This window comes from Paraburkholderia bengalensis (genome assembly GCF_037126505.1).
Classification (GTDB): Bacteria; Pseudomonadota; Gammaproteobacteria; order Burkholderiales; family Burkholderiaceae; genus Paraburkholderia; species Paraburkholderia bengalensis.
On the sequence record NZ_JACFYJ010000045.1, the window covers coordinates 1 to 56,556 of the forward strand.

Sequence of the window (56,556 nt, forward strand, 5' to 3'; positions counted from 1 at the left end):
GCATCCGCGATAGCGCCTCGCGGCGCAAGCGTTGCCCCTGTGCGGGGCGGCAGTTACTTTCTTTGCCGCCGCAAAGAAAGTAAGCAAAGAAAGCGGGCTCACACCGCCAATCCTTGTCACTTACCCACGGGCTCTCAACGTCCCCGCACTTCGCGCGGCACCGCGCTAAACGCGTCCGTTGCCAACGCGCTCGCCATGCGCTTCGCCCGCTTCATGCACCCGCGCAAACGCCAGCCACATCTCACGTTTCGCGCCCCCTTGCGGCAAACTCTGTGTCGGTTGTCCCGCCCCATCGGACAGTGCCCGAATTGCAAACCCAATTTGAAGCCACAGTGTCTTATCAGTAGCAATGGTTTCGTGTGTGGCGCGATCGGCTACACAGAGTTTGCCGCATTGGGGCGGGGGGGATGTTCGTGCGCGCGTGGTACAACGCAGGTACGTGAAGTGGGTGAGGCAAACGCAAATGCGCTGACAACTCGCGCGTGCTAGTACACTGCGGTGTGAAATGTGGGGACGTCGAGAGCCCGTGGGCAAATGTCAGAGGCTGGCGGTGTGAGCGGCTTTCCTTTGCCTACTTTTCTTTGCCGCTGCAAAGAAAAGTAGGTGCCGCCCCGCACAGGGGCAACGCCCGCGCCGCGAAGGCGCAACGCGGATGCGCACGCAAAGGGCAAACACACACCGGCAACCCCCGCCGCGAAGCAAAACAGCAAAAAGCAAAGGCAAACAGACGCAAGACCAAAAGCGTCGCAGACAAAACCAAACCTAAAACCAGGAGCACACCTTGACGACAGCACTTTTCCTCACGGCAGCCGGCGTCGGCCTGGCCGTCGCCGCCCCCGTCGGGCCGATGGGCATGCTCTGCATCCGTCGCACGCTCACCGACGGCCCGCGCGCCGGTCTCGCGATCGGCTTCGGCATCGCGAGCGGCGACGCCATCTACGGCCTCGTCGCCGCGCTTGGCCTCGTCAGCGTGTCGCAGTTCATGCTTGCCTACGACAAGCCGCTTCACATCGTCGCGGGCCTCTTTCTGCTGTACCTCGGCATCCGCACGATGCTGCAGAAAGTGCCCGCCGACAACGGCAACGGCACTGACAACAGCGACGGCAAGCTCGCGAACATCGGCCACGCGGGCGCGCTGAAGGCCTTCGCCAGCGCACTGCTGCTCACGCTCACCAATCCTCAGACGGTCATCATGTTCGCCGCGCTCTTCACGACGCTGGCGCCGCGCGGGCCGTTCTCGTCGGCCGTTGCGCTGACCACCGTGTGCGGCGTGTTTTGCGGATCGATCGCGTGGTGGTGTTTCCTCGTGACGGCCGTGTCGCTCGCGCGGCATGCCATCGGACACAAGCTGCGCGTGATCATCGACCGCATCGCAGGGTTCGCGCTCGCGGCGTTCGGCGTGATCGAAGTCAAGCGCGCGATCTGACACGGGCAAGCCCGCCCGCAGATCGAGGGTCGCTCGCGTGCGGCCCTCGATTTATCTCTAGCTCACCCGTCGAGCTCAACGTTTAGCACAGCCGTTCAGCGTCATGCCCGCGCGAACCGCGCGCGCCACAATCCGTCGAGCGAATACAGCGCGAGCGCGATCCAGATCGCGCCGTATCCGATCAGCTGCGCCTCGCCGAACGGCTCGCGATAGACCAGCACGCCGATCAGCAACTGCAGCGACGGCGTTACGTACTGGATCAGCCCGAGCATCGACAGCGGAATGCGTCGCGCGCCCGCCGCGAACAGCAGCAGCGGCACGGCCGTGATCGGTCCGGCCAGCGCGAGCAGCGCCTTCACCCCTAACGACGCCGTGCCGAAACCGCTGCCTCCCGACGACGAAACGAAAAACAGGTACAGCACGGCGACGGGAAAGAGCAGCACCGTTTCGAGCGTCAGCCCTTCGAGTGCGCCAAGCTGCGCTGTCTTGCGCAGCAACCCATAGCCCGCGAAGCTGAACGCGAGCGCGAGGCTGATCCACGGCGGATGGCCCGTCTCCCACGTGAGCCACAGCACGCCGCAGGCAGCAATCGCGACGGCCAGCCACTGCACGCGCCGCAGACGCTCGCCGAGAAACGCGAGACCGAACAGCACGTTGATCAGCGGATTGACGAAATACCCAAGGCTCGCCTCGACGATATGCCCCGCGTTGACGGCCCAGATATAGATGCCCCAGTTCGTCGACAGCAAGAGCGCGCTAGCCGCGAAACGCGCGAGCAGGCGCCGGTCGCGCAGCACCGGCCCGAGCCAGCGCCATTGCTGGCGCACGGTGAGCACGATGAACAGGAACAGCATCGACCACACCATCCGGTGCGCGAGCATTTCCACAGGAGAAATCTGATGCAGCGACTTGAAGTAGACGGGGAACAACCCCCACAGGGTGAACGCAAGCAATGCGTAGGCGACGCCGGGATTCATTTTTATCGGTCTGCGGATGGGATGCTGGATGAAACGCACGAGCGGATCGGGCGCAGGAGCCTCGCCGGGCATGGCACGCGCCTGGCGGCTCGCAGGCGTAGCCGTCGCGCCAGCCATGCATTGTAAGCCAGGTGTCGGGCAGCGCCCTATGCCGTGGATCTGCGCGTAATCGTACGCGTCAGCGCCGGTTTTGCGACAATAGCGGACTCTCGCCGCGACGCCGCCCGTCCGGATCACGAGCGGATCGACACCGAAGCGGGACCGAAGCGGGACTGAACCGTCACGGAACGGCACCGAACCGGAGCCGAACCGAACCGAACCGAACCGGAACCGATCCGCGACCAGACCGCGCGACCCGCAGGCACGGGCGCGGCGCCCCGGCGACAGCACCGGCAAGTTTGCCCGCAACCTTTTACGACCGTCCGCGGTCCGCGCAATGGCCCTTCCCCACATCGATCTCCTGTATTCGGCATCCGGTCTTTTCGTTGGCTTTCTGGTCGGGCTGACGGGCGTCGGCGGCGGCTCGCTGATGACGCCGATCCTCGTTCTGCTGTTCAACATTCATCCGGCGACGGCCGTCGGCACGGACCTGCTCTACGCCGCCGCGACCAAGGCGACGGGCACGTTCGTGCACGGCGTGAAGGGTTCGATCGACTGGCAGGTCACGCTGCGCCTCGCCGCCGGCAGCGTGCCGGCCGCCACGGTCACGCTGATCCTGCTGCACCGCTACGGGATGAATTCGCCGCGCGGCGCCCATCTGATTTCCGTCGTGCTGGGCGTGGCACTGCTGATCACGGCGATCGCGCTGGTGTTCCGGCCGCAACTCACCGCGTTCGCGGCTGCGCGCAAGCGCGCGACGGGCCAGGGCAGCACGCTCGCGCTGACGATGCTGACGGGCGCGGTGCTCGGCGCGCTGGTGTCGTTGACTTCCGTGGGCGCGGGCGCGATCGGCGTTACGGTGCTGCTGCTGCTCTACCCGCTGCTGCCGACCGCGCGCATCGTCGGCTCGGACATTGCGCATGCCGTCCCGCTCACGCTGCTCGCGGGGGCCGGGCACTGGCTGCTCGGGTCGATCGACTGGTCGTTGCTGGTGTCGCTGCTGATCGGCTCGCTGCCGGGCATCGTGATGGGGAGCTATCTGTCGTCAAAGGCGCCCGACAAGCTGCTGCGCAACCTGCTTGCCGCGACGTTGACACTCGTCGGCGTCAAGCTCGTGACGGCCTGACGAACGGCCATCGGCGACGCCAGCCGCGCGCCGCCGTTCCTGCGCATCTCACTGCGATCACTTGAAGAAGCGGCAGTTCAGATCGGTCTCGAACTGGCGCACCCAATGGCCTGCCGTGTCCTCGTGATACGACTGCGCCCAGCCGCCGCGCCGTATCGTCAGCAGACGCGACCGATGCGACGTGTCGTCGGGATCATCGCTTGCCGTGATGTCGAAGTGCGCGGGCGCAAAACCATGTCGCGCGCATACCAGCTCGAATGCCGCGCGTTCGCCGATCGGCAGATCCGTGTAGGTGAAGCGGGTCGTGTCCATGCCATCGCTCCATGAAGCCTCATTAGCTTCACAGTACTGCACCCCATGGGTAAAAAGTGTGTCACGGCGCACATGAACGAAGATCCGTCGCCTTTGGGCGAAGGCTTTCACGTACGTGGGACGACGGACCCGCTCACTGCCCGCCCACCGCCCGTTTTCTGTCACCTGCCCGTCACGCGGCCCGTCTTTTTTCTGCATGTTCTGCGGGCCGCGCGACCTCTCAGGTCACTTCGGCACGTTCACCGTGCCTGACCCGATCTGAATCGCATTCGCACCCGGGCTCGCCGAAATGGCGGGCAGATTGGCCACCGTCAGGGCAGGCGCAGCACCCGCCGTGCCGCCGCGCGGCACCGTGCGGATCACCTGTGACGGCGGCAGCGGCGCGCCGTTCTTCAGGTGACTCCACATCAGGTTCAACGCCTGGACGTTGTAGTAGTGCACCGGAATGAAGCGCGTATCGAAACCGGCCGTGCTCAGGAATGCGTCGAAGTGCTGCCCGTTCAGCACTTCATAGAACGCCAGCTGGCTCTTCGATCCTTCCGTGATGCTGTTCATCGCCAGATACGCGCGCGATGCGTGGTTCACGGGCACGAGCGCGTCGCTGCGTCCTTGCACGATGATGGCCGGCTTGCCGTGCAGATTCGCGTTCACGCGGATCGCGTTGACGTTCTGCTGCATGCGCGGATCGCCGCCGTCCACAGTGCGCGCAGGCACGCGGCGCCCGCGTAGCTCGCGTCGGCCGTCGCCAGCCGATGGTCCGCGCCGCCCGGCGCCGTCGAGTTGTCGTACACCAGATTGATGCCGTTGGTCGGCGGCACGCCGTTGCCCAGGCCGAATATCGACAGCATCGGCGAGACCGTCGGCGCCACGCCCGCCGCGCCCGTCGACGCGTTCGTCGTGCCGAAGCTGAAGCCGCACAGGTTGTCCGTCACGCTCGACTTCGTGTACGCGTTCGCATACGTGACGGCGACGGCGGGCACGGCCTGTGAATCCCACATCGGCGCGTGCAGCAGATCCGAGTCGGTTTCATAGCCGGCCGCATGCAGGCGATTGAGCGCGTCGTTCGCCTGGCTCGTTTCGTCCGCGCCGCTCACGAAGCCGCCCGCCGCGAGCGAGGCGCAGCGCGCCTGGCGGATTGCATTGGTGGTCGCGGTGGGCAGCGCCGTCAGATAAGGCGCGCCCGCCGCAGCCGTCGCGGCCGCCGCGCACGGCTGCAGCATGTTCGCGTAGGTCATGTAGTCGGCGAGCGGCGCGCCAGCGGCAGGAATCGGCACGCCGCCTTCGAGCACCTGCGCCGCCGGCGCCATGTTCAGATTGATCTGCGGCTCGCCGACCACGACGGCCGTGATCCAACCTTGCGTGTCCTGCTCGGCGGCTGCGAGCGACGCGCCGCCGCCGTTGCTCACGGAAGCCGCGATCGTCGTGATGCCGCCCGCGCGATATCGCACGCCATGCTGTTGCGGGTCGTTATTGACGGTCGGCGCGAACTGCTGGTTGAGCGCCCAGTACGCGAACTGCACGGCTTCGAGCGTGTCCTTGCCCCAGTCCTGCTCGGGGTTCTGCTGCGAGTGCGCGTGCTTGAACGCGTAGCGGTTCGGGAACGCCGCGTTGTACGTCGCCAGATCGCCCGACGAAACGTTCGCGGTGAACAGGCTGCGCGTGCCCGCCGTCTGCGTCGGCGCCAGCGTGCCGTTCATCAGCGTGACCTGCGTCGTGCCGAGTTCTTCCGCGCCGTTGCCGCTGCCCTTGTCGGTGTACGCGACGGCGCAGCCGCGCTTGAGACCCCACTCGCCCGCCGCCGATATCGCGCCGTACACGCCGCGCGAGCCCGATGACGTCGCTGTGACGATGCAGGGATGGTTCGGATCGAACGACTTCGGCACCTGGACCATCAGCGTCACGTTCTGCTTGCCGCTGCCGTCGTCGGCATAGGCGAGGTATTCGGTGCCTGCGATCTTGCCTTCGCCGAGCGTGTCGTTGCCGTTCAGATCGACGTTGGGCCCCCAGAAGCGCCCATAGCCGCCGTTCGACGACATGTCGACGAGCGCGCGGTAATTCGACCATATCGCGAGGCGCCGCAATTCCGCGGCGGTGGGACTGGCGGCATTCGCGAACGTAGGCGGCGTCGCGCTGCCGAGGCCCGACTTGCCAAGACCGCCCGTCAGGAGGTCGTCGCTGTTGCCGTCGTAGGCCGTCGTGGTGACGCTGCCCGACACCACGAAGGAAGGCAGCGCGTTGGCCGTCTGGCCCGGATGGTCGTCGTCGTGGCCACATGCGGCGAGCAGGAAGGACGCCGCGGCCGTGCAAAGGGCGGCGGCGGTACATCTGAACAACACATTCCCTGTCATTGTTCGTCTCCGGTGTTTTGTTGTCGATGCCGTGCCGTGCCCGGATGCAAGCGATGCACAACGCAGTGGGCGCGACTGCGGCGCTGCTCCGATGCAAGTTTCGCGCCGATTGGCCGCTATCTTTGCAACGCGATTGGTCTGACGCGTTGTGGCCTCGGCTTTCGTTGGGCTCGGCGCCCGTTTTGCTGTTGCGAACGAGCGAGACGCCCGGCGCGCATCGTCTTTAAACGGAGACAGCCGGAATGCCTGAGCGCCCGCCGCGCCGCTTACGAACCGTTGCAACGCCCGCCAGACGCGGCTTTCAGCGATGACGCGCGGCATGTCCACACAAAGAGACTTCCGCCGCGCAGTCGCGTTTCGTAGAGCGCGGCGCGCCGTCGCATGGGTGTCGGCCGCGCGAATCCGATGCGCGCGCAACGAATCGCCCGCAAAAGGCCCGGACGGAGACCCGCAAAACAGCCGCCCAAAACGAAACGGGCTGCCTGTGCAAAGGGAGCCCGCTTGTCATTCTGACCGGTAAGCACGCCACATCGTGCAGCGTGCGTCCGGCGCTCAGTGCGCCGCCGCCCGCCGACGGAATGCGGTCCGTCGGCGCTGGCGCGGCAACTTCGCTTACTGCTGCTGAACGTTGATCTTGTTCGACACCGACGTCACGCCTGCCACGCCCTTCGCGACATCGCCAGCCTTCTGGATCTGGTCGTTGTCGGGCGCCGTGCCCGTCAGCGTGATGGCACCGCCGTTGGCGCGGACGTTGATCGCCGACACGTCGAGGCCTTGCGTCTTCGCCAGCGCCGAGCGGACCTTGCGGCCGAGCGCGCGGTTTGCCTGCTTGGCGGTTTTCGCGTTGGCGGCGGGCGCTGCCGGCGCCATGGAGTCGCTTGCCTGGGCATACGTGTGGCATGCGACGACCATTGCTACGACACCACCCAGTGCCTTCAGAAAATCGACCGATTTCATAACTTCTCCTTTTGCTTTGGTTTGGACCGCGTTTGACTAGCGGCTGGTTACGACTGCGGGCGGCCCGATCGCGTGCGCGCGCAAACGCGCAACGAGGCGATGGCGAGCCTGGAGCGTTATCACGGTCTGCGAGAGAGGCATGGGAAGTGGCGACGGCCTGCGCGCTGCACGGTGCATGACGATGCGCGGCGCCGGCCGCCCGCCGCGGCGCTGGCAGCGTGCCCAGGTCTGGTAGGAAGTCTGCCCGGGTCGCGCTGCGCCAACGTTTGATTCGCGGCAGCGTTGCCAATGTAATCTAGCCTTGAAAGTTCTGCAAAGGATATCGCGTGTCATGCACGGTTCGCGGCGCCGCCTTGGCGCGATTCGCACGTCGCAAGCGGAGCTTCACGTAACGCCGAGCGGGCATGGCGGGCGTCGTTGGCGGGGGCGGCTTTCGGGGCGGCTTTCGGGACGGCTTTCGGGGCGGCTTTCGGTGCGGACATCGGTGCGGACATCGGTGCAGCCATCCGTGCGCCCATTCATGTGCCCAGTCATGCTCCCATCAGCCGACCCGGCGGCCCGCGCGGCAGCGCCCGGCGGAAGCGAAGTCGCGCGTTGCTCGCGGCCCCCGAGGTCACTTTTTGTTACGCGTTTGTCGCGCGGCGATCCGCCCGGGCGCGCCGCCGCGCCGTCAATCTCATGTACCATCGGCGCGAACGTCGAAATGGGCGCCCCCGGCGCCTTGCGACACCCGGCCACGCACGCATGGCGGCCGCCCGCGATGCCGCCGGGCCGCCACGCAAGCCCGCGTGGCGCGCCCGCCCGACAAACCAAACTCACCTGACAGTCAAGCATTCTCATGAAGCCTTCCGACGGACGTCGCCCGGAACGCACCGCCCAACGCAAGCCCCCGCCCCGCCTCGTCGCCCGGTTCGTGGCGATTTCATGGCGCGACCTCGCCGTCTCGTTCGGCCCGATCCTCGTGATCAGCGCCGTGGCGATCTATGTCGCCGTGCGCCTGATCCAGCCCGCGCCGCCCAGCACGATGACGATGGCGGCGGGTCCCAAAGGCAGCACTTTTTGGGTCGCCGCGCAGAAGTACAAGGAGATCCTCGCGCGCAACCGCATCACGCTGAACGTGCTGGAGACGGAAGGCTCGCTCGATAACTACCGGCGCCTGACCGATCCCCACGCGAACGTCGACGTCGGCTTCGTGCAGGACGGCGTCGCGCCGCAGAAGTCGACGGACAATCTGATGTCGCTCGGCAGCGTCGCGTACGTGCCTGTGGCGATCTTCTATCGGGGGCCGATGGTCACGCTGCTGTCCGAGTTCAAGGGCAAGCGCATCGCGATCGGCGCCGAAGGCAGCGGCACGCGCGAGCTGGCGCTGCAGCTGCTGAAGGCCAACGGCATCACGCCCGACGGACCGACCAAGCTCTTGTCCCTGTCCGGCGACGACGCCGCGAAGGCGCTCACGGAAGGCAAGATCGACGCGGCTTTCCTGACGGGCGACTCCGCCCAGCCGCCTGTGATGGGCAAGCTGTATCGGACGGCGGGCGTGCAGTTCTACGACTTCACGCAGGCGGGTGCGTATGCGAAGCGCTTTCCGTATCTGACGCAGATCGAAATGCCGATGGGCTCGTTCGACCTCGGCAAAAATCTGCCGTCGACCGCGCTCCACATGGTCGCCCCGACGGAAGAACTGGTCGCGCGCGATTCGCTGCACCCGGCGCTGTCCGACCTGCTGATCGAAGCGGCGCGCGAGGTGCACGGCCGCGCGACGGCGCTGCAGAAGGCGGGCGAATTCCCGGCGCCGCTCGCCCGCGACTTCCCGATCAGCGACGACGCCGCGCGCTACTACAAGTCCGGCAAGAGCTTCCTGTACCGCGTGCTGCCGTTCTGGCTCGCGAGTCTCGCGGACCGGCTGCTGGTCGTGCTGGTGCCCATCATCGTCGTGCTGATTCCGGGGCTGCGGCTCGTGCCGTCGCTCTACGCATGGCGCGTCAAGTCGCGCATCTACCGCTGGTACGGCGCGCTGATCGCGATCGAACGCGAGGCGCTGGGCGATACGTCGGCGGCGGACCGCGAGGCGCTCGTCGAGCGGCTCGACAAGATCGAAGAGTCCGTCAATGGGCTGAAAATGCCGCTTGCGTATGCGGATCAGTTTTATGTGCTGCGCGAGCATATCGGCTTCGTGCGGGCCCGCCTCACGCGCGATTCCGAAGCCGCGCGCGACGCGGGCAGCGCGTCCCAGGCGCCCGTCCCGAGTCCGGGCGCGATTGGCCGGGCCCAGGCGCGAGCGGCGAGCCACGCGGGGCCGTCCGATCGGGAGACCGATGGCCAGCCGGACCGGGAAAGCGAGGAAGCGGGTCACGGCGGTTCGGGCTCGTGAAGCGCCCGGCGCCAAATTGCAAACCCGACGCAAGCGCGGCGCAAACGCGCGCAAATTCAACGTGAATGCAACGCAAATGCCCGCCCCGTCTCTGGCATGGTCGGGTTTTGGTGTGCCGCGCGCTGCTGCGACGGCATTTCGTCCAATGATGCGCACGCGGCGTGCTCCGCGTAAGATCGAAACAACCAGAACGGGCTGAAGCACGGCACCACCGACAGCCCGACGTTCAGGCAACCGGGAGACATCATGACCAATGGCATCGACGCCACGCAGCCACTGTGGTTTTACGACTTTGTCTCACCGTTCTCGTATCTGCTTCTCGAACAGCACGACAAATGGCCCGAGCTGCCCTTCGCGCTGACGCCCGTGCTGCTGCACGAGCTGTATCGCCACTGGGGGCAGCGGGTCGCCTACGACGTGCCCGCGAAACGCATTTTCACGTACCGGTATGCGCTCTTTCGCGCGGAGCAACTGGGCATTCCGTTTCGCATGCCGCCCGCCCATCCGTTCGACTCCATGAAGCCGATGCTGCTGTCGATCGCGCTCGGCTCCGACCTGCACACGGTGCGCGAGATTTTCCGCTTTATCTGGCGCGATGGGCGTGATCCGTCCACGCCGGATGGTTTCGCCGATCTGTGCGAGCGTCTGAACGCGCCCGACGGCGCAGAGCTGATCGCGCGCGAAGCGACGCGCGCGCAACTGGCGCGCAACGTCGCGGATGCGATCGCGCTCGGCGTGTTCGGCGTGCCGACCTTCTGGCTGAACAAGCAGTTGTTCTGGGGCGAAGACGCGCTGCCGATGGTGCTCTACTGCGCGCGCACGCCGAACTGGCTCGACTCGAAGGAAGTGAAGCGGATCACGTCGCTGCCGTCCGGGATGGCGAAGGCCTGAGCGGCGCCGCGGCGCATGCCGCCGCGTGGAGGCTGCGCCGCGAGGAGGCCCGCCGTGATGCCCGTCATATGGCGTCCGCTATGGCTTGCGCAGGGCAAACGGGCCTATGGTTATAGCTTCGCGCGCGTGCGCGCGGCCTCGCATCGGAACAGCCGCCGCACGCGCGATGCCGTCTGACACACGCATTCGAAACGCCTTAACGGGCCTGCACCGCCCCGCCGATTCATGGACGACACCGCCGCTTCTCTCGATATCTGGCTCGTGCGCGTGCTGCGCACGCTGCTGGTCGAGCGCAGCGTCACGCAGACGGCGCTGCGGCTGAACCAGACGCAACCGGCCATCAGCACCGCGCTGCGCAAGCTGCGCGAAACGCTGAACGATCCGATTCTCGTGCGCGGCAAGTCCGGCATGGTGCCAACGGAATACGGCGAATCGCTGCTTGCGTCGGCGCAGAAGGTGTTGCGCGACGTCGACTTCGTCGCCACGCCGCATGGCGACTTCGAGCCTGACCGCTCGCGCCGCACGTTCCGCATCGCCGCGCCCGACTATCTCAACGACTTCTTCATGCCGACCGTGATCGCGCAGTTTCGCGAGGCGGCGCCGCATGCGCGGCTCGAGATCGAGTCGCTGGGACCGCTGTTCGATCACGCCGGCGCACTCGATGCGGGCGAGCTCGACCTCGTGATCGGCAACTGGCCGAAGCCCGACGCGCGCTTCGAGCGCAGCGACCTGTTCTCCGATACCGTCGTGTGCATGATGCGCGCCGATCATCCCCTCGCGAAGGCGCCTCTCACGCGCGACGCCTATCTCGCCGCGCCGCATCTCGCGCCCGCTCACTACAGCGGCGCGCGCGGCGGCGCAATCGATATGGGCTTCGCGCGCGCACACGCGTCGCGCCGCGTCGTCGCGACGCTGCCGTACTTCGGGCTCGTGCCGCAAGTGCTGCTGCAATCGGACCTGATCTTCACGACCACGCGCCGCTTCGCGCTGCATTACGCGGAGATGCTGCCCCTCGCCGTCGTCGATGTGCCGATCCCGTTTCCGCGCATCAAGTGCTATCAGATGTGGCATCCGCAGCCCGACCGGCCAAGCGATGTCGCGTGGCTTCGCGGCCTGATGGCGCAAGTGTCGGAGCGGCTGGTCGCGAAGAAGGCGCGGCGCTCGCGGACCACCGCGAAGTCGGACCAAACGAAGACGGACGAAAAGAAGACGGGAAAAAAAACAGACGCGGCGAAAACTTCCGCCGCGCCCGCTGGAGGAATCGGCGGATGAATCAGACGCCTGCGCACTCCGCCTGCTGAACAGGCGCGAGATCGGCCAGCGAAATCTGCTGCGACCTCACCTGCAGCAACTCCGCGCACACCGCGACGGCAATCGACGTCGGCGCCTTGTCGACGATACCCGGCACGCCGATCGGACACGTCATCTCGAACAGGCGCAGCGAATCGACACCGCGATCGATCAGCCGGCGCTCGAACTTCACGCGCTTGGTCTTCGAACCGATCATGCCGAAGTACGCAAAATCGCGCCGGCGCATGATGCGCTCGGCCAGCGCGAAATCGAGCGCGTGGTTGTGCGTCATCACGAGGAAGTACGCACCGGCGGGTGCCTGGTCGACGATAGCGTCGGGCGTGTCGGTCGCTTCGATCTGCACGTTCGCGGGCACCTCGTCGGGGAACAGTTCGTCGCGCTCGTCGACCCATTGCACGACGCAAGGCAGCCGGCCGAGCAACGCGATCAGCGCATGGCCGACGTGCCCCGCGCCGAACAGCACGATGTGCATCGGCGGCGGCAGCTTCGTCGCATGGCCGCTGCTTCTGCCGATCTGAACGGGCGTCTCCGCGAAAGACGGAACGTGCATCATGTCGGGCTCCCTTTTCTTTATCGACCCGCGCGCACGGCGCGGACTGCCTTGAGAATTTCCTCGGCCGTCGCGGGGGCGTTGAGCGGCGGATTCACCTTGTAATCGCCGACAGCCGCGACGGCATCGCGGATCGCGAAGAACACCGAGAACGGCAGCAACAGCGGCGGCTCGCCCGTTGCCTTCGAGCGATGAATGCTGTCCTCCGCGTTGCGGTTCTTGAAGAGGCGCACGCGAAAATCGGGCGGCGTGTCGTTGACGGTCGGAATCTTGTACGTGGACGGCGCATGCGTCATCAGCTTGCCGCCCGCGTTCCACCACAGTTCTTCCGTCGTCAGCCAGCCCATGCCCTGGATGAAGCCACCTTCCACCTGGCCGACGTCGATGGCGGGATTCAGCGACGCGCCCACGTCATGCAGCGCATCGGCGCGCAGCACGCGCATTTCGCCCGTCAGCGTGTCGATCACGACTTCCGATACGGCCGCACCGTACGAGTAGTAGAAAAACGGCCGCCCTTGCAGCTTCGCCTGATCCCAATAGAGCCTGGGCGTGGCGTAGAAGCCGTCGGACCACAACTGCACGCGCGCGAGATACGCCTTCGCGATCACTTCCTCGAACGGCAAGATTGCGTCGCCGACCAGCACGCAGTCGCCTGCGAAGCGCACCTGCGATGCCGTCACTTCGCCCGCGCCGAATTTCTCCGCGGCAAAAACGGACAGACGCTCGCGCAACTGGCGCGCGGCATCCTGCGCGGCCTTGCCGTTCAGGTCGGAACCCGTCGATGCCGCCGTGGCCGACGTGTTCGCCACTTTCGACGTATCCGTCGCCGTCACGCGCACGCGGCCGAAGCTCACGCCGAGTTCGTGCGCGACCACTTGCGCGACCTTCGTGTTCAAACCCTGGCCCATTTCCGTGCCGCCGTGATTCACGAGCACGGAGCCATCGGTATAGATATGAACCAGCGCGCCCGCCTGGTTGAAGTGCGTGACGTTGAACGCGATGCCGAACTTGCAAGGCGTGAGCGCGAGGCCCTTTTTCAGCACCTCGTTGTTGCGGTTGAATTCGAGCACTTCGGCGCGGCGCCGGCGGTAATCGCTGGTCGCTTCGAGTTCGTCGATCAGTTCGTGAATCACGTTGTCTTCGACGATCTGGCCGTACGGCGTCTGGTTGCGCTCAGTCTTGCCGTACAGGTTGCGGCGGCGCACGTCGAGCGAATCCTTGCCGAGCGAGCGCGCGATGTCGTCGATGATGTATTCGATTGCGAACGCGCCCTGCGGGCCGCCGAAACCGCGAAACGCCGTGTTCGACTGCGTGTTGGTCTTGCCGCAGAAACCGTCGATGGCCACGTCCGACAGGAAGTACGCGTTGTCGAAGTGGCACACGGCGCGCGTCATCACGGGGCCGGACAGATCGGCGGAAAAGCCGCAGCGCGAGGTCATATCGACGGATACGCCCTCGATCAGCCCGTCGTCGTCGTAGCCGACGTCGTACGTGTAGTGGAAATCGTGGCGCTTGCCCGTGACCATCATGTCGTCGTCGCGATCGGGGCGCAGCTTGACGGGACACAGCAGCTTCCACGCCGCGAGCGACGCGCAACACGCGAACAGACCCGACTGCGATTCCTTGCCGCCGAAGCCGCCGCCCATCCGCCGGCATTCGACCAGCACGTTGTGCGAATGCACGCCGAGCACGTGCGCGACGAGATGCTGCATTTCCGTCGGATGCTGCGTCGAGCACCACACATGCATGCCGTCGTCGTCCTTCGGCACGGCGTACGAAATCTGCCCTTCCAGATAAAACTGCTCCTGGCCGCCGAGCAGCATTTCACCCGCGTCGCGATGCGTCGCGTGCGCGAGCTTCGTGGCTGCGTCGCCGCGCGCGAGTCGCATCGGCGGGATCACGCTCTGGTTCGCGGCGCGCGCCTGCTGCGCCGTCAGCACGGCGGGCAATTCCTCGAACTCGATGTCCGCGCGACGCGCACCAAGCCGCGCCGCATCGTGCGACGTCGCGACGACGATGAACATCGGCTGACCGACGTACTGCACGACGCCGTCCGCGAGAATCGGATCATCGCCTTTGACGATCGGCGCGCAATCGTTATGACCGGGGATGTCGCCTGCCGTGAACACGGCGACGACGCCGGGCGTCGCACGCACCTTGTCGAACGACATCGACAGAATCTTCGCGTGCGCTTTCGGCGACAGGCCAAGCGCCGCGTGCAGCGTGCCCGCGATTTCGGGGATGTCATCCGTATAAGTGGCGCGCCCGCTCACGTGCAGATGCGCGGATTCATGCGGACGCGACACGTGTACCTGCGTGAACTCGGCGAGTTCTTTTGCGTCCTTCAGGAACGGTTCGGCTTGCTGGTTCATTCTGTGGGTTCTCCGTGTTCCTTTGCGTCCTTAGGCTTCTGCACCAGCGTCGGCTCCAGCATCTGCACCGGCCGCGATAACCGCGCGCACATCGATCGCGCTCTTTTGCAGCGGATTGTTCGGACGCGTTTCGAGCCAGAAGCGATACAGCGTGTTCTTCGCCGCCTCGAGCCGGTAGTCGCTCGTCGCGCGCATGTCGGAGAGCGGTTGATAGTCGTTGCCAAGCGCGATCATCGCAGCCTGCGCCGTCGCTTCGTGCCAGTCGGCGTCGGCGAGTGCGGCTTCGGCGTGCGTCGCGCGCTTTGGTGTCGCCGCCATGCCGCCGAACGCGATGCGCGGCTCGCGGATCGTCTCGCCGTCGGCAATGAACGAGAACGCGGCGCACACGGCCGAAATGTCCGAATCGAAGCGCTTCGAAATCTTGTACGTGCGGAACGTGAAGTGTTTGCGCGCCTCGTTGCGCGCGGGCACCTTCAGCCCGACGACGAACTCGTGCTCCGCCATGTCCTTCTTCTGATACGCGAGGTACAGGTCTTCGAGCGGCAGCTCGCGCTCGATGTCGCCGCCGCGCAGCACGACGCGTGCGCCCAGCGCGATCAGCCCCGGCATCGAATCGCCGATGGGCGAGCCGTTGGCGACGTTGCCGCCCAGCGTGCCCGCGTTGCGGATGGGCAGCGACGCGAAGCGCTGCCACATCTCGGTGAGTTCGGGATACTGCTTCGCCAGTTCCGCATAGGCGCGCTCCACGGTCACGCCCGCGCCGATCTCGATCCAGTCGCCGTTCGTTTCGAGCTTGCACATTTCGTCGATCTGACCGACGTACACGATATGGCCGAGCTCGCGCATCATCTTCGTGACCCACAGGCCGATGTCGGTGCTGCCCGCGAGAATGCGCGTGCCGGGCGCGTCGGCCTTGATCTTCGCGAGCGCGGCGACGGTGCGCGGCGCGTCGAAGGTCTGGCCGTTGTGTTCGTAGTGGAAGGTGTCGGTGCGCCCGATTGCCGCGAGCTTTTCCGCAAGCGACTTCACGTCGACGGGCGCTTTCGGCGCGGGCAACTGGAACATGCGTTCGGCGGCCTCGATGATCGGCCGGTAGCCGGTGCAGCGGCACAGGTTGCCCGTCAGCGCGTTGGCGATATCGGCGCGGTTCGGCACCGTCCGGTTCGCGCATGCATGCTCGTGGCCGTGCTTCTCGTACATCGACCACATCGACATCACGAAGCCAGGCGTGCAGAAGCCGCACTGCGAGCCGTGGCACTCGACCAGCGCTTCCTGCACGGGATGCAGGCTGCCGTCGGGCTGGCGCAGGTCTTCGACGGTGAAGAGCGCCTTGCCGTCGAGCGTCGGCAGAAACTGGATGCACGCGTTGACCGCCTTGAAGCTGACGCCGCCCGCGTCGTCGCGCTCGCCGATGACGACGGTGCAGGCGCCGCAGTCGCCTTCGGCGCAGCCTTCCTTCGTGCCCGTGCAGCGCGCGTCTTCGCGCAGATATTGAAGGACGGTGCGGGTGACGGGCGCGTCGGCGATCTCACGGATCGCGTTGCGGTGGTAAAAGCGGATCGGCTGGCTCATGTCTCGTGCTCGTTTCGGTTGTTCGCGCCTGGATGGGGAGTGCGGCGGTGCGGCTGACGATTCGAAAAGTAGCATCATCAATATTCACAACCCATAGGCCCGATCGCATGGGGGACATACAGCTGGAGCGATAAATTGAGACGGGCGCGGCACGCAGCGCTTATGAAGCCGTGTCCGCTGAAAGCAATTTTTGCCCAATTTGGTTAGGTTGGGACACTCAGTCGCGCCGCTGCAGCCGGCTAAGTTTCGACAGGGAGGCGGAAAAATTGACGGAAATCCCTCAAAATGGCGGCAGTGCCCGTTTTTCCGGCGGGAAAATAATTAAGCAGGCGCTGCGGGGGGATCGGTTCCATGGGACAATCATGCCTTCCCGCCGATTTCAAGTCTCGTTTTCCCCATGTCCGCCGACTCCGCCAAGCCGCGCAGCGAATTTGCCGTCACGTTGCAGATCATTCCTGTCGTTTTCTTCACGTTTCTTTGCTACCTGACAATCGGCATTCCGCTGGCCGTGCTGCCGGGCTATGTCCACGACGATCTGGGCTATAGCGCCGTGATCGCAGGTCTGGCGATCAGCGTGCAGTACTTTGCGACGCTCGCGTCGCGCCCGCTCGCCGGACGCTCGGCGGATACGCTCGGGCCGAAGAAAACGGTGACGATCGGTCTGATCGGCTGCGGCGTGAGCGGCCTGCTGTTGCTGCTGGCCGTGCTCCTCGGCCGCTGGCCGGTGCTGAGCCTGAGCCTGCTGGTGCTGAGCCGGCTCGTGCTGGGCTTCGGCGAGAGCCTGTGCGGCACGGGCGCAATCCTGTGGGGCATCGGACGCGTCGGCACGACGAACAACGCGCGCGTGATCTCGTGGAACGGCATCGCCACGTATGGCGCGCTCGCGATCGGCGCGCCGCTCGGCGTCGCCATCGCGCACAACGTGGGCTTTTTCGCGCTCGGCGTCGTCGTGATCGCGCTGGCGGCGCTCGGCTTCTATCTCACGCGCCCAATTGCGGCCGTCCCCGTGGTTCACGGCGAGCGCATGTCGTACGGCAGCGTGTTCACGCGCGTGCTGCCGCACGGCATCGGGCTCGCGCTCGGCTCGGCGGGATTCGGCTCGATTGCGACGTTCATCACGCTGTTTTATGCGGCAAAGCACTGGCCGAACGCGGCGTTATCGTTGACGGTGTTCGGCACGCTGTTCATCGGCGCGCGCCTGTTGTTTGCGAACACGATCAAGACGTACGGCGGTTTCCGCGTGGCGATTGCGTCGTTTTCCTTCGAATGCGTCGGGTTGCTGTTGCTGTGGCTCGCGCCCGAGCCGCATGTCGCGCTGGCGGGCGCGGCGCTAACGGGGTTCGGATTTGCGCTGGTGTTTCCGGCGCTGGGCGTCGAGGCCGTCGGGCTGGTGCCGCCCGCTAGCCGCGGCGCGGCGCTGTCGGCGTACTCCGTGTTTCTGGACTTGTCGCTGGGTATTACCGGGCCGCTGGCGGGATATATCGCTGGCGAATTCGGTTACGGCTCGGTGTTTTTGTTCGCGGCTGTTGCAGCGGCGGCGGCCGTGGCGCTGTCGACCATGCTCTATTTGCGCAGTTCACGCACGCCGAACGCGCCTGCGGCGGCTTGAGGTTTTTGCGTCTGAGGCGCAGGCGTTGACGTGAGTTTTGTGGGTTTTGCTGGCATCCGCGCTTTGTCTTTGATGCGTTAGCGTTGCCCGAACACCGCACGGGCCCAACGCCGACGCCCACGCAAAATCCTTACTCCTCACGCCCACCCGCAAGCGCCCTCTCGAGCGCCGCCACGCCAGCCGGCAAATCCACTTCGACGCCAAGGTCCACCATCGTTCGCCCAAACGCGTGCAGCGTACGGAACAGGTTATGCGCGCGCGCCTGCTCGCCCATCTGCCCGATCCGCACGATCGGCAAACCGAACGATCCCGAGATCTCGACCTGGTGATAGCGCGAAATATGCCCGCAGATATCGGCGGGTGTCAGCGCCGTGCCCTGCCGCGCCGGCACCTCGATGCCGACCACGGAATTCAACCGGCACTCAGCCGGCGCGAACAGCTGCAAACCCATCGCGCTGATGCCCGCCTGCAAGGCGAGCGAGCACTTCAGATGCCGCGCAAAACGCTTCTCCAGTGTCTCGGCGCAAACCAGCCGCAGCGCCTCGTGCAATGCGAGCACGCCCGACACGGGCGCCGTGTAGTGATATCCCGCGTTGTGCCAGAAATTCTCGGCCAATGATGCATCCAGACACCAATGCGCACTGGCATGCGAGCGCCCTTTCACGCGCTCCCACGCGGCATCCGAAAACGCGATCAGCGACACGCCCGGAATCGACGAAAGCCCCTTCTGCCCGCCCGTGATCACGGCATCGATGCCCCACGCATCCATTTCGAGCGGCATCGTCGACAGCGTGCACACGGCATCGACGACGACCAGCGCGCCCGCCTTTTTCGCGAGTGCCGCGATGTCCTTCAGTTGATAGTTCCAGACGGTGTTGGACGTCTCGCCCTGCACGATCGTCACGATCTCGGGCCGCGTGCGCCGGATCGCTTCTTCGACCTGTTCGAGCGTCGCGACGGCACGGTCGCCGACTTCGAGCAGCGAGACGTCCGCGCCGACGCGCCGCCCCATTTCCGCCATCCGCGCGCTGAAAAAGCCGTTCTTGATGCTGAGCACGCGCGTGCCCTGCCACGCGAGGTTGGAGATCGCCATTTCCATCGCGGCCGAGCCCGGGCCTGCCACGCCCAGCACCCATTTCGAGTTCGTCTGGAACACGTAGCGGGCCATCGTCTTCACCTGTCCGACCACCTTGGCCATCGTGCCGCCCAGATGGTTGATGACGATCGCGTTGGCCTTCGCGACGGCGGCGGGAATCGGCACGGGGCCGGCGCCCATCATCAGGAGCGGCTCTTCGGGAAGAATCGCGTCGAGCGATTCGACTTCAGGACAGGGAACGACATGGGACGTTGTAGTGGTCATGATCGGAACGCAAGGGACGAAGGACAGGACAGAAAAAACAACCCGCCGCGCGCAGCAGACCTGCGGGCGGCGGGCTGATTTTTCCGATCATTCACCGATATGCGCGTTTGTGCAAGAGACGCATCCCGGTCTTCGCGCCCGAGATTGTCACTTGACCTCTTTGCGCTGCAGGTCCTTGCCCGTCTCCTTCCTGTAGCGCTCGACGTACTCTTCCGTGAGCTTGCGGATCGCGCGTCCGATCTTGCGGTAGTCGGACTCGTTGAGATTGGCGAGCGATACGCGTCCCGAAGGATGCTTCGTGCCGAAGCCCATGCCCGGCAGCAGCACCACGCGCGCGTCGGTTGCGAGACGGAACAGCAGCTCCGACGCCTCGGTATGCTGGAGCAGCCAGTCGACGAACTCGCGGCCGTACGCACGTTCGCCGAAATACTCCATGTCGATGATCGTGTAGTAGTCGACCTGGTTCGCGTCTTTCTCGTCGAACGCGATGCCGATTTCCTCGAACAGCGCGCGCTTGCGGTTGCGGATCAGGTGCTTGAGCGCGTTCTTGTAGGCGTCGGGCGTGTCCATCAGCGAAAACAGCGAGAACAGCACCATCTGCACCTGCTGCGGCGTCGACAGGCCCGCCGTGTGATTCAGCGCGACGGTGCGGCTGTCGGCCACCAGCCGGTCGATGAACTTCAGCTTGTCCGGCTCCGTCGTGATCGACTCGTAACGCTTGTGCAGAATCTTCTTCGTGTCCTTCGGCAACTCGGCAATCAGCTTGTCCATGACGTTGTCCTTGTGCGTCGCGATCGTGCCGAGGCGCCAGCCCGTCGCGCCGAAATACTTCGAGTACGAGTAGACGAGGATCGTGTTCTTCGGCGCGAGCGCGAACAGCGACACGAAGTCGTCGGCAAAGGTGCCGTACACGTCGTCCGTCAACAGGATCAGGTCCGGGCGCTCCTTGACGATCTGCGCAATGTATTCGAGGCTCTCGTCGCTGATCCTCACGGAAGGCGGATTGCTCGGATTCACGAGGAAGAACGCCTTCACCTTCGGGTCGCGCAGCTTGTCGAGTTCGGCCTTCGAGTACTGCCAGTTGTTCTCGACGTCGGCATCCAGATTGACGACGTTCAGTTCGTAGTCGTTGAGCGTCGGAATCTCGATGTACGGCGTGAAGATCGGGCGGCCGAGCGCGATGGTGTCGCCCGCCTTGATCAGGTGGTTCTGCTTCATCGTGTTGAAGATGTAGGTCATCGCGGCCGTGCCGCCTTCCACAGCGAAGATGTCGAACTCGCCGACGAACGGATACTTGCCGATCATCTCGCGCCGCAGATACTGCCCGACGATCACTTCCGACAGCTTCAGCATGCGGTCGGGCACGGGGTAATTCGACGCCAGAATGCCCTCGCACATCTCGTAGAGGAAATCGGTGCCCGACAGGCCCAGCTGATCGCGCACATACGACACGGCACCCGCGAGAAAGTCGATGCCCGGCGAGCCCTTGTTCTCGCGCAGGAACAGTTCGAAGCGCTCGGCCAGCCCTTCGCGCTTCGGAAAGCCGCCGACGCCCTCGGGCATGTACGTGAACGAGCGCTCCGACTCGCGCATCGCGAACAGGCCGAGCTGCCAGAAGCCGTGGCGCGGGATCGTCGCGAGAAAGTTCGGGTTGCCGCGGCCGGCGTTGAGCATCGAAACATTGGCGGGACGCTCGACGGCCCCGCCGCCCGCCGCCTTGATCAACTCGTCCTTCAGTTCGAACGGACTGAGCGCCTGCAGCGCCGCCTTGTCGTCACCCTTGCCGTTACCCTGTTTGTCCTTTGCCATGATGCGTTCTCCAGTAAAAGGGGGAAATGCGCCGGCGCGTCGCGGGCAGTGCCCGTCCGATACGGCGGCGACAGTCCTTGGCCAGCGGGACGCGCGCCCCGCCGGCGCATTCAGACCAGCCCGACGACGAGCGGTCCCAGCAACGTCAGCAGCACATTCGCGATCGCATAGGTGATCGCGAACGGCACGGTCGGCACGGCGCTTTCGGCCTTGTCTAGCACGCCGCCGAACGCCGGATTGGCGCTACGGGAGCCCGACAGCGCGCCCGCCAGAATGGCCGCGTTGTCGTAGCGCAGCACATAGCGGCCGAACAGCATCGTGAGCAGCAGCGGCAGCAGCGTGACGACCACGCCGAGCAGGAAGATCGTCAAGCCCAGCTGCTTGATCGTCGTCACGGCCTGCAGGCCCGAGTTCAGACCGACCACGGCGACGAACGCCGCGAGCCCGAAGTCCTGCAACAGGCGCGAAGCGGCAGGCGGCATCACGCCGTACATCGGGTGCTTGCCGCGCATCCAGCCGAACACGAGGCCCGCGAGCAGGCAGCCGCCGCCCGAGCCGAGCGTAAGCGGCACGCCGCCTATATTCACGACGATCAACCCGATCAGCAGTCCGACCACCATGCCGACGCCCATGTAGATGAAGTCGGTCTTGATCGAATACGGCAGCTCGTAGCCCGTCGCCTGCACCGCGCGCTTCGTGTCCTTCGCGGAGCCGAAGTACGTGAGCACGTCGCCGTGTTCGAGCTGTGTCTCGGGCAGGATCGGCACCGGCTGGCCGACCCGCGTGATGCTTTCGAGAAACACGCCATGCCGCAGGTCGCGGTCGACGTTTTCGCGCACCGTCCTGATCGTCGTATGGTTCATGCCCTTGCGCGTGAACACGGCCTGGCGCGTCTGCATCACGGCGCTGACGTCGGTCACGTCGGAGACTTCGATGCCGAGCTTGGGCGCGACGGGCACCATCCCTTCGCGCCGCCCGACGACGAGCACGACATCGTCGGCGGCCAGCACGACGTCCGGCGCGGGATCGATTTCCTTGCCGGCGCGCCGGATCTTCTCGATCGACACGAAGTCCTGCACGCTCATTTCGACCTCGGACACCTTGCGTCCCGCCGCCGGCCCGACCTTGAACGCGCGCCCGACCAGTTCGGGCAACGCCGCCATCTGTCCCGGCCCGCGCGACGGCGTGCCGCCCGAGAGTTTCGCTTCGGCATCGAGCGCGGCCGAGCGCAGGTCGCGCCCCATGAACTTCGGCAGGATGTTCACGCACACGATAATCGCGCCGAGCGAGCCGAACACGTAGGTCACGGCGTACGCGATCGCGACGTCCGACTGCAGCGACTTCACTTCTTCGGGCGGCAGACCGAGCCGCGCGATGGCGTCGCCCGCCGTGCCGATGATGGCCGACTGCGTGAGCGCGCCGCCCGCGAGCCCTGCCGCCAGCCCCTTGTTCAGATGGAAAATCTTCGCGCAGACGATCACGGTGATCAGCGCCGACACGGCCAGAAACAGCGCCATCGCGATTTCGCGCAGCGTGCGTCGGTTCAGCGAATTGAAGAACCCGGGTCCCGAGTCGTAGCCGACGGCATAGATGAACACGGCGAACATCACCGCCTTGACGCCGTTGTCGATCGACACGCCCGCCTGACTGATGACGACGGCCGCCAGCAGCGAGCCGCCGACGCCGCCCAGCTGAAATTTGCCGAAATTGATCTGGCCGATGAAATACCCGACGGCCAGCGAGAGAAATAAAGCGATCTCGGGCGATTTATGAAAGATGTTGTGTATCAGGTCCATCGTGCCCCCTCATTGAAAAGCGGGCGGGCTGCCCGCGACCGAACGCGGCGGACGATGTGGCACTACCGTCCGCCGCTCCTGCCCGTGCGCGCTCATCGCGAATCGCGTGGACATGCGATGCTGCTGGTTCGCGCTTCGGCTGTCCTTGCGCATTGGCAACCCGTCGCCCGGGTCAAAGCGCGAACTTCGCGGCCAGCCCGACCACGACGGGCCCCATCAGCGGCAACAGGATGTTCGACAGCGCGTAGGTGATCGTGTAGCCGATGACGGGCGTCGAGTTGCCCGTCACGCCGACGAGCGCGCTGATCGCGGGCGTGCTGCACTGCTGGCCGGCAATCGCGCCCAGCAGCGTCACCGGGTCGAGCTTCAGGAGCATGCGGCCGACCCACAGCGACAGCAGCCCCGGCACCAGCACCATCAGGATTCCCACGATGGGCAGCGCGAGCCCGTACTCGCGCACGAGCTTGATCGCGTCCGGACCGGCGGACAGGCCGACGGCGGCGATGAACGTCGCCAGTCCGAAGTCCTTGAGGATCTGCGCGGCCGCCGACGGCAGCGAGCCGACCACGGGATAACGCGAGCGAATCCAGCCGAACAGCAGTCCCGACAGCAGACAGCCGCCGCCCGTGCCGAGCGCGAGCGTCATGCCGCCGAACGTGCCCGACAGCCGCCCGATCGCCATGCCGATCAGCACGCCGAGGCCGAGATAGACAAAGTCGGTCTTGAGCGTCGCGGGCAGGATGTAGCCGAGCCGCTGCGCGCCGCGCATGACGTCGGCCTTCGCGCCGACCAGCGTCAGCACGTCGCCGCGATTAAGTTCGGTGCCCGGCAGCGCGGGCACGCGCGTCTCCAGCCGCGTGACGGCCGCGATGTAGACGCCGCGCCCCTGCGCCGGGTCGGCGCGTTCACGCAACTGGCGGATCGTCGCGCCGTGCGCGTCCTTGCGCGTCAACACCACGTCGACGGTGTCGGCGAGCGCCGTCGAGAAGCCGTGACCCGACGCCACTTCGTCGCCGAGCGCGGGTGCCGCGGCCACCAGCGCCTCGCGCCGGCCGTTGACCAGCACGAAGTCGCCCGCCGCAAGCGCCAGTTCAGGCGTGACGGCGAGCGGCGCGCCGCCGCGCTCGATCTGTTCGACGGTCAGGTTGTGGCCGTACTGCGCCTCGAATGCACCAACGGCGACGCCTGCCGCCCGTCCCACGCGAAACGCGCGGCCCACCAGCGCAGGGGCGGCCAGCCGCTTGCCCTCTTCGAGCGAGTCTCCGCCGCCCAGCTGCCGCCACACACGCTCGGCTTCGTCGCGCAGATTCACGCGCATCAGCAGCGCCGCGAACTGACTGGTAAACAGCACAATCGTGATAAGACCGAACAGATAGCTGACGCTGTAAGCCGTGACGATGTTCGCTTGCAGCCGCAACGTCTCGGCGTCGCCGAAGCCCAGTTTCGCGACGGCCTCCGAGGCCGTGCCGATGACGGCCGATTCCGTCGCCGCGCCCGCCAGCAGTCCCGCCGCCGTGCCCGCGTCCAGATGCAGCACCGCGACGGCGATCATCACCAGCACGAGCACCGAGACGATCTCGACAATCGACAGCAGCCCGTAGCGCCAGCCGCGCCCGATATTGGCGAAAAACTGCGGACCGCCCGTGAAGCCGAGCGCGAAGATGAACAGTGCGAACGCGATGTTCTTGAGATCGGGGGCGATGCGCGCGCCCGTCTGCCCGAGCAGCAATGCGACAATCAGCGTGCCGCATACTCCGCCAAGCTGGATCGGACCAATTTTGATCGATCCAATCAGATATCCGAGCGCAAGGCTCGCGAACAGGGCAATCTCCGGCTGAGCCTTAAGCAATTCAGCGACCATGTTCGGATTTCCCGAAAAGCGGCTGGTTTTATGAATCTTTTTAAAAGCGCGAGGCCACGATTAATCCGGACGTCATTTAATCGCGATTTAGAAAAAGCGCACGAATATCCCCCGGAATTAACCGGTGAATTCGAAACGGAATGTGGGGTCCGCCGGTGACACGTTCGCGCCGGCTCCGTTTGACGGATTCGACGGACCGCCTTGCATCAGCTGGTGTTGCTGGCGTTGGCAGACATGGTTCCCTCGCAAAGTTGTCGAACAACCTGAACACGGCTTTACAGCCGATGGGGGTTTTTATGTCGGTGTTATTAAGCTGGCGGAATCGCAATGCGCCTTTTCTGAAAATGACAGGGTATTGGCCTTTTACAAGTACGCAATAAGCGTCATCGTTTTCAAGAAATATTGTAATCGCCGGCAACTGTCAATATTATTTTTGAACCGGTGACTCAGTTTCTTGCGCCGGCACCGCTTGCATTCGCAAGCGATTTCCGGCATCAAACCCGCAAAGGCTGACGCAGCTATCTGCCGCACGCCACAACCGGGTCAACGACGCGCGGCAGCACCGCGCTTTACGAGGGCGCCAACATGAACCAGATCTACGCAATGCGGGTATTCGTCCGGGTGGCCGAAACCCAGAGCTTCAGACGCGCGGCCCAGCAGCTGAAGGTATCGAACGCGCTCGTCACGCGCTCGATCGCCACGCTCGAAGCGCATCTGCATGCACGCCTCATCAATCGCACGACGCGCAACCTGTCTCTGACGGAAGCGGGCGTGCACTACCTGGAGGGCTGCCGCGGACTGCTAGAGGAACTCGACCATCTGGAAGGCTCCGTCGCGGGCACGGAGCGCGAGCCGGGCGGCACGCTGCGCGTCGTCGCGACGGGCGCGCTGTCGCCGCAGGCGCTGACGCAATTGCTCGACGGCTACCGCCGGCGCTGCCCGCGGGTGCGAATCCGGCTGACGCTCGCCGAGCGCGCGCCGCATCTGATCGAAGACGGCTACGACGTGGGGCTGTTCATCGCCGGTCCGTCGCCGTCGGGCGCGGCGGCGGATACGGACAGCGTCGAGCTGTCGTTCGCGACGCAGCGGCTCGTGCCTTGCGCGTCGCCGTCCTACCTGGCCGCCCGCGACGAGCCGCATCATCCCGAGCATCTCGCGCTGCATACGTGCATCGCGGCGCCCGTCGAGCCGCGCGGGCCCGTCGTCTGGCATTTCGTCGATGGCGACGGCGACGCGCAGCCCGTCTCGATCGAACCGTCGTACATGGTCAACAGCGCGCTGCTCGTGCGCCTCGCGGCGATCGCGGGCATGGGCGTCGCGGTGCTGCCCGAGCCGCTCGTCGCCGACGACTTCGCAACGGGCGCGTTGAAGCGCATCATGCAGGACTACACGGTCGACGAATCGCAGGCCAGGGTGTCGCTGGTGTATCCGCGCCGCCGCCATTTGCCCGCCAGGACGCGCGCGTTCGTCGATTACACGGTCGAGCATGCGGGTTGCGGGCAGTCGCCCCTTCCCGCCAACGCGCATGCCATAGTCGCGCACGATCTGCACATCGCGCAGCACGCTTCGTAAGCCGCGCGTTTGCGCCGGGTCGGTTGTGCCCAACGGGAGGCCACGAGCCATGCGCATGATCCTGTTCAGCAGCCGCCAGTACGACATCGACACGTTCACCGAAGCGAACGCGGCGTTCCGCTACGAGCTGCATTTTCACGAGTCGCATCTCGAAGCAGACACGGCCGTCCTCGCGCAGGGCTACGACGTCGTGTGTCCGTTCGTCAACGACTGCGTCGATGCCCCGACGCTCGAGCGCCTGCACGCGGGCGGCACGCGCCTCATCGCGCTGCGCTCGGCGGGTTTCAATCACGTCGATCTGGCGGCGGCGCAGCGGCTGGGCATGGCCGTGGTCAGAGTGCCCGCCTATTCGCCGTATGCCGTGGCCGAGCACGCCGTGGGGCTGATTCTCGCGTTGAACCGCAAGCTGGCGCGCGCGTTCGCCCGCACGCGCGAAGGCGATTTCTCGCTGAACGGGCTGCTCGGCTTCGACCTGCACGGCAAGACGGTCGGCGTGATCGGCACGGGCACCATCGGCCGGTGCTTCGCGCGCATCATGGCGGGCTTCGGCATGCAGGTGCTCGCGCATGATCCCGGGCCGCCCGCAACGGAACTGATCGCGCTTGGCGGGCGCTACGTGCCGCTCGACACGCTGCTCGCGCACGCGGACATCGTGAGCCTGCATTGCCCGCTGCTGCCGTCCACGTATCACATGATCGACAGCCACGCGCTCGCGAAGATGAAGCGCGGCGCGATGCTGATCAACACGGGGCGCGGCGGGCTCGTCGAAAGCAATGCGCTGATCGGCGCGCTGAAAAGCGGCCAGCTTGGGCATCTCGGGCTGGACGTGTACGAGGAAGAAGGCGGCATCTTCTTCGAGGATCACTCGAACCTGCCGCTGCAAGACGACGTGCTCGCCCGGCTTCTGATGTTCCCGAACGTGATCGTCACCGCGCACCAGGCGTTCTTCACACGCGAGGCGATGTCGGAGATCGCGCAGACGACGCTCGGCAATGTCGAAGCCTGGCGCGACGGCACGCCGCGCAACGTCGTCGAGCCGCCGCCCGCGAACGGTTGAGGCGCGCGCCACGCACGGGCGCGCACGCGCATCGATACGTGCCGTGCCGATGCGCGTTCAGTTGTTCGTCTGTTGAATAGCGTACGGGTCAGGTGCGCGAGATGGCGTCCGCGTCGGCGAAAGCGGGACGCAACGCCGTGCGCGCATCGTCGGGCGCGCCGCAGAACTGGCGCAGCAGCGCCGCTTCGCGCTCGTGCACTTCGACGGGAAACCACACGGCGCCCGCCGCAAGCATGTAGCGCGCGCGGTGCTGCCCGTTGCGAAACGCGACCACGCCTTCGTGCTCGAGCCGCAGCCAGCCGAGCAATCCCGGCGCACAGCGCGTCGTGATGGTCACGTAGGGCATCTGCGGAATGCGCGCGTTCGCCGGATCGAGAAACTCGCGGATGCCGCGCACCTTGCCCTGATGCCATTCGTCCACGGGGCGCAGCACGTAATCCGTTTCGTCGCGATCCGCGCATGCCAGCAGCTTGCGCGCATCGACGAGCACGACCTGGTGCCGCGTGCCGTCCGTCGTGAAGACGCGCCTCAGGCGCACGTGCGCATAGTGCGGATGAGCGTGCAGCGGAACGATCCAGACAGGCTCGTTGCCCGATGGCGGCGAGACCGCGGAAGACGTGGTCGGTGATTCCATTAATGAGGACATAGGGCGTACTCCCTGCGCCGGTGCGTGCACGCGCCCTGGCTGTTCAAAATTCACCTAAGCTACGAGTCGATTGTTAAAACCGCGTGAACTGATGACAGGCGATTCGCGCTGCATCGCCGCCTGTTCGTCACGCATCGTCGCCGAGGCTGTTGCTCCTGCTTTAGCGGTCGTTTGGCGCGCTTCTTTAGGGTGTCGAAGCATGCCTCGCGCCTTTATTTGCCTTTACTTGCTGCCCTGTTTTCAGTCCAGCGGTTTCACCGATCCGTCGCAGCGGAGACAACGATGGCTAGCGAACACTTCAGCGAACACGTACGAATCGAATTTGCACAAACAAACGCAAGTGCACAGAACAAGCAAGTCGCGGACCCGTTCGACGCCGTCGCAACCATCGTGATCGACCGGCCGGCGCGCCGCAATGCCGTCGACCGTCCGACGGCCGAGGCGCTCGCGGCCGCCTTCCGCCGCTTCGAGGCCAACGACGCGTGGCGCGCCGCCGTGCTGACGGGCGCGGGCGGCACGTTCTGCGCGGGCGCGGACCTCTCTGCTCTGCAAGACGACGCACGGCGCAATGAATTGCATGCCGACGGCAGCGGCCCCGGCCCGATGGGCCCGACGCGGATGAGGTTCACGAAGCCGGTGATCGCGGCGATTGCGGGGCACGCGGTGGCGGGCGGACTGGAACTGGCGGCGATGTGCGATCTGCGCGTGGTCGAAGAAGATGCCGTGCTCGGTGTGTTCTGCCGGCGCGTGGGCATTCCGCTGATCGACGGCGGGACGATCCGGCTGCCGCGTCTGATCGGCCAGTCGCGCGCGCTCGATCTGATCCTGACGGGCCGCGCCGTGAGCGCCGATGAAGCGCTCGCGTTCGGTCTCGCGAATCGCATCGTGCCGAAGGGCGCGGCGCGCGCGGCCGCCGAACAGCTCGCCGCCGATCTCGCAGCGTTTCCACAAGCCGCACTGCTCGCCGACCGCCGCTCCGTCTACGACAATTCGCCCCTCGACGATCTCGCCGAAGCCCTGCGCCGCGAAGGCGCGGGCGGGTATCGCGCGGTGTTCGAACAGGGCCTTGCAGGCGCGGCTGCGTTCGCCGCGGGCGCAGGGCGTCACGGCAGTTCGCTCGCCCCCGCGCCGGACAAAAAAGTCCCTTGAAATAAGGGCTTTTCTCGTCCGGATGGCGGCGCAATCGAGTCGTTATCGACGAAATACAACAGTGCGCGAACGTTAGCGCATGGCGGGATCGGCTTAGGTACAATCCCCTACTGACTTACCCTTGCCGGCGCCTGCGCACTCGTCCCGAAAGCGCGCGACGGCACCGCGCGCGGCGCTCCCGTCCGCCCGCGCGACCCTCCCGCGACATTCCCATCATGCCTTTGCCCCTGCTTGCACTAGCCGTTGCCGCGTTCGGAATCGGTACCACCGAGTTCGTCATCATGGGGCTGCTGCCCGATGTCGCGCGCGATCTGAGCGTGTCGATTCCGGCGGCGGGCATGCTGGTGTCCGCGTACGCGCTGGGCGTGACGATCGGCGCGCCCATCGTCGCGATCGCGGTCGCCAACATGCCGCGCAAAAAAGCGCTGATGAGCCTGATCGGCATCTTCATCCTCGGCAATCTGCTGTGCGCGATCGCACCGGGCTACGCGGTGCTGATGGCCGCGCGCATTGTCACGGCGTTCTGCCACGGCGCGTTCTTCGGCATCGGCTCGGTGGTCGCGGCGGGGCTCGTCGCGCCGAATCGCCGCGCGCAAGCCATTGCCCTCATGTTCACGGGGCTCACGCTCGCCAACGTGCTCGGCGTGCCGCTCGGCACGGCGCTCGGCCAGGCCGTCGGCTGGCGCGCCACCTTCTGGGCCGTGACGGGCATCGGCGTGATCGCGGCCGTCGCGCTCGCGCTGTGCCTGCCATCGAAGATCGACATGCAGAAGGCGAGCCTGGTGCACGAATTCACCGTGTTGAAGAATCCGCAGGTCCTGATGGTGCTGGGCACGAGCGTGCTGGCGTCGGCGAGTCTCTTTTCGACGTTCACCTACATCACGCCGATCCTCGAAGACGTCACGGGCTTCACGCCACATGCCGTCACGATGGTGCTGCTGCTGTTCGGCCTCGGGCTGACGGTGGGCAGCACGCTCGGCGGCAAGCTCGCGGACTGGCGCCCCGTGCAGTCGCTGCTGTCGTTCCTGCTCGCGATCGTCGCGATCCTGTCCGTCTTCGCGATGACGATGCACAGCGAAATCCCCGCGATGACCACGATTTTCCTGTGGGGCGTGCTGGCGTTCGCCATCGTGCCGCCGCTGCAGATGCTCATCGTCGACCGTGCGAGCAGCGCGCCGAATCTCGCTTCGACGCTCAATCAAGGCGCCTTCAATCTCGGCAATGCGACGGGCGCATGGCTCGGCGGTATGGCCATCGGCGCGGGCGCGCCGCTCACGTCGCTGCCCTGGGTCGGCGTCGCGACGGCCGCGGCTGCCGTGGCGCTGACGTGGTGGTCGGTGTCGCTCGACCGGCGCTTGCCCGTGGCGGGCTGAGCGCGCCGCCCGTCATTCGGAAGCCGCAGATCGCGCCGTCGGCGGGTGCGCGCGACAGGCGTGCGGTGTAGCATCACGCCCGTTATGAAAGTCGTCTTCTCCCGTGATTTCCTCGCGCTGATCCTGAGCGTGGCCGTGGTCGGCCTCGGCAGCGGCGCGACACTTCCCCTCACTGCCCTTGCGCTGTCGCAAGCGGGATACGGCACCGACGTGGTCGGCCTGCTGACGGCCGCGCAGGCGGGCGGCGGCCTGCTGGTCGTGCCCGTCGCTGGCCGGATCGCCGCGCGCTGCGGCGGCCGCGAGGCAATCATCGGCTCGGTGCTGATCGTCGCCATCGCGACGGCGCTGATGCAACTCACGTCGAACCTGTTCGTCTGGGCCTTGTTGCGCGTGCTGTGCGGCGCGGCGCTGATGCTGCTCTTCACGATCGGCGAAGCCTGGGTCAACCAGCTCGCCGACGACGCCTCTCGCGGCCGCGTCGTCGCCATCTATGCGACCAATTTCACGCTGTTCCAGATGGCGGGCCCCGTGCTCGTCAGTCAGATTGCGCGGTTCGATCATTGGCGATTTCTGATCTGCGGCGTGATCTTTCTGATCGCGTTGCCGGTGCTGTCGATGATCCGCTCGACGCCTCACGCCGCCGACGAACACGAGCCGCACGGCAGCTGGCGTCACGTTCTGCCGCAAATGCCCGCGCTCGTGATCGGCACCGGCTTCTTCGCGCTGTTCGACACCATCGCGTTGTCGCTGATGCCGCTCTTCGCGATGGCGCACGGCGTGCCGGGCGAGGTCGCCGTGCTGTTCGCGTCCACGCTGCTGCTCGGCGACACGACGATGCAGTTCCCGATCGGCTGGCTTGCCGACCGGCTGGGGCGCGAGCGCGTGCACATCGGCTGCGCGGTGCTCGTCGTCGCACTGCTGCCGCTCTTGCCGTTGGCCGTGGCGTCGCCGTGGCTGTGCTGGCCGCTGCTCTACGTGCTCGGCGCAGCGGCGGGCGCGATCTATACGTTGTCGCTGGTCGCGTGCGGCGAGCGCTTTCGCGGCGTGGCGCTGGTGTCGGCGAGTTCGCTCGTGGGCGCGTCGTGGAGCATCGCGAGCTTCGGCGGACCGCTGATCGCGGGTGCGTTGATGAAGAGCGTCGGCAACGACGCGATGATCGGGGTGGTGCTCGCGAGCGCGCTGGCGTTTCTCGCGGCGGCCTTGTGGGAGAAGCGACGCGGCGTGGCGAGCGCCGCGTCGTGAGATGTTTCCCTCCGCGCGTGCCGGACGGTGTGCGCGGAGGGTCGAAGGCGCTTCAGCCCGCGAAGTCGGCGAGCATCAAGCGCGGCGACGGCCTCACGCATGCGCCGGCAAAATCTCGCCGACACACGTGCCGAACCCGACGCGATAGCCGTCGCCCTGACACCATCCTGCCAGCGTCAGCACGTCGCCATCTTCGATGAACGCGCGCGTGCCGCCCTCTTCCAGCTGCAGCGGCTTCTTGCCGTTCCACGTCAGTTCGAGCAGGCTGCCGAACGAATCGTCGGTGTGGCCGCTGATCGTGCCCGAGCCCATCAGATCGCCGACGCGCGTATTGCAGCCCGACACCGTGTGATGCGCCAGTTGCTGCGCCATCGTCCAGTACATGTGGCGGAAGTTCGTGCGCGCGATCGTGGTCGCTTGCTGCGCATCGCGCGGCTTCAGCAGCACTTCGAGCGAAATGTCGAACGCGTGCTTGCCGGCGTGGCGCAGATAGTCGAGCGGCTGCGGGTCCTGGGCGGGCTGCGCGACGCGGAACGGTTCGAGCGCGTCGAGCGTGACGATCCACGGCGAGATCGTCGTCGCGAAGCCTTTGGAGTTGAACGGCCCGAGCGGCACGTATTCCCATTGCTGGATGTCGCGCGCGCTCCAGTCGTTCAGCAGCACCATGCCGAAGATATGGTTCTCCGCGTCCTCGCACGCAATCGGCTCGCCGAGCGCATTGCCGCGTCCGACGATAAAACCCGTCTCCAGTTCGATATCGAGCTTGCGGCACGCGCCGAACACGGGCCGCTCCTGATCAGGCAGCTTCAGCTGGCCGTTCGGACGGCGCACAGGCGTGCCGCTCACCACCACCGACGAAGCGCGCCCGTTGTAGCCGATGGGAATTTCCAGCCAGTTCGGCAGCAGTGCATTCTTCGGATCACGGAACATCGAGCCGACGTTCGTCGCGTGCTCTTTCGACGAATAAAAGTCCGTGTAGCCCGGAATCTGCACGGGCAGATGCAGCGTGGCGTCGGCCATGCGGATCAGCGCGCGGTGCTTCAGTTCGGCGTCGTCGCGCAGCGTCGCGTGATCGCGCGACAACAGCCTGCTCAACTGGATGCGCACGCTGCGCCAGGTATCGCGGCCGAGCGCGACGAAGTCGTTCAGCGCGTCGCGCACGAACACACTGCCGCCTTCACCCGACGACGGCACCGTCAGGAGACCCGCGCTTTCCAGCGCGGCCAGATCGACGATGCAATCGCCGATCGCCACGCCCGCGCGGCGCGTCGCGTTCAGGCCGTCGCTAAAAATGCCGAACGGCAGGTTCTGGATCGGGAAATCGCAGGACGCGTCATTGGCCGACTCGACCCAACTCTTGCGCGACGCGTCGAGCGTCGCCTGAAGATCGCTCGATGCGTTCATCGTTGCTCCGGATTGAAGTGTTTCTTGAGACCTTGCCAGCATTCGTAGTAACGCGCCTGAAGCTGCGCCGTTTCGAGCGCGAAACGCGTCGGCTTGAGCAGCGTGCGCGTCTCGAACATGAAGGCCATCGTGTTGTCGACCTTGTTCGGCCTCGACGTGTCGAGGTTGGACGCCTTCTCGAACGTGTCGGCGTCGGGGCCGTGGCCCGCCATGCAGTTGTGGATGCTCGCGCCGCCCGGCACGAAGCCTTCCGCCTTCGCGTCGTACGCGCCGTGCACGAGGCCCATGAACTCGCTCGCGACATTGCGATGGAACCAGGGCGGGCGGAACGTATCTTCGGCGGCGAGCCAGCGCGGCGGGAAGATCACGAAATCGATCGTGTCGACGCCCGGCGTGTCGCTTTGCGCCTGCAGCACGAGGAAGATCGACGGGTCCGGGTGGTCGAAGCTGATCGAGCCGATGGTATTGAAATGGCGCAGATCGTACTTGTACGGCGCGTAGTTGCCGTGCCACGCGACGACATCGAGCGGCGAATGGTCGATGTCCGCGCGCCACAGATGGCCGTTCATCTTCGCGACCAGTTCGAAGTCGCCCTCGCGGTCTTCGTAGGCCGCATGCGGCGTGAGGAAATCGCGCGGATTGGCGAGGCCGTTCGAGCCGATCGGCCCGAGGTCCGGCAGCCGCAACAGCGCGCCGAAGTTCTCGCAGATGTAGCCGCTCGCTTTGCCATCCGGCAACGTCACGGAAAAGCGCACGCCGCGCGGAATCACCGCGATCTCGAACGGCTCGACCTCGAGCTTGCCCATTTCCGTGAAGATCGACAGACGCCCGGCCTGCGGCACGATCAGTAGTTCGCCGTCCGCGTTGTAGAAATAGCGGTTCTGCATCGGCTGGTTGGCCGCGTACAGGTGGATCGCGCAACCGCTCATTGCTTCCGCCGATCCGTTGCCCGCCATCGTCACCCAGCCGTCGATGAAATCGGTCGGCTCGGCGGGCATCGGCAGCGGGTCCCAGCGCAGCTGGTTGGGCGGCGTCGGCGGCACGTCGGCGAAATTCGCGACGAGCCGGTGCGACGACAGCGCCGTGAACGGCTGATGCACCGCGGCCGGCCGGATGCGGTACAGCCACGAGCGGCGGTTGTGGCCGCGAGGCGCGGTGAACGCCGTGCCCGACAGCTGTTCGGCATATAGACCGTACGGCGCGCGCTGCGGCGAGTTGCGGCCCTGCGGCAGAGCGCCGGGCAGGGCCTCGGTGGCGAATTCGTTGGCGAAGCCAGACTGATAGCCCGGCTGGATTTCGCGTCGTGTGGACGATTCCATGCAAAGTCTCCGATGAATCTCAAACGGTCTGCGTTTCCCTGAACCGCGTCGCTGCCGGGTTGCGACGGCGAGCGTCAGCATCGGCACGGCGGAGCAAGCTACGCGGACGGCGGCCGCGTGGAACAGCTCAGGCGCACCCGCAATCGAGATTTACGAATGGTAAAACAGATTATGATTAGTGAAATTAACGTATACCCTCGGTTCGCACCGGATCGCCCCACGAACGACGAAATCCATATCAGTATTTGGTGCATGAAAGCGCGGTCGCCGCTGCTACCATCGAACCATGCGGCACGCGCCGCCCTTTCACAGTCTGCTTCCTCGTATTCATGATCCCGCTGACCATTCCCGAACTCGTCGACCGCGCTTCCACTCATCCGTTTCTCGGCGAGCACCTAAGGCTGGGCACGGGCGCGCACAGCGGCGAGGCGATCGCGACGTGCGGCGATATCCAGATCGGCAGCAGCTATGAGCCGATCTTCGACATCAGCGTGCATGCGCTTGCGCAATCGCTGGCGTCGTCGCCGGACAGCGCAGACCGTTTCGGCGACGAACTCGGCGTGCAGGCGATCACGCAGCGGCTGGACGGCACGCCGCTCGATGCGTTCGATCCGTTCGACCACATCGCCGACGACCAGCAACTGGTCGCGTTGGACCGGATGTCGCGCGCCATGCATGCAATCAACTTTTTCGGCCCGCAGCGGCACGGTTTGCTGTTCCTGCGGGTCCACGAGCGGCTGCTGAAGAGTGTGCGTTACGACCACGGACGACATTTCTCAACTGTGCTGATGTCGTTTGGGCTGAATCCGTCGCGCGTCGTCATCGAATTGCCGCCTGCGGCGGTCGCACATCGGACGTTTCTTGGTTATCTGACCAAGAGCTATCAGCACTACGGATTCAAGGTCGCGGGCAATCTGCCCAACGCAGGACAGATCCTGTCCGTGTCGGACATGGCGAGATTGGACTTCATCAAGATGGACGCCGCTTCGGCATTGCGCGACTCGATGGTCAAGCCGCTGGTCAGCTATGCGAATCGGCTAAGAATTCCGCTGATTTTCAATCGCGTGACGACGGAAGCGCAGTTCGACCTGTTGCAGCAGTACGACGTGCGCTTCGTGCAGGGTCCGCTGTTCATCGTGCATGAAAATCGGACTGCCTGAGATTTTCACGGGCTATCGCCCAGACGCCGGGCCAGCGCCTTCAGACGCGGCGCGACCGTTTCCCGGAACACGCTCTCCCCCATCGACGACGCCGGGCCGCTGCAGCTCAGCACCAGCAGCCTGCCGTCGCGCGCATCGGTGAACGGCACGGCCACGGCGTTCACGTCGTCGTGCCAGTCGCGAAACGAGTAGCAGCAGCCCTCGTTCGCGTACGCGTCGATTTCCTTCTGCGCCTGCGCGACGAGCGCCGGACCTTCGCCGCCCGCCGCCTGCTGCAGTTGCGCGAGTAGCGCCGCGCGGGTGCTGTGCGGTTGCACGGCCAGATACGCGCGGCCCATCGAACTCGTCAGCATCGACAGCTTCGAGCCGGAGGCGAGCCCGAGCGTCAGCGCCGTCTCGCTGCGGATCGTCTCCAGATAGATCATGTCCAGACCATCGCGGCAGCCGAGCGACACGGCCGCGCCGACCTCGCGCGCGAAGTTGCGCATGTGTGGGCGCGCCAGCTCCAGCGTGTCCGTGCCCGACAACAGCGCGAAACCGAGCGACAGCACGCCCGCATCCAGCGCGTATTTGCCGAGCGCGTCGTCGAAGCGCAGATAGCCCAGCACGGTCAGTGTGTATGCCAGCCGGTTCACGGTCGCCTTCGGCAGACCAGTGCGCTCGACGAAATCGCGATTGCCGAGCAGCGTCTCGCCGGGTCGGAACGCGCGCAGCAGATCGAGGCCGCGCGCCAGCGCGACGACGAACTTGCGTTCGTCGACGGAATCGGAAACGCCCGCCGATAGAGAAGGGGTGGATGCAGGTTTCGACATCGGATGCTAAACTCAATCGTCGTTTGCAAAACATTGTTCCGCACAGCGGAACTTTAGTCAAGTATGAGACCGATGGATGCGGCCAACCAGCCTGTTCCGGTCGAAATAGGAGATATCTCATGGCAGCCGCCGCGCAGTTTCATTGGGAAGACCCGCTGCTCCTCGATCAGCAGCTCACGGAAGAAGAACGCATGGTGCGCGACGCCGCGCAGGCGTATGCGCAGGACAAGCTCACGCCGCGCGTGCTGGACGCGTTCCGCCATGAAAAGACGGACGTCGCGATCTTCCGCGAGATGGGCGAGCTCGGCCTGCTCGGGCCGACCATTCCCGAGCAATACGGCGGCCCCGGCCTGAACTACGTGAGCTACGGGCTTATCGCGCGTGAAGTGGAGCGCGTGGATTCGGGCTACCGGTCGATGATGTCGGTGCAGTCGTCGCTGGTGATGGTGCCGATCTTCGAATTCGGCTCCGACGCGCAAAAGGACAAATATCTGCCCAAGCTGGCGTCGGGCGAGTGGATCGGCTGCTTCGGCCTGACCGAGCCGAATCACGGCTCCGATCCCGGCAGCATGGTCACGCGCGCGAAGAAAGTCGACGGCGGCTACTCGCTGTCGGGCGCGAAGATGTGGATTACGAATTCGCCGATCGCCGACGTGTTTGTCGTGTGGGCGCAGCTCGGAACCGACGGCAAGGATGAGATTCGCGGCTTCATTCTTGAGAAGGGTTGGAAGGGTTTAAGCGCGCCTGCGATCCACGGCAAGGTCGGCCTGCGCGCGTCGATCACGGGCGAGATTGTGATGGACGAAGTGTTCGTGCCTGAAGAAAATCTGATGCCGAACGTGAAAGGCCTGCGCGGACCGTTCACGTGTCTGAACTCGGCGCGCTACGGCATCGCGTGGGGCGCGCTCGGCGCGGCGGAGGCGTGCTGGCACACGGCGCGTCAGTACACGCTCGATCGCAAGCAGTTCGGCCGGCCGCTCGCCGCGAACCAGCTGATCCAGAAGAAGCTCGCCGACATGCAGACGGAAATCACGCTGGGCCTGCAAGGCGTGCTGCGTCTGGGCCGGATGAAGGACGAAGGCACGGCCGCCGTCGAGATCACGTCGATCATGAAGCGCAACTCATGCGGCAAGTCGCTCGACATCGCGCGCATGGCGCGTGACATGCTGGGCGGCAACGGCATTTCGGACGAGTTCGGCGTTGCGCGGCACCTGGTGAATCTGGAGGTCGTGAACACCTACGAAGGCACGCACGACATTCACGCGCTGATTCTCGGACGCGCTCAGACGGGCATCCAAGCGTTCTTCTGACGCTGCGTCATGCTTAGGAAAGCTCCAAACAAAAAAGCCCGCGTTCTAGATGGACGCGGGCTTTTTACTGTCAGGCTCAGAAGTGAACCGAAGCAGGCTTACTTGTTCGGTTGCGGCGTCATCCGCAGATACGGACGCAGCGCCGTGTAGCCCTTCGGGAATTTGCGCTTGATCTCCTCTTCGTCCTTCAGCGACGGCACGATCACGACGTCGTCGCCATGTTTCCAGTTGCCCGGCGTCGCGACCTGATAGTTGTCCGTCAGCTGCAGCGAGTCGATGACGCGCAGCACCTCGTCGAAGTTGCGCCCCGTGCTTGCCGGGTACGTGATGATCAGGCGCACCTTCTTCTGCGGATCGATGATGAACAGCGAGCGAACCGTCAGCGTGGCGTTCGCGTTCGGATGGATCATGTCGTACAGCTCCGACACCTTGCGGTCGCCATCGGCGAGGATCGGAAAGCCGACGCTCGCGGCCTGCGTCTCGTTGATGTCCTTGATCCACTCGCCGTGCGATTCCTTGCTGTCCACGGACAACGCGATCGTCTTCACGTTGCGCTTCTCGAACTCGCTCGCAAGCTTCGCGGTCAGGCCCAGTTCTGTCGTGCAGACAGGCGTGAAGTCGGCGGGATGCGAGAACAGGACGCCCCAGCTATCGCCCAGCCACTCGTGGAATTTGATGCGACCGATGCTGGACTCCTGTTCGAAATCGGGTGCGACATCGCCAAGACGTAGACTCACAGTGCAGCTCCTTGTAGTGATTCGAATGATCCGCACGGTCCAGCCGGCGGAGGGGTACAAATTAGAGCATACGGGACGAGGGCGCGCACTTCTAACGAACATCGGCTGCAACGCTTATCAGTTTTTGTAATTTTCTCGCCGATGTACGAAACTTAACGGGACAGATCAACTCCATCAAACGATGGCGTGCTCTGCAAGACGATCAGCGCACCGGTTTGAAGCAGGCCACATGAAAAGCTCGTGGAAAAGCCCGTGACGTTCGGGAACGCTTCATGCGAGCGCGTTCGGAGAATTGCGCGCGGTTGCGCGTAACCTACGACGCGCCGGCTGCTGGCTCGCCAGCAGCGGTTTCTTTGGTTACGATTCACGCGTAGCGTGCACGAAGGGAGCAGTCAATGTCGGAAGTCAACAAGGAGAGATTGATGTCGGATATCAAAACCGTACTCGCAGATGCGGAAGATCTGCTGAAGCAGGCCGCGAGCGCCACGGGCGAACGCGCTTCTGAACTGCGCGAGACGGCGCTCTCGCGTCTCAAGCAGGCGAAGGAAAAGGCAGCCGACGTGCAGGTCGTGGTCGTCGAAAAAGGCAAGAAGGCCGCGCGCGCCACCGACGACTATGTCCACGAGCATCCGTGGGCATCGATTGGCATTGCAGCCGGTGTCGGCGTGCTGGTTGGCCTGCTGATCAATCGCAAGTAACACGCGTGAAGCGGCCGGCCGCGGGAGCGGACGGCACGCTTCGCTGACAGGCGGACAGGCGCACGCGCCTGTCCGCGCCTTCTTCGCGCATCCTCGCGCGCTACACGCTCACGCCATGATCGATACACAATCGCAAAGCGGGGACCGCGGGCCATTGCGGCGCATTCTCAGTTCCGTCTTCTCGATCCTGCAAACGCGGCTCGAATTGATCGGCATCGAACTGGCCGAAGAAAAAGACCGGTTGCTGATGGTGCTGTTCATGGGGCTCGCCGCCATGATGCTCGCGACAATGGCGCTGATCGCGCTGACCGCGCTGGTCGCGATCGCGTTCTGGGACACCTACCGATGGCAGGCGCTGGCAGGCATCACGCTTGTCTATGCGATCGCGGCGATCGGCTGCGCATTGCGGGCGCGCAGCGGCCTGCGCAATGCGCCGATGATCTTCGAAGCCACGCTCAACGAATTTGAGAAAGACCGAGAGATTTTCCGCAAGCGCTAGGTTTTCCTTAAGTGCCAAAGGTAGTTCAGCGAGTGCGCCACCCTTCCCTGTCCATCGACACGTTCATCATGAGCCACGTTCATTCCGATAGTCCCCTTCGCAGCCGCCCAACGGCCAAAGATCTGAGCGCGCCGCACCTGCGCGCGCTGCGCAAGGAATTGCTGATCGTGCGCGCGGACGTCGAGCGCATGGAACTCGCGCAGGCGACACTCGATCTGCGCCATGCCGTCACCCATTTCAGCTGGCTCAAGTTCATCGTTCCCGGCTTCGCGGCTGGCATGCCGTGGGGACGCCGACGCGGCGCAGCGGGCGGGGTCGGTGCGCTGCTGAAGGAATATCCGCTGATCAGCTCGATTGTGTCGCTGGTGCTAGCGAAACCGATCCGCAATACCGTTTTTGCAAGTGCGAAGCCCGTGCTCAAGTGGGGCAGCGTCGGCCTCGCGGCGTGGGAAGCGTTTCGCATCTACCAGCAGGTGAAGCGCGAATCGCGCGCGGCCGATGCGACGGCAGCCCCTGCATCGTCCGCTTCGCGCGATTCCGACATGAGCCCGCCCTGACGCGCGCCAGCCTGCGCCGTTTCTCATCTATCGCGCGCTCCAGCATTCGTCGGAGTCCGCGTTCGCCGTGCCCCTGTTGGATTTCACGCCCGTTGCGTGAAGTATGAAAGTGCCGCACGCGTCGTCGGCCATAGGGCCGTTGTCCAACGGCTGCGCTTCGAGCGCGTAACCGCCGTTCGTGTCGTCGGCGGGCAGGAGGCGCAGCCGATAGATCGCTCGCCCGCCCGACGGCGCCTGATCGAGACCAGACGGCAACGGCGCGCCTTGAGCATGCGCAGCGGATTCCGCGAATTGCGCTGCCCGATACAGCGCCGACGCCGCATCCGTCCTGTGCGCCCTCGCGATATGGCCGCGATATGAAGGGATCGCGAAGGCGGCGAGTGTCGCCGCGATTGCCAGCGTGACCACCAGTTCGAGCAGCGAGAACCCTTGGGTATTGGACTTCGTCCTGAAAGTCATGTCCGGGCGCCCTCTCAAAATGGGCGCGCAGCGACGCGCCGCCAGTGTTTCTCAACCGTGCCGCCAGCCGTCACCAACTGCAACTGCAGCCACACCTGCGCATCCACATTGCGCCCGTAGCCTCTCGCGGTGACGAGATAGGCCTGTGCGTCCGTCCGGTTCGTCAGCCGCCATACTTCGATCAGGCATTGCGGCGCGCGAATGGCCGTCGATGCCGGCCACGACGCAAACGGCGCAATCGCGTTGGATTCGAACGTGGTCTGCGACTTCCAGCCGACGGGCTCGCCGAGAACGGCCTGCGCGCTTAGCATCGGCGCGATCGAGCCGTTGACCACACTGCGTGCGCACGAAGTCAATGCGGCGTCGGCGGCATGCAGCGCGAGCAGATGGTCGTACAAGCCCGTTGCATTGCGCGTGGTCGTCACCGACACGTCGAACCATGCAGCCGAAGTCGCGAGCATCATCGCCGCGATCAGCAGCACGACAGGCAGCGCGATGCCCCGGCTGCGGGCGCGACCGCGCATCTGCCCGCGAAATGCGTTGTGCGTATCGATCATGCCGTGCTCCCTTCGTTGTTCCGTATCGCGACGCGACGCCAGAACGCGCGCCGCACTCGCGAGTCCGCGCTGACGGCCGACACGCCATCGCAATCGACATATCGCGCCGACGGGGTCAGCGGCATGCCCCGAGCGAGTACGCATACATCGACGGCAACGACATTCGACCATTGCGCAGGCGCAACCGCCGCCGCATCCACAGCCGACGACGCGCCCGCGAGCCAATACCGCAATCGCACCCGCTCGACGCCTTCGACAAGCGGCTGCGAAGAATTGGCCTTCCCCGTTCCTTCGCAATACAGCTCGGGTTCCCCCGTCGAACTGCTGGCCTTTGCATAGAAGCGGTTGACGACGGTCACGCCTCGCGCGTCCGCGTCCGTCTTCGTCAGCCCTTGGCCGAGACAATCGGCCGGCAGACCGGTCGCGGTGGGCCACGTCGACACGTTGTCGGCGACGTAGCGCACTGCGATGCCGTCCGAATGGGATGCGAGCGATTCACAGGTCAGGCTGTCGTCGGCGCCAGTCGGCCGACCGCTCGTGCAGCCGAACAAAGCCGGACGTGCCACGAAACTACGCGGCATATCGGCGGAAACGAACCCCGCCATCTGCAGTTGCTCGCCGATCAGCGTCAGCGCCGTCATGCCGGCATCGTGAATCTGTGCGGCGTCGGCGGCCCGAGTGAAGGTGATCCGCTGCGACCGGTAAAGCGATACGGCACCCGCCGTCACGATCAGACCGAGGGCCATCGCGATCGCCATCTCGAGCAGCGTGTGTCCACGCGCGCACCCATCGCGACGACGCACGAAGAGGCCTGGCTTCATCGGGCAAAGGCCAACGCGACACATTGCATGCCGCCGGGCACGTCGACATCGCCGCACGATGCGGGCACGTCGATCATGTCTCCAGCGTCCCGTCCGCCGCGCGGCATGCTGTCTTGCCACGCCCAGGTCGCGCGCGCAAACGACACCGCGCCGCCGGCCGCCCCGCCAACATCCGCGACGCCTTTCGGCAAAAGATTGGCAGCACGCGTCTTCCATTGACCGACGGCTGCATCGCCAGGATTCGGCGCGCGCGCCGCCTCGACGATTGCATCGGCAACGAGCACGGCTTGCTCGCGATACGACACGGAGCGCGCGTCGCGCGCGATCGACAATTGCACGGCAATCAGGCCGAGCACGGTTACGGCCGTCACTGCGACGGCCACGAGCACCTCGATCAGCGACTGACCGGACTGCGACACGCGGTTCGTACGCATCATGCCGACGCTCCACATGCTCCATCGACGATGCGCGGCCGTCCCCCTGCCGCTATCCGAATGCAGCGTCGCCAGTCCTTGCCTTGCGTGGCCTTCGACTCCGTCCGCGGGCCGATATCGAAGCTGCGAAAGCTGCCGTTCGCCTGACCTGCAGGCGGCGTGAAGGTCAGATTCGTCGATGCGCCCGCGATACTGACGGATGCAAGCTCCGGCTGCACGCGCAACGGATAGAAGCCGCCTGCGCGTTCGATCATCACAGCCCATCCGCACGACCAGTCCACGTTGCCCGCCTTGCACGGCTGTCCCGCAGCCAGACAATGGCGCGCGGAATCGACGCGGCACACCGTCACGCGCGCGCCGCGCCGCATGGCCTCACCGCGCGCGTAACTCAGGGTGGATAGCAACGCGCGGGCGCGCGCGTCGACCTGATCGCGCACGTGCCACGCAATGAATGAAGGCACAGTCAACGTCGCGACGACGGCGAGCAGCGCAACGACGACGAACGATTCGAACAGCGTGAACCCGCGACAGATGCACCGCACATGAGCATTCCGTTTCATCTGCATTCCTCTATTTCCATCAAGAACGCATCGAATGTAACGGCCCGCGAGCACAGCCACAATTAGCCGGATGGCCAGGTGTCGGACGCGCGAATCCCTGCACGACAATGTCCGTGCATCAAACGAATTCGCGGTTGGACTTCAGGGAGAGAAAAATGCGGATACGCGAGAAATCAGCGCTTGCGCGGAGGCTTGGCGGGCGCGGCTGGGGCGTTCATCCGGCGGAACTCTTCAATGACGTCCTCGAACTCGGAGACGTCTTCGAAACGCCGGTAGACGGACGCGAAGCGCACATACGCGATCGTATCGAGCGCGCGCAGCTCGTTCATCACGAGCTCGCCCAGGCGCTCGCTGCGCACCTCACGTTCGCCGCTGCCAAGCAGCTGATATTCGATACGCGACGCGGCGGCGTCCACCGCGTCGGCTGCAACCGGGCGCTTGCGCAGCGCCAGTTGCATGCTCGCGACGATCTTGCGGCGATCGAATTCCGTGCGGCTGCCATCCTTCTTCACCACCGAGGGCAACGCCAGCTCGACCCGCTCGTACGTCGTGAAACGCTTGTCGCAGGCGGGGCAGCGGCGGCGGCGCCGGATCGCGGCGCCATCTTCGGACACCCGCGAGTCCACGACCTGCGTATCGTCGTGCCGGCAGAAGGGGCAGCGCATGGCGGCTTAGCGGTAGACCGGGAAACGCTGGGTCAGCTCCGCGACCTGCGCACGCACGCGCTCGATCGTTGCCGTGTCTTCCGGGTTGTCGAGCACGTCGGCGATCAGGTTGCCCACCTGCTCGGCTTCCTTCGTGCCGAAGCCGCGCGTCGTCATTGCCGGCGAGCCGAGGCGGATACCGCTCGTCACGAACGGCTTTTCCGGGTCGTTCGGAATCGCGTTCTTGTTCACGGTGATGTGCGCCGCGCCCAGTGCCGCTTCCGCTGCCTTGCCGGTGATCTTCTTCGCGCGCAGATCGACCAGCATCACATGGCTTTCCGTACGGCCCGACACGATGCGCAGACCGCGTTTGACGAGCGTCTCGGCCAGCACGCGAGCGTTGTCGACCACTTTTTGCTGATATTCCTTGAATTCCGGCGACAGCGCTTCCTTGAACGCGACGGCCTTGGCCGCGATCACGTGCATCAGCGGGCCGCCCTGGATGCCCGGGAAGATCGCCGAGTTGATCGGCTTTTCGTACTCGGCCTTCATCAGGATCACGCCGCCGCGCGGGCCGCGCAGGCTCTTGTGCGTGGTGGTGGTGACGAAGTCGGCGAACGGCACCGGGTTCGGGTAGACGCCCGCTGCGATCAGGCCGGCGTAGTGCGCCATGTCGACCATCAGATACGCGCCCACCGACTTCGCGATCTTCGACAGACGCTCGAAGTCGATACGCAGCGCGAACGCCGATGCGCCCGCGACGATGATCTTCGGCTTGTGCTCCTGGGCGAGCTTCTCGGCGGCATCGTAGTCGATGTCTTCGGCTTCGTTCAGGCCGTAGCTGACCACGTTGAACCACTTGCCCGACATGTTGACGGGCGAGCCGTGCGTCAGGTGGCCGCCGTGCGCGAGGCTCATGCCCATGATGGTGTCGCCCGGCTTGAGCATGGCGAAGAACACGCCCTGGTTCGCCTGCGAGCCCGAATTCGGTTGAACGTTCGCGGCTTCGGCGCCGAACAGCTCCTTCACGCGGTCGATTGCCAGCTGCTCGACGACGTCGACGTATTCGCAACCGCCGTAGTAGCGCTTGCCCGGGTAGCCTTCGGCGTACTTGTTGGTGAGCTGCGAGCCCTGCGCGGCCATCACGGCGGGACTCGTGTAGTTTTCCGACGCGATCAGTTCGATGTGCTCTTCCTGACGGTGGTTTTCGTCCTGGATGGCCTTCCAGACTTCCGGGTCGATGTTGGCGATGGTGCTTTGGGCTCTGTCAAACATGCTGGTTCCGTTAAGTGTGTTCAGGTTGACCGGATCATGCGCGGGTCGTGTGCTGAGGGCGTAGCAGGTACGCTGCACGGCTGGCCACTGCCGATGATGGGAGCCTTGACGCGGCGTATGAAGGAGGTGCCGCACACGCGAGGCAGGACAACCACCGGCAGCGCAAACGACGGCGCGCTCGATACATGGCTGCCCAGGCGAACGGCAAAACGGCACCCTGCGCTTCACGGTGGGGCACTCCACCTTGAACCCGTCAGGCTTGACAGCGTGGGGTTCTATCGCCAGTCACGCAGGGGTGAGCGCGTTAGTTTATTGGAACCGGGTGGAATAGGCAACCGGCCCGACGGACGTGGCTCGCGCGCCGCCAGGAGTCCCATTTTGCCCCGGGTAGGACTGCCCGGCACGCCCTCCGGGGACGCCTTCCGGCGACGGGGTCATTCTTGCCGCCTCGCCCCATTGGAAGTAGGCTTGTGGCCTTTCTTCACCGACCAGGAAACAGCAATGATCGTGTTCGTCACCGGGGCGTCCGCAGGGTTCGGCGCCGCCATCGCCCGGGCTTTCGTCAAAGGGGGCCATCGCGTGGTCGCGACCGCGCGCCGCAAGGACCGCCTGCAGGCGCTCGCCGACGAACTCGGCGACAATCTGCTGCCGTTCGAGCTCGACGTGCGCGACCGCGCCGCCGTTCAAGCCGCTCCCTCCGCCCTGCCCACCGACTTCGCCGCCGTCGACGTGCTGGTCAACAACGCCGGTCTCGCGCTCGGCCTGGAGCCCGCCCAGCGCGCCGAACTCGACGACTGGACGACGATGATCGATACCAACTGCACCGGCCTCGTGCAGGTCACGCGCGCGTTCCTGCCGGGCATGATCGAGCGCAATCGCGGGCACGTGCTCAATCTGGGCTCGGTGGCAGGCACCTGGCCCTATCCCGGCGGCAATGTGTACGGCGCAACCAAGGCGTTCGTGCGCCAGTTCAGCCTGAACCTGCGCGCGGACCTGCACGGCACGCCCATCCGCGTGACGGACATCGAGCCGGGCCTGTGCGGCGGCACGGAATTTTCGAACGTACGTTTTCGCGGCGACGACGCGAAGGCGGCGACCGTCTATCAGAACGTGCAGCCGCTCACGGCGGAAGACATCGCCGATTCGATCTACTGGATCGCGACGCGCCCCGCGCACGTCAACATCAATACGATCGAACTAATGCCCGTCGCACAGTCGTTCGCCGGATTGAACATTCACCGCGGCTAAGCGGGGAATGGAAGCGCCGGGCGCGCACCGGGCAGCACGGATGCGTGAGCGCCGCGCGTACGAACACGCGTACGAACGCGAGGCAGGCAGGTGCAGGCAAGGCGCAGGCCCCGCGCCAGGCACGTCGCGATACAAGAGTGCCCAAAAATGCAGCGCTCTTTTGCGTTCCGGTAAAATGCGCGCCTATGAATATGTCTGACAGTCAGTCCGGCGCGCGAACCGCCTTTATCTGGCCGGTTCGCGTGTATTACGAAGATACCGACGCCGGCGGCATCGTGTTCTACGCGAACTACCTGAAGTTTTTCGAGCGCGCGCGCACCGAATGGCTGCGCGCGTGCGGTGTCGACCAGCGCAGGCTGGCGGAAGAAACGGGCACGCTGTTCGTCGTGCGCAGCACTGCGCTCGACTATCACGCGCCCGCCCGGCTCGACGACCTGCTGCGCATCGTCAGCCGGATCGAACGGCTGGGCCGCGCATCGGTGGATTTCGCCCAGGAGGCGTGGCGCGGCGACACGCTGCTGGCAACGGGCTCGATCCGCGTCGGCTGTGTCGATTCGCAATCGATGAAGCCGGCAGCCATTCCTCCTCCGGTTCACGCGGCATTGCAGCGCGAACCGGACTCAAACGGCGCCAGCGTGTCAACGGCGGTTATTTGAGCGTCGTTGTTACCTGGACAGTGAACTCGTAACGGTCACAACAAGACCAAGCATGGTTCGGCGAAGGGCCAGCCGAAGCTTCCGGTTTGCCGGCAAAAAGCCGACCGAACGCTTCGACCCACCTTACAGCCGGACGCCCCATTCGGGACGTTACAGCGAACCTCTATGAACACTACACAAGATCTGTCGATCATTTCCCTCGTTCTCAATGCGAGCCTGCTGGCGCAGGCGGTGATGGCGCTGCTGTTGCTGCTGTCGCTGATGTCGTGGACTTTCATCTTCCGCAAGTGGTTTGCGATCCGCCGCGCGCGGGCGCAGACTGAGCGCTTCGAACGCGATTTCTGGTCGGGCGGCGACCTGCAGGCGCTGTATCAGAGCGCCGCGAACAACCGTCACACCATCGGCGCACTCGAGCGCATTTTCGAGTCGGGCATGCGCGAGTTTCTGAAGGGCAAGGAAAAGCGGATCAACGACCCGGGCGCGATCCTCGACGGCGCCCGCCGCGCGATGCGCGCCGCGTTCCAGCGCGAAATGGACGTGCTCGAAGCGAATCTCGCGTTCCTCGCCTCCGTCGGCTCGGTCAGCCCGTATATCGGTCTGTTCGGCACGGTGTGGGGGATCATGAACGCGTTCCGCGGCCTCGCTAACGTCCAGCAGGCCACGCTCGCCAACGTCGCGCCCGGTATCGCCGAAGCGCTGACGGCCACGGCAATCGGCCTGTTCGCCGCCATTCCCGCCGTTGTCGCCTATAACCGATACGCGCACGATATCGATCGTCTCGCGATCCGCTTCGAAACCTTCATCGAAGAGTTCTCGAACATCCTGCAGCGTCAGGCCCATTAAGGAGTTCACGATGGCCGGTTCAGTTCGTTCCAGCATGCGCGGCAGCCGCTCGCGCCGCGCGATGGCCGACATCAACGTCGTGCCTTACATCGACGTAATGCTCGTGCTGCTCGTGATCTTCATGGTGACGGCGCCGCTCGTCGCGCCGTCGATCGTGAACCTGCCGACGGTTGGCGGCGCCGCGCCGCAGCAGCAGACGCCGCCCGTCGTCGTCAACATCAAGGCCGACGGCAATATGAGCGTCAAATATAAGGACGACGCAGGCACGACGCAACAGGAAACGATGACGCAAGCCGACTTACGCAGCTTCGTCACCGACCGTCAGGCTGCGCATCCCGACCAGCCCGTCGTGATCGCCGCCGACAAGACGGTCAAGTACGAAGTCGTCATGAACGTGATGTCCGACCTGAAGGCTCGCGGCGTCAAGCGCGTTGGATTGCTCGTCAAATCGCAATGACCCGCCGACCGAAAAACGCCTATCCGCTTCGGCCGCCGCGCGAGCGCGGCACGTGGCGCGCGTTCGCGCTCGCCGCGCTGATGCACGTGCTGCTCGGCTTCTTCCTGTATCACGGCATCCACTGGCAGAACAGCACGCCCGCGGGCGCGGAAGCCGAACTGTGGACTGAAGTGCCCGACGTGCCGACGCCCCGCCCGGTTCCGCCGCCGCCCGCGCCCACGCCCGTCAGGCCCGCGCCGCAGGTCAGCGACGAACAGGCTGACATCGCGCTGCAGGAAAGGAAGCGTAAACAGCAGGAAGCCCAGCGCCAGGCTGAACTCGCCGAGCAGCAGCGTCAGCAGAAGCTGCAGGCCCAGCAGGAAGCCGAAGCGAAACGTCAGCAGCAACTCGCCGCCGATCAGGCTGCGGCGGCCGCTGCCGCGAAACTCAAGCAGCAACAGCAGCAGGCGGAAAAGCTCAAGCAGCAGCAACTGGCGCAGCAGAAGCAGGAACAGTTGAAGAAGCAGCAGGAAGAACAACAGAAGCAGCAGGAAGCGAAGCAGAAGGAACAGGAAGCCAAACAGGCGCAAGCCGAAGCGCAGGCCAAGGCCGACGCGGCCAAGGCAGCGAAGGCGAAGGCCCAGGCGCAAGCTCAGGCGGAGGCCGCGAAGAAGCTCGACGCCGAGCGGCGCCAGCGTCTTGCCGCGATGCAAGGCATGGCGGGCGGCGAAGGGTCGACGGGCAATGGTCTCGCAAAGAGCGGCACGGGCAGCGGCGCGGGCGGCAACGCGGCGTCGCCGGGCTATGCCGAGAAGGTGCAGCGCCGCGTGCGACCGAACATCGTCTGGTCGGGGGAAACGGCGGGTCTGCAAACCGTCGTTGCCGTGCGCTGCTCGCCGACGGGAACGCTGTTGAGCGCAACCATCACCCATAGCAGCGGCAACCAGGCCTGGGACGACGCCGCGCTTCGCGCCGTCCAGCGCTCCGACCCTATGCCGCAGGATATCGACGGCAAGACGCCCGGTAGCTTTACGATCACGCTGCGCCCGGCCGCCTGACAGCCGTTCCCGGTCCTCTCTCAGGTTGGGCGCACCGGGAACGATTTCTGCTCTAGCCGGTCTTTCGTAGTCGTGGAATGTTAGAAATTCGTTTTTTGGGGAATTTATACAGAATGAGTTTGATGACCAAGCTAGGCTTGCGAGCGCTTGTGGCTTCGTGCCTGATCGCCGCCGGCGGTGCCGCCCATGCACAACTCAACGTCCTCGTGACGGGCGTCGGGTCCACGCAGTTCCCGATTGCCACGGCAAATTTTGCCAACGAGGCCAATTCTCCCCAGCAGATCAGCACGATCGTCCGCCAGGATTTGCAGCGCAGCGGCAAATTTACCAATATCGACGCCGGCAGCGCGCCCGTTTCGGAAGGTGATTCCGTCGACCTCGGCGCCTGGAAGGCCAAGGGTGCGAATGCATTCGTGGCGGGCAGCGTCACGAAACTGCCGAACGGCCAATACCAGGTGCGCTTCAAGCTGTATGACACGGTCAATCAGCAGAACCTGGGCGGCCTCGAACTCGTGAGCCCGGAAAGCGGTCTGCGCATGAGCGCGCACAAGATCGCCGACTATATTTACGCCAAGCTGATGGGCGGCCGCGGCGTGTTCGCGACGCGTCTGTCGTACGTGATCAAGACGGGCAACCGTTATCAACTGCAGATTTCCGACTCGGACGGCCAGGACGCGCACATTGCCCTCTCCAGCCCCGAGCCGATTATCTCGCCGGCATGGTCGCCCGATGGCACCAAGGTCGCGTACGTCTCGTTCGAAAAGAAGAAGCCGATCGTCTACATTCACGATCTGCCGACGGGCCGCCGCACCATCGTGTCGGACCAGAAGGGCAACAACAGCGCGCCGGCATGGTCGCCCGACGGCCGCACGCTCGCCGTCGCGCTGTCGCGCACGGGCAACACGCAGATTTTCGCCGTCAACGCCGACGGCAGCGGCCTGCGTCGCCTCACGCAAGGCAGCTCGATCGACACCGAGCCGTCGTACTCTCCGGACGGCCAGTGGATCTATTTCACGAGCGACCGCGGCGGCCAGCCGCAGATCTATAAAATGCCAGCCGGCGGCGAGTCCGCGGGCAGCGCGCAGCGCGTGACCTTCACGGGCAACTACAATACGAGTCCGCGCGTGAGCCCGGACGGCAAGCAGCTCGCATATATCTCGCGCACGGGCGGGGGCTTCAAGCTGTATATCCAGGATCTGGGTTCGGGCGTCGCGACGGCGCTCACCGACACCACACATGACGAATCGCCGAGCTTCGCGGCGAATGGTCAGTACATTCTTTACGCCACTCAGGTGAACGGCCGTGGCGTGTTGGCCGCAGTATCGACCGATGGTCGGACGCGGCAGGTCCTGTCCGTTCAGGGGGGCAGCGTGCGCGAGCCTTCCTGGGGCCCGTTTATGCAATAACACACAAGGAGAGTAAAGCATGATGTCCAAAGTTCGTATCGCGTTTGCCGTGGCAATGGTCGGAACGCTGGCTGCATGTCATTCGGGCGTGAAGCTCGACGAAAACGCCAATAAGGGCGGCGCAGGCGCGCAACCGAACCCGAACGATGTGGCCACGGTGAATGTCGATCCGTTGAACGATCCGAACAGCCCGCTTGCCAAGCGCAGCATCTATTTCGATTTCGACAGCTATTCTGTTAAAGACGACTATCAGCCGCTGCTGCAGCAACACGCGCAGTACCTGAAGAGCCATCCGCAGCGTCACGTCCTAATCCAGGGCAACACCGACGAGCGCGGCACGAGCGAATACAACCTGGCACTCGGCCAGAAGCGTGCTGAAGCCGTCCGTCGTTCGCTGTCGCTGCTCGGCGTGCCGGATTCGGAAATGGAAGCTGTGAGCCTCGGCAAGGAAAAGCCGCAGGCGACGGGTCATGACGAAGCGTCGTGGGCGCAGAACCGCCGCGCTGACCTCGTCTATCAACAGTAATAGGTGACAAGCCGTATGACGCACCGTTTTCCCTGGCTGCGCGTTGCCGCAGCCGCCTGCGTCGCGGGCACGGCCATGATGGCCCTGCCCGCTCATGCGGGCATGTTCGACGACGATCAGGCTCGCCAGGCGATCCTCGATCTGCGCACCAAGACTGATAGTCTGTCGAGCCAGCTGTCGGCGGCCCAACGCACGATCCTCGATCAGTCGAATCGTCTCGACCAGCTGAACCAGCAGGTCGCGACGCTGCGTGGACAGAACGAGGATCTCGCCAATCAGGTTGCCACGTTGCAGAAGCAGCAAAAGGACTACTACACGGACCTCGATGGTCGTCTGAAGAAGTTCGAGCCGCAGCAGCAGACGGTCGATGGCGTGGAGGGCACCGTACAGCCGGGTGAAACGGAAGCGTTCAACGCGGCTTCGCAGCAGTTCCGCAACGGCGACTTCAAGAACGCGGCGACGTCGTTCCGCAGCTTCATCTCGAAGTATCCGCAAAGCCCGTATCAGCCGACGGCGCAGTACTGGCTCGGCAACGCGCTGTACGCGCTGCGCGACTACAAGGGCTCGACGTCGGTGTGGCAAGGTGTCGTGCAAAAGTACCCGCAGCATCCGCGCGCGCCGGAGGCGTTGCTCGCTATCGCGAACAATCAGCTCGAACAGGGCCAGAAGGCGGCTGCGAAGAAGACACTCGAGCAGATCGTCGCGCAGTATGGCGGCTCGGATGTCGCGCAGTCGGCGCAAAGCAAGCTGTCGCAGATCAAGTGATGTTGCGGCGTTTGGCTCTCGCCGACGCGCGCAGCATAAGCTAGCTGTATGCAGTAAAACGCGCAGTGTCGACGCTTCAAAAAACCGATACGCGTGCCTCTCGCCGGAAAGCCCCGGAACCGAAAGGTTTCGGGGCTTTTCTTTTTCGCGCCTTCGACCGAAGAACGATCGGACGATTCTTGACAGGTCCGCGCGATGCCGATATACTCTCGCTTCTCTTTTGGGTCGTTAGCTCAGCTGGTAGAGCAGCGGACTTTTAATCCGTTGGTCACTGGTTCGAATCCAGTACGGCCTACCAAGAAAACAAGCAAAAAGCCCGGTCATTGCGACCGGGCTTTTTTGCTTTTGAGCTGCTTCTAGCTCGAGTCATGACTTAACCGGTCAGCCAACAACTAGTCAGTCAGTCGCATCGGGACTTCCAACACCTCACCACCAGACCCCTTCTTGCGCGAAAGAAAACGGTCGGATGCTCAAACGTGTGCTTCTCGTGCGTCACCCGCCCTTGGCCAAGACAGTGCCACACAATGATTCGTCCTACCAACAAAAAAGCCCGCTCCTCAAAGCCGGACTTTCCCGCATCAGAATCCGCGTCCCAACCCGCCGCACCCAACCGCCCTCGCCTACGCGCTAGGTTCAAGCTTCGTATAAGCAGCCGCGTTCATCGACATCGTGCGACGCGGCCGCGGCGCGGGATGCGCGCGCTGCAACTGCGCGTACACCGAAACCATCAACCCTAGCGCGACGCCGAACACCAACCCCGCAAAGCGCTGGCCGAGCGGATTGCCGCCGATCGAAGTCGCGGGCAACGCGGCCACCATCAGGATCGCGCGCCCCATCACAGGTAGATACAACGCATCGGGTGCCGTGGCCCGCCATCGCCGATAGGCCATGCAACATTTGATGAGTGCAAACAGCAGCGCAAGCGGCAACGCCAGACCGAACACAATCCCGCCCGCGAACAGCTGATACACCCAGAAATTGTGTCCGGCAAACCATTCGTGGATCGCGTAGAAATCCTTTTCGCTGATCTGCCCGGTCAGGTCCGGCAAATAGGCCGGCGAGTAACGGTAGTAGTGTCCATAGCCCTTGCCGAACAGCAGCGCATCCGTCGACGACATGATCTGATCATATTGATCCTTCATTTCCGCAAGGCGCGTAATCGTCGTCGGGTCCTTGCCGGACTCGGTGTTCTTCGAAGCGAAAATGCGATTCGTCCAGTGTTCGGCCACGCCCGGAATATACGATGCCGCCGCCATCACCACACCGCCGCAAATCAGGCCGATAACCGCCGCGCGCAGCCCCGAGCGGATCAGGCTATGCATCGACGACGCGCCCATCCACGTCGCCAGCGCCAGCAGCAACGCCGTGCCGAGCAGCAGGCTGCGCGTCACGCTGAGCAGTTCGATCACGACCGTCCCCGCGAAAAGAAGCACCGTGAACTTCGTGAAGTGCTTCGTGATGACGAATTCGTGCAGCAGCACGCCCTGCAGCACGAGGAACGTCGACGAAACGATCCGGTAGCGGACATTCTCGACGCCTCCGACGGTCGCCATGCCGTACACGAATGTAAAGATCAGGCAAACCACGTTCGCCCAGAACAGCGCCTTCTCGATCTGGCTCACGCGCTGTTCGTGCCACGGCGAATTCGCGACCTTGTAACCAAGCACGAACAACATAAACGGCAGCAGCACGCGCAGATAATTGCCGAAATCGTTGCCTTGCAGGAGTTGTGTGACGACGCTGCCGACTATCGTCAGCGCCAGCGCGCACGTGACGAACGCACGCATCTTCGACCTGCCCTGAAAGCGCGGCGCGATAAGGATGAGTATCAGCCCGGCGCCGAGCACGGGCACGACCAGCAGAATCTGCAAAAGATGGCTGCTTGCATCCTCGCTCGCCTTGTAATCGAGGGAAAGCGGAAACAGGAACATCCATATCCACAACGATGCGTGCTGATTGCGCATCACGGCTCCCTTATGGTCCGGTTACGTGCTCCGGAATACGTGCTGAATGAAACGTCCGCCGTGATTTCCCGTACCCCGAAGTTTTTCTTGGAATATAACAGTGGGTACCTTCACCTCACGGACGACAGGCGGCAAAGGACTAAACTTCGGCGGTGCGACGCGAACCGCCAGCCAGCATGAGACACGGCGGCGACTTGTCGTCAAATAGCGCTATGTTGGCGGACGGGCGCAAATCGCTCAGCCGAATATCGGATAGAACATTGGGGATCTATCGAGCAATCGAGATTATCGATTGCCTCGGAAGAATGCCGGCTTTCCAACGTAACGGCGACACATCACGGACGCAAGATTATCGAATTGTCGGACTCGCGTCTGCGGAAATCATTTACGGAACGCACGGTCGATCACGTTTCGCGCGGAGGACAGGTGAAATCAGTTTTGGTATGCGGTCCAGGCACCAACGTCGGAGAAACGGGAAGCATGGCGCGCTTTCTGACCCACGTCAGCGCGTCGCTGCAAGAGCACGGCTGTCAGGTCCTCGTGCTGGGCGCGCGTGAGCTCGCCGACGCCCAGCAGAATAATCCCCTGTTGAGAATGCTAAGCCGGCTTCATACCCCCTGGCTGGTGATCTACTGGATTTTTGTATTCGACGCGTGGAGAAGAGCGGGTTATCCCATCATCGTCGTGACATCTCAGGAATATGTCGTTCCATTTGCATTCAAAAAGCAGATCGCCATTTATCACGATCTCATCCAGTATTTTTATCCTCGGAACAAAAAATCCGCTTTGTATTATCGATACTATCTTCGGTGGATTTCCAGAAAGCTCGGATTCGTCTACTGCGTGACGAAGGCAACGGGCCGCATGGTCAGTCATCTGTTCGGTAAGGTGCCGTATCACATCTGCGGCGTGCCGATCGACAGACAGTTCCTGTCTTCCGGCGACGCGGTCGGCGCCGGAGAACACTTCCACGCGGTGTGGGTCGGCACGTTGGCAGCACACAAGAACTACGGACGCGTGCTGGATTACATCAAACGCGACGCCGGCGGCGTCGAAAGCGTGGCGATGGTCGTGCCCCGCAACCAGACGGCGGACCTGCGCGGCGAAGCCGACGCGCTGGGTTTGGGAAATCGCATCCAGGTATTTTCAGATTTGACTGAAGACGAACTGTCGGACATTTACCATTGCTCGGACATCGTCATGTCGACGTCTGAACTCGAGGGCTTTTGCATGCCCGTCCTCGAAGCCGCGCTGTGCGGCTGCAGGCCGGTCGTCCCAGACCGAGCCACCTTCAGAGAGAATTTCGGACACTTCGGGATACTGGTGCCGCCGCACGGCGACACGAACCCGAAAGACATCGGCGACCAGCCGGTTCTCGATCGAAACGCGGTGGCGTCCCATGCGCGGGCTTTTCACACGGTCGTGCGCGACCGATGGAAAGCGAGCCTCGACGAGATCGCGAACGCCGCGATGGCGGGCGGCAAGGTCGAGATCACGCGAGCGGTGGGTCTTTCGTACGACGAGCGTCGCATCACCTTGTCGTCTCGCGATTGATTACGGGCGCTGAGCTGAGGCGCATCATTGCGGCAACGGCGGGCCGCAGCCGGTCTGCTACGCGGCTTACTGCCAATAACGGCGCTTGAGCGATCCGCAGCAAGCGCCGTCACTCATACTTCAGCGTACGAACAAGAATAATTCGAGCGCCGCTAGCCGATTGCCGCGCGCGCAGTCTCGTGATGCAGCACACGGCGATTCGCCACCGCAATCCGCGCCGATTCATTCGTGAGAGAACATAAAAAGGGCGAGCGACAAACTTTCGCCCGCCCTTCCATATCCCCGCACACGTCCCGCGTTCCCGCTTCAGTCGACGCCGCGCCCGATCACATCACGCGCGCCGCCCGATACACCATCCACGCAGCCGCCGAAGTCAGGCCGACCGTCATCGCCCACGCAATACCGATGAAGCTCCAGTAGTGCGTCGCGGGCGGCACGCACACGATCAGCACGAGCACCTGGATCACGGAGGCCTGGGTCGTCGCCTTCGCATCGCCGACGGCACGCAGATACGACACCAGGACCGCGATCAGCGCGCCGATCGCCATGTTGATCACGAAGATCTTGAAGAGCGGCACGGCGGACAGCCACGCCGGCCCGAGGATCAGCATGAAGAGCGGATGCGCCAGCAGCCGCAGCACGATCACCACGAGGACGAGCCCCACCGCGATCACGCCGATACATCGGCGGAACAGGTGCGCGGCCGCTTTCGGATCGCCGCGATGGCGCGCGGCGAAGGTGGGGAAGAGGTACTGCGACATTGCGATGGCGGCATCGGCGAGCAGCATCTGCGCAAGTCGCGACGACATCTGATACGCGCCGAGTTGCGCGGGCCCGAGCAGCTTGCCTACCACCACCTTGTCGAACTGGTTCAGGATCAGGTTGACCACGCTGCCCGCCCAGATCCAGCGGCTAAAACCGATGTAGTGGCCGATGCCCGACCAGCGCAGTCGGATGGGCGGACGCGGATTCATCGTGATCCACGTCAGCGCCGTCTTCAGCGACTCGCCGACGATCATCCCGAGCAGGACGGCATACGCGCCCGCGCCGCCGAGCGCGAGCGCAAGC

Annotated in this window: 50 protein-coding genes, 1 tRNA gene, 1 pseudogene and 1 riboswitch (1 of these 53 only partly in view); of the genes and pseudogenes, 27 read left to right on the plus strand and 25 right to left on the minus strand. The window is 64.7% G+C overall.

Features of this window, described 5'->3' with window-relative positions:
* Window positions 1-781: 781 nt before the first annotated feature.
* Window positions 782-1,426 (plus strand): LysE family translocator, encoded by a 645-nt coding sequence (locus tag H3V53_RS24140; RefSeq protein ID WP_336600111.1) that lies wholly within the window; start codon window positions 782-784, stop codon window positions 1,424-1,426.
* A 101-nt stretch (window positions 1,427-1,527) separates the two neighbouring features.
* On the opposite strand, the gene rarD is transcribed toward H3V53_RS24140, so the two are convergent.
* Window positions 1,528-2,403: an EamA family transporter RarD gene (rarD, locus tag H3V53_RS24145; protein WP_336600156.1), complete on the minus strand. Its 876-nt coding sequence runs from the start codon at window positions 2,401-2,403 to the stop codon at window positions 1,528-1,530.
* Window positions 2,404-2,839: 436 nt separating this feature from the next.
* Here rarD and H3V53_RS24150 point away from each other — a divergent pair, with 436 nt between their 5' ends.
* Window positions 2,840-3,628: a sulfite exporter TauE/SafE family protein gene (locus H3V53_RS24150; protein WP_336600112.1), complete on the plus strand. Its 789-nt coding sequence runs from the start codon at window positions 2,840-2,842 to the stop codon at window positions 3,626-3,628.
* 57 nt (window positions 3,629-3,685) lie between these two features.
* Here H3V53_RS24150 and H3V53_RS24155 read toward each other — a convergent pair whose 3' ends face one another.
* The 3 genes and pseudogenes from H3V53_RS24155 to H3V53_RS24165 form a co-directional block, all read right to left on the minus strand.
* A complete protein-coding gene (locus tag H3V53_RS24155) occupies window positions 3,686-3,940 on the minus strand; it encodes a hypothetical protein (RefSeq protein WP_336600113.1) in 255 nt (84 codons plus the stop codon).
* Between the two features lie 225 nt (window positions 3,941-4,165).
* A pseudogene (locus tag H3V53_RS24160) lies at window positions 4,166-6,288 on the minus strand (D-(-)-3-hydroxybutyrate oligomer hydrolase).
* A gap of 612 nt (window positions 6,289-6,900) precedes the next feature.
* Window positions 6,901-7,245: a BON domain-containing protein gene (locus tag H3V53_RS24165; RefSeq protein WP_336600114.1), complete on the minus strand. Its 345-nt coding sequence runs from the start codon at window positions 7,243-7,245 to the stop codon at window positions 6,901-6,903.
* 838 nt (window positions 7,246-8,083) lie between these two features.
* On the opposite strand from H3V53_RS24165, the gene H3V53_RS24170 reads away from it, so the two are divergent.
* The 4 genes from H3V53_RS24170 to H3V53_RS24185 all read left to right on the plus strand — a co-directional run bounded on the left by H3V53_RS24170 (window position 8,084) and on the right by H3V53_RS24185 (window position 11,779).
* Window positions 8,084-9,616, plus strand: coding sequence for a TAXI family TRAP transporter solute-binding subunit (locus tag H3V53_RS24170; protein ID WP_336600115.1), 1,533 nt, complete (start codon window positions 8,084-8,086; stop codon window positions 9,614-9,616).
* Between the two features lie 246 nt (window positions 9,617-9,862).
* Complete coding sequence (locus H3V53_RS24175) at window positions 9,863-10,507, plus strand: 2-hydroxychromene-2-carboxylate isomerase (RefSeq protein WP_336600116.1); 645 nt, start codon at window positions 9,863-9,865, stop codon at window positions 10,505-10,507.
* Window positions 10,508-10,561: 54 nt separating this feature from the next.
* A complete protein-coding gene (locus tag H3V53_RS24180) occupies window positions 10,562-10,684 on the plus strand; it encodes a hypothetical protein (RefSeq protein ID WP_336600117.1) in 123 nt (40 codons plus the stop codon).
* A gap of 48 nt (window positions 10,685-10,732) precedes the next feature.
* Complete coding sequence (locus H3V53_RS24185; RefSeq protein WP_336600118.1) at window positions 10,733-11,779, plus strand: LysR substrate-binding domain-containing protein; 1,047 nt, start codon at window positions 10,733-10,735, stop codon at window positions 11,777-11,779.
* A 1-nt stretch (window position 11,780) separates the two neighbouring features.
* Here H3V53_RS24185 and xdhC read toward each other — a convergent pair whose 3' ends face one another.
* Genes xdhC through xdhA form a run of 3 tightly spaced genes read right to left on the minus strand, consistent with a single transcriptional unit; the run spans window position 11,781 to window position 16,312 of the window.
* The gene (gene xdhC, locus H3V53_RS24190; protein ID WP_336600119.1) at window positions 11,781-12,371 is read right to left on the minus strand and encodes a xanthine dehydrogenase accessory protein XdhC; all 591 of its coding nucleotides are present in this window, start codon (window positions 12,369-12,371) and stop codon (window positions 11,781-11,783) included.
* 17 nt (window positions 12,372-12,388) lie between these two features.
* Complete coding sequence (xdhB, locus tag H3V53_RS24195) at window positions 12,389-14,740, minus strand: xanthine dehydrogenase molybdopterin binding subunit (RefSeq protein ID WP_336600120.1); 2,352 nt, start codon at window positions 14,738-14,740, stop codon at window positions 12,389-12,391.
* Window positions 14,741-14,770: 30 nt separating this feature from the next.
* On the minus strand, window positions 14,771-16,312 hold the full coding sequence (xdhA, locus tag H3V53_RS24200) for a xanthine dehydrogenase small subunit (protein WP_336600121.1): 1,542 nt from the start codon (window positions 16,310-16,312) through the stop codon (window positions 14,771-14,773).
* 397 nt (window positions 16,313-16,709) lie between these two features.
* On the opposite strand from xdhA, the gene H3V53_RS24205 reads away from it, so the two are divergent.
* Window positions 16,710-17,921, plus strand: coding sequence for an MFS transporter (locus H3V53_RS24205; RefSeq protein WP_336600122.1), 1,212 nt, complete (start codon window positions 16,710-16,712; stop codon window positions 17,919-17,921).
* Between the two features lie 130 nt (window positions 17,922-18,051).
* Here H3V53_RS24205 and H3V53_RS24210 read toward each other — a convergent pair whose 3' ends face one another.
* The 4 genes from H3V53_RS24210 to aspT (H3V53_RS24225) all read right to left on the minus strand — a co-directional run bounded on the left by H3V53_RS24210 (window position 18,052) and on the right by aspT (H3V53_RS24225) (window position 24,747).
* Entirely contained in the window at window positions 18,052-19,281 is a 1,230-nt protein-coding gene (locus H3V53_RS24210; protein ID WP_336600123.1) for a pyridoxal-phosphate-dependent aminotransferase family protein, read from the minus strand.
* Window positions 19,282-19,428: 147 nt separating this feature from the next.
* Complete coding sequence (locus H3V53_RS24215) at window positions 19,429-21,090, minus strand: bifunctional aspartate transaminase/aspartate 4-decarboxylase (RefSeq protein ID WP_336600124.1); 1,662 nt, start codon at window positions 21,088-21,090, stop codon at window positions 19,429-19,431.
* Window positions 21,091-21,200: 110 nt separating this feature from the next.
* The gene (gene aspT / locus H3V53_RS24220) at window positions 21,201-22,886 is read right to left on the minus strand and encodes an aspartate-alanine antiporter (RefSeq protein ID WP_336600125.1); all 1,686 of its coding nucleotides are present in this window, start codon (window positions 22,884-22,886) and stop codon (window positions 21,201-21,203) included.
* 172 nt (window positions 22,887-23,058) lie between these two features.
* A complete protein-coding gene (gene aspT / locus H3V53_RS24225; protein WP_336600126.1) occupies window positions 23,059-24,747 on the minus strand; it encodes an aspartate-alanine antiporter in 1,689 nt (562 codons plus the stop codon).
* 585 nt (window positions 24,748-25,332) lie between these two features.
* Here aspT (H3V53_RS24225) and H3V53_RS24230 point away from each other — a divergent pair.
* Window positions 25,333-26,319 (plus strand): LysR family transcriptional regulator, encoded by a 987-nt coding sequence (locus H3V53_RS24230; protein WP_336600127.1) that lies wholly within the window; start codon window positions 25,333-25,335, stop codon window positions 26,317-26,319.
* 49 nt (window positions 26,320-26,368) lie between these two features.
* Window positions 26,369-27,376, plus strand: coding sequence for a 2-hydroxyacid dehydrogenase (locus H3V53_RS24235; protein ID WP_336600128.1), 1,008 nt, complete (start codon window positions 26,369-26,371; stop codon window positions 27,374-27,376).
* Between the two features lie 88 nt (window positions 27,377-27,464).
* Here the strand turns inward: H3V53_RS24235 and H3V53_RS24240 are convergent, their stop codons facing one another.
* A complete protein-coding gene (locus H3V53_RS24240; RefSeq protein ID WP_336600129.1) occupies window positions 27,465-28,022 on the minus strand; it encodes a plasmid fertility inhibition factor family protein in 558 nt (185 codons plus the stop codon).
* 282 nt (window positions 28,023-28,304) lie between these two features.
* Between H3V53_RS24240 and H3V53_RS24245 the strand changes: the two genes are divergently transcribed.
* The 3 genes from H3V53_RS24245 (at window position 28,305) to H3V53_RS24255 (ending at window position 31,786) form a co-directional block, all read left to right on the plus strand.
* The gene (locus H3V53_RS24245; protein ID WP_336600130.1) at window positions 28,305-29,171 is read left to right on the plus strand and encodes a crotonase/enoyl-CoA hydratase family protein; all 867 of its coding nucleotides are present in this window, start codon (window positions 28,305-28,307) and stop codon (window positions 29,169-29,171) included.
* Window positions 29,172-29,386: 215 nt separating this feature from the next.
* Window positions 29,387-30,544, plus strand: coding sequence for an MFS transporter (locus H3V53_RS24250; protein WP_336600131.1), 1,158 nt, complete (start codon window positions 29,387-29,389; stop codon window positions 30,542-30,544).
* Between the two features lie 84 nt (window positions 30,545-30,628).
* Window positions 30,629-31,786, plus strand: a complete 1,158-nt coding sequence (locus tag H3V53_RS24255) for an MFS transporter (RefSeq protein ID WP_336600132.1) — start codon at window positions 30,629-30,631, stop codon at window positions 31,784-31,786.
* 93 nt (window positions 31,787-31,879) lie between these two features.
* On the opposite strand, the gene fahA is transcribed toward H3V53_RS24255, so the two are convergent.
* Together fahA and hmgA are read right to left on the minus strand one after the other, a co-directional pair.
* Window positions 31,880-33,190, minus strand: a complete 1,311-nt coding sequence (gene fahA, locus H3V53_RS24260; RefSeq protein ID WP_336600133.1) for a fumarylacetoacetase — start codon at window positions 33,188-33,190, stop codon at window positions 31,880-31,882.
* Complete coding sequence (gene hmgA, locus H3V53_RS24265) at window positions 33,187-34,509, minus strand: homogentisate 1,2-dioxygenase (RefSeq protein WP_336600134.1); 1,323 nt, start codon at window positions 34,507-34,509, stop codon at window positions 33,187-33,189. Before hmgA ends, fahA begins: the two co-directional genes overlap by 4 nt.
* Window positions 34,510-34,838: 329 nt before the next feature.
* On the opposite strand from hmgA, the gene H3V53_RS24270 reads away from it, so the two are divergent.
* On the plus strand, window positions 34,839-35,669 hold the full coding sequence (locus H3V53_RS24270; protein ID WP_336600135.1) for a diguanylate phosphodiesterase: 831 nt from the start codon (window positions 34,839-34,841) through the stop codon (window positions 35,667-35,669).
* A 5-nt stretch (window positions 35,670-35,674) separates the two neighbouring features.
* On the opposite strand, the gene H3V53_RS24275 is transcribed toward H3V53_RS24270, so the two are convergent.
* Window positions 35,675-36,481 (minus strand): IclR family transcriptional regulator, encoded by an 807-nt coding sequence (locus H3V53_RS24275; RefSeq protein ID WP_336600136.1) that lies wholly within the window; start codon window positions 36,479-36,481, stop codon window positions 35,675-35,677.
* Window positions 36,482-36,600: 119 nt separating this feature from the next.
* Between H3V53_RS24275 and H3V53_RS24280 the strand changes: the two genes are divergently transcribed.
* Entirely contained in the window at window positions 36,601-37,791 is a 1,191-nt protein-coding gene (locus H3V53_RS24280) for an acyl-CoA dehydrogenase (RefSeq protein WP_336600137.1), read from the plus strand.
* 98 nt (window positions 37,792-37,889) lie between these two features.
* On the opposite strand, the gene H3V53_RS24285 is transcribed toward H3V53_RS24280, so the two are convergent.
* Window positions 37,890-38,528, minus strand: a complete 639-nt coding sequence (locus H3V53_RS24285; RefSeq protein WP_054919165.1) for a peroxiredoxin — start codon at window positions 38,526-38,528, stop codon at window positions 37,890-37,892.
* 395 nt (window positions 38,529-38,923) lie between these two features.
* Here H3V53_RS24285 and H3V53_RS24290 point away from each other — a divergent pair, with 395 nt between their 5' ends.
* The 3 genes from H3V53_RS24290 to H3V53_RS24300 all read left to right on the plus strand — a co-directional run bounded on the left by H3V53_RS24290 (window position 38,924) and on the right by H3V53_RS24300 (window position 40,282).
* Window positions 38,924-39,226 (plus strand): ElaB/YgaM/YqjD family protein, encoded by a 303-nt coding sequence (locus tag H3V53_RS24290; RefSeq protein WP_007584918.1) that lies wholly within the window; start codon window positions 38,924-38,926, stop codon window positions 39,224-39,226.
* Window positions 39,227-39,341: 115 nt separating this feature from the next.
* Window positions 39,342-39,725, plus strand: a complete 384-nt coding sequence (locus tag H3V53_RS24295; protein WP_054919163.1) for a phage holin family protein — start codon at window positions 39,342-39,344, stop codon at window positions 39,723-39,725.
* Window positions 39,726-39,793: 68 nt separating this feature from the next.
* Window positions 39,794-40,282 (plus strand): DUF3318 domain-containing protein, encoded by a 489-nt coding sequence (locus tag H3V53_RS24300; RefSeq protein WP_336600157.1) that lies wholly within the window; start codon window positions 39,794-39,796, stop codon window positions 40,280-40,282.
* 27 nt (window positions 40,283-40,309) lie between these two features.
* Here the strand turns inward: H3V53_RS24300 and H3V53_RS24305 are convergent, their stop codons facing one another.
* From H3V53_RS24305 to glyA, 7 genes are all read right to left on the minus strand, one after another.
* Entirely contained in the window at window positions 40,310-40,741 is a 432-nt protein-coding gene (locus H3V53_RS24305) for a type IV pilin protein (RefSeq protein ID WP_336600138.1), read from the minus strand.
* A 14-nt stretch (window positions 40,742-40,755) separates the two neighbouring features.
* On the minus strand, window positions 40,756-41,298 hold the full coding sequence (locus tag H3V53_RS24310) for a hypothetical protein (protein WP_336600139.1): 543 nt from the start codon (window positions 41,296-41,298) through the stop codon (window positions 40,756-40,758).
* Window positions 41,295-42,119 (minus strand): PilW family protein, encoded by an 825-nt coding sequence (locus tag H3V53_RS24315; protein WP_336600140.1) that lies wholly within the window; start codon window positions 42,117-42,119, stop codon window positions 41,295-41,297. Before H3V53_RS24315 ends, H3V53_RS24310 begins: the two co-directional genes overlap by 4 nt.
* Window positions 42,116-42,556, minus strand: coding sequence for a prepilin-type N-terminal cleavage/methylation domain-containing protein (locus tag H3V53_RS24320; RefSeq protein WP_336600141.1), 441 nt, complete (start codon window positions 42,554-42,556; stop codon window positions 42,116-42,118). Before H3V53_RS24320 ends, H3V53_RS24315 begins: the two co-directional genes overlap by 4 nt.
* The gene (locus H3V53_RS24325) at window positions 42,553-43,113 is read right to left on the minus strand and encodes a GspH/FimT family protein (protein ID WP_336600142.1); all 561 of its coding nucleotides are present in this window, start codon (window positions 43,111-43,113) and stop codon (window positions 42,553-42,555) included. The genes H3V53_RS24320 and H3V53_RS24325 overlap by 4 nt, the downstream gene beginning before the upstream one ends.
* 173 nt (window positions 43,114-43,286) lie before the next feature.
* Window positions 43,287-43,778, minus strand: coding sequence for a transcriptional regulator NrdR (gene nrdR, locus H3V53_RS24330; protein ID WP_054919158.1), 492 nt, complete (start codon window positions 43,776-43,778; stop codon window positions 43,287-43,289).
* A 6-nt stretch (window positions 43,779-43,784) separates the two neighbouring features.
* The gene (gene glyA / locus H3V53_RS24335; RefSeq protein ID WP_336600143.1) at window positions 43,785-45,032 is read right to left on the minus strand and encodes a serine hydroxymethyltransferase; all 1,248 of its coding nucleotides are present in this window, start codon (window positions 45,030-45,032) and stop codon (window positions 43,785-43,787) included.
* A 184-nt stretch (window positions 45,033-45,216) separates the two neighbouring features.
* Window positions 45,217-45,331, minus strand: a riboswitch (ZMP/ZTP riboswitch).
* A gap of 202 nt (window positions 45,332-45,533) precedes the next feature.
* Here glyA and ydfG point away from each other — a divergent pair.
* From ydfG to H3V53_RS24380, 9 genes are all read left to right on the plus strand, one after another.
* Entirely contained in the window at window positions 45,534-46,280 is a 747-nt protein-coding gene (ydfG, locus tag H3V53_RS24340; protein WP_336600144.1) for a bifunctional NADP-dependent 3-hydroxy acid dehydrogenase/3-hydroxypropionate dehydrogenase YdfG, read from the plus strand.
* A gap of 185 nt (window positions 46,281-46,465) precedes the next feature.
* Complete coding sequence (gene ybgC / locus H3V53_RS24345; protein WP_336600145.1) at window positions 46,466-46,936, plus strand: tol-pal system-associated acyl-CoA thioesterase; 471 nt, start codon at window positions 46,466-46,468, stop codon at window positions 46,934-46,936.
* A gap of 165 nt (window positions 46,937-47,101) precedes the next feature.
* Entirely contained in the window at window positions 47,102-47,779 is a 678-nt protein-coding gene (gene tolQ, locus H3V53_RS24350; RefSeq protein ID WP_012401829.1) for a protein TolQ, read from the plus strand.
* Between the two features lie 10 nt (window positions 47,780-47,789).
* Window positions 47,790-48,236 (plus strand): protein TolR, encoded by a 447-nt coding sequence (gene tolR / locus H3V53_RS24355; RefSeq protein WP_054919151.1) that lies wholly within the window; start codon window positions 47,790-47,792, stop codon window positions 48,234-48,236.
* A complete protein-coding gene (tolA, locus tag H3V53_RS24360; protein ID WP_336600146.1) occupies window positions 48,233-49,273 on the plus strand; it encodes a cell envelope integrity protein TolA in 1,041 nt (346 codons plus the stop codon). Before tolR ends, tolA begins: the two co-directional genes overlap by 4 nt.
* Window positions 49,274-49,386: 113 nt before the next feature.
* The gene (gene tolB / locus H3V53_RS24365) at window positions 49,387-50,679 is read left to right on the plus strand and encodes a Tol-Pal system beta propeller repeat protein TolB (protein ID WP_054919148.1); all 1,293 of its coding nucleotides are present in this window, start codon (window positions 49,387-49,389) and stop codon (window positions 50,677-50,679) included.
* Between the two features lie 19 nt (window positions 50,680-50,698).
* Window positions 50,699-51,205 carry a peptidoglycan-associated lipoprotein Pal gene (gene pal / locus H3V53_RS24370; protein WP_054919147.1) on the plus strand — a complete coding sequence of 169 codons (507 nt, stop codon included), beginning with the start codon at window positions 50,699-50,701 and terminating at the stop codon, window positions 51,203-51,205.
* 15 nt (window positions 51,206-51,220) lie between these two features.
* Window positions 51,221-51,970: a tol-pal system protein YbgF gene (ybgF, locus tag H3V53_RS24375; RefSeq protein ID WP_054919146.1), complete on the plus strand. Its 750-nt coding sequence runs from the start codon at window positions 51,221-51,223 to the stop codon at window positions 51,968-51,970.
* A gap of 222 nt (window positions 51,971-52,192) precedes the next feature.
* Window positions 52,193-52,268, plus strand: a tRNA-Lys gene (locus H3V53_RS24380).
* A 322-nt stretch (window positions 52,269-52,590) separates the two neighbouring features.
* Here the strand turns inward: H3V53_RS24380 and H3V53_RS24385 are convergent.
* Window positions 52,591-53,934, minus strand: coding sequence for a hypothetical protein (locus tag H3V53_RS24385; protein ID WP_336600147.1), 1,344 nt, complete (start codon window positions 53,932-53,934; stop codon window positions 52,591-52,593).
* A 480-nt stretch (window positions 53,935-54,414) separates the two neighbouring features.
* Between H3V53_RS24385 and H3V53_RS24390 the strand changes: the two genes are divergently transcribed.
* Window positions 54,415-55,488, plus strand: a complete 1,074-nt coding sequence (locus H3V53_RS24390) for a glycosyltransferase (protein ID WP_336600148.1) — start codon at window positions 54,415-54,417, stop codon at window positions 55,486-55,488.
* A 326-nt stretch (window positions 55,489-55,814) separates the two neighbouring features.
* On the opposite strand, the gene H3V53_RS24395 is transcribed toward H3V53_RS24390, so the two are convergent.
* Window positions 55,815-56,556, minus strand: the 3' portion of a protein-coding gene (locus tag H3V53_RS24395; RefSeq protein ID WP_336600149.1) for an oligosaccharide flippase family protein. Its footprint extends 506 nt past the window's final position; 742 of the gene's 1,248 nt are visible here — the last part of the coding sequence; its start codon lies off the right edge, out of view; it ends in the stop codon at window positions 55,815-55,817.

Bases quoted from the DNA above. Each gene is read 5' to 3' on its own strand.
- aspT (WP_336600125.1), bottom strand. From the start codon at position 22,886: ATGGACCTGATACACAACATCTTTCATAAATCGCCCGAGATCGCTTTA.
- nrdR (WP_054919158.1), bottom strand. From the start codon at position 43,778: ATGCGCTGCCCCTTCTGCCGGCACGACGATACGCAGGTCGTGGACTCG.
- H3V53_RS24245 (WP_336600130.1), top strand. From the start codon at position 28,305: ATGGCTAGCGAACACTTCAGCGAACACGTACGAATCGAATTTGCACAA.
- pal (WP_054919147.1), top strand. From the start codon at position 50,699: ATGATGTCCAAAGTTCGTATCGCGTTTGCCGTGGCAATGGTCGGAACG.
- H3V53_RS24275 (WP_336600136.1), bottom strand. From the start codon at position 36,481: ATGTCGAAACCTGCATCCACCCCTTCTCTATCGGCGGGCGTTTCCGAT.
- H3V53_RS24315 (WP_336600140.1), bottom strand. From the start codon at position 42,119: ATGAAGCCAGGCCTCTTCGTGCGTCGTCGCGATGGGTGCGCGCGTGGA.
- H3V53_RS24250 (WP_336600131.1), top strand. From the start codon at position 29,387: ATGCCTTTGCCCCTGCTTGCACTAGCCGTTGCCGCGTTCGGAATCGGT.
- glyA (WP_336600143.1), bottom strand. From the start codon at position 45,032: ATGTTTGACAGAGCCCAAAGCACCATCGCCAACATCGACCCGGAAGTC.
- H3V53_RS24320 (WP_336600141.1), bottom strand. From the start codon at position 42,556: ATGATGCGTACGAACCGCGTGTCGCAGTCCGGTCAGTCGCTGATCGAG.
- H3V53_RS24390 (WP_336600148.1), top strand. From the start codon at position 54,415: ATGGCGCGCTTTCTGACCCACGTCAGCGCGTCGCTGCAAGAGCACGGC.
- xdhC (WP_336600119.1), bottom strand. From the start codon at position 12,371: ATGATGCACGTTCCGTCTTTCGCGGAGACGCCCGTTCAGATCGGCAGA.
- H3V53_RS24290 (WP_007584918.1), top strand. From the start codon at position 38,924: ATGTCGGAAGTCAACAAGGAGAGATTGATGTCGGATATCAAAACCGTA.
- H3V53_RS24280 (WP_336600137.1), top strand. From the start codon at position 36,601: ATGGCAGCCGCCGCGCAGTTTCATTGGGAAGACCCGCTGCTCCTCGAT.
- tolQ (WP_012401829.1), top strand. From the start codon at position 47,102: ATGAACACTACACAAGATCTGTCGATCATTTCCCTCGTTCTCAATGCG.
- H3V53_RS24310 (WP_336600139.1), bottom strand. From the start codon at position 41,298: ATGATCGATACGCACAACGCATTTCGCGGGCAGATGCGCGGTCGCGCC.
- tolA (WP_336600146.1), top strand. From the start codon at position 48,233: ATGACCCGCCGACCGAAAAACGCCTATCCGCTTCGGCCGCCGCGCGAG.
- rarD (WP_336600156.1), bottom strand. From the start codon at position 2,403: ATGAATCCCGGCGTCGCCTACGCATTGCTTGCGTTCACCCTGTGGGGG.
- H3V53_RS24270 (WP_336600135.1), top strand. From the start codon at position 34,839: ATGATCCCGCTGACCATTCCCGAACTCGTCGACCGCGCTTCCACTCAT.
- H3V53_RS24305 (WP_336600138.1), bottom strand. From the start codon at position 40,741: ATGACTTTCAGGACGAAGTCCAATACCCAAGGGTTCTCGCTGCTCGAA.
- H3V53_RS24155 (WP_336600113.1), bottom strand. From the start codon at position 3,940: ATGGACACGACCCGCTTCACCTACACGGATCTGCCGATCGGCGAACGC.
- H3V53_RS24210 (WP_336600123.1), bottom strand. From the start codon at position 19,281: ATGACCACTACAACGTCCCATGTCGTTCCCTGTCCTGAAGTCGAATCG.
- ydfG (WP_336600144.1), top strand. From the start codon at position 45,534: ATGATCGTGTTCGTCACCGGGGCGTCCGCAGGGTTCGGCGCCGCCATC.
- H3V53_RS24205 (WP_336600122.1), top strand. From the start codon at position 16,710: ATGTCCGCCGACTCCGCCAAGCCGCGCAGCGAATTTGCCGTCACGTTG.
- H3V53_RS24255 (WP_336600132.1), top strand. From the start codon at position 30,629: ATGAAAGTCGTCTTCTCCCGTGATTTCCTCGCGCTGATCCTGAGCGTG.
- H3V53_RS24295 (WP_054919163.1), top strand. From the start codon at position 39,342: ATGATCGATACACAATCGCAAAGCGGGGACCGCGGGCCATTGCGGCGC.
- H3V53_RS24240 (WP_336600129.1), bottom strand. From the start codon at position 28,022: ATGTCCTCATTAATGGAATCACCGACCACGTCTTCCGCGGTCTCGCCG.
- H3V53_RS24175 (WP_336600116.1), top strand. From the start codon at position 9,863: ATGACCAATGGCATCGACGCCACGCAGCCACTGTGGTTTTACGACTTT.
- H3V53_RS24215 (WP_336600124.1), bottom strand. From the start codon at position 21,090: ATGGCAAAGGACAAACAGGGTAACGGCAAGGGTGACGACAAGGCGGCG.
- H3V53_RS24150 (WP_336600112.1), top strand. From the start codon at position 2,840: ATGGCCCTTCCCCACATCGATCTCCTGTATTCGGCATCCGGTCTTTTC.
- hmgA (WP_336600134.1), bottom strand. From the start codon at position 34,509: ATGGAATCGTCCACACGACGCGAAATCCAGCCGGGCTATCAGTCTGGC.
- H3V53_RS24300 (WP_336600157.1), top strand. From the start codon at position 39,794: ATGAGCCACGTTCATTCCGATAGTCCCCTTCGCAGCCGCCCAACGGCC.
- H3V53_RS24165 (WP_336600114.1), bottom strand. From the start codon at position 7,245: ATGAAATCGGTCGATTTTCTGAAGGCACTGGGTGGTGTCGTAGCAATG.
- ybgC (WP_336600145.1), top strand. From the start codon at position 46,466: ATGAATATGTCTGACAGTCAGTCCGGCGCGCGAACCGCCTTTATCTGG.
- H3V53_RS24385 (WP_336600147.1), bottom strand. From the start codon at position 53,934: ATGCGCAATCAGCACGCATCGTTGTGGATATGGATGTTCCTGTTTCCG.
- aspT (WP_336600126.1), bottom strand. From the start codon at position 24,747: ATGGTCGCTGAATTGCTTAAGGCTCAGCCGGAGATTGCCCTGTTCGCG.
- H3V53_RS24235 (WP_336600128.1), top strand. From the start codon at position 26,369: ATGCGCATGATCCTGTTCAGCAGCCGCCAGTACGACATCGACACGTTC.
- H3V53_RS24170 (WP_336600115.1), top strand. From the start codon at position 8,084: ATGAAGCCTTCCGACGGACGTCGCCCGGAACGCACCGCCCAACGCAAG.
- xdhB (WP_336600120.1), bottom strand. From the start codon at position 14,740: ATGAACCAGCAAGCCGAACCGTTCCTGAAGGACGCAAAAGAACTCGCC.
- H3V53_RS24325 (WP_336600142.1), bottom strand. From the start codon at position 43,113: ATGAAACGGAATGCTCATGTGCGGTGCATCTGTCGCGGGTTCACGCTG.
- fahA (WP_336600133.1), bottom strand. From the start codon at position 33,190: ATGAACGCATCGAGCGATCTTCAGGCGACGCTCGACGCGTCGCGCAAG.
- H3V53_RS24185 (WP_336600118.1), top strand. From the start codon at position 10,733: ATGGACGACACCGCCGCTTCTCTCGATATCTGGCTCGTGCGCGTGCTG.
- tolB (WP_054919148.1), top strand. From the start codon at position 49,387: ATGAGTTTGATGACCAAGCTAGGCTTGCGAGCGCTTGTGGCTTCGTGC.
- ybgF (WP_054919146.1), top strand. From the start codon at position 51,221: ATGACGCACCGTTTTCCCTGGCTGCGCGTTGCCGCAGCCGCCTGCGTC.
- H3V53_RS24230 (WP_336600127.1), top strand. From the start codon at position 25,333: ATGAACCAGATCTACGCAATGCGGGTATTCGTCCGGGTGGCCGAAACC.
- tolR (WP_054919151.1), top strand. From the start codon at position 47,790: ATGGCCGGTTCAGTTCGTTCCAGCATGCGCGGCAGCCGCTCGCGCCGC.
- xdhA (WP_336600121.1), bottom strand. From the start codon at position 16,312: ATGAGCCAGCCGATCCGCTTTTACCACCGCAACGCGATCCGTGAGATC.